This window comes from Bacillus sp. FSL K6-0923 (assembly GCF_038630825.1).
GTDB lineage: Bacteria > Bacillota > Bacilli > Bacillales > Bacillaceae > Bacillus > Bacillus pumilus.
In genome coordinates this window covers 1,089,099-1,146,769 of sequence record NZ_CP152044.1, presented here as the reverse complement: position 1 = coordinate 1,146,769, position 57,671 = coordinate 1,089,099, and the positions used below count along the sequence as shown (strand labels likewise).

Sequence of the window (57,671 nt, the reverse complement as noted above, 5' to 3'; positions counted from 1 at the left end):
GGCATTGTCAGATGAAGTACGCACGATTCAGCCGCGTCACATCACGCATGAATCGTCTCAGCATACTGTATCAGGAATTGAGCCCCTAATATATGAGGAATCAATGCGACCTCTTTTTGTAGGAGAACGGACCAACGTGATTGGTTCACGCAAATTCAAACGACTCATTGCGGAACAAAAATTTGAAGAAGCATCAGAAGTTGCTCGTGCACAGGTAAAAAACGGTGCTCACGTGATTGATGTGTGTCTTGCTGATCCAGACCGCGATGAGGCGGCAGACATGGAAGGTTTTTTACAAGAGGCAATGAAAAAAGTCAAAGCCCCTTTTGTCATTGATTCAACGGATAAACACGTGATCGAAAAGGCGCTGACATATTCCCAAGGGAAAGCCATCATCAATTCTATTAACCTTGAGGATGGCGAAGAACGCTTTGAAGAAATTCTTCCACTTGTGAAGTTGTACGGTGGTGTACTTGTTGTTGGCACGATCGATGAAACAGGGATGGCTGTAACAGCAGAACGAAAGCTCGAGATTGCGGTACGCTCTCATGATCTATTAACGAAGAAATATGGCATTCCCGCAAGTGACATCATTTTTGATCCACTTGTCTTTCCAGTGGGGACTGGAGACGAGCAGTATATTGGCGCTGCCGAAGAAACGATCAAAGGCATCAAAATGATCAAGGAAAACCTGCCTGAGTGTCTGACGATTTTAGGCATCAGCAACGTGTCTTTTGGACTCCCGCCTCTTGGGAGAGAAATCTTGAATGCTGTCTACTTGTATCACTGCGTCCAAGCAGGACTTGACTACGCCATTGTGAATACAGAAAAGCTTGAACGCTTCGCTTCTATTCCAAAGGAAGAAATCAAGCTCGCTGAAACGTTGCTCTATGAAACAAATGATCAAACCCTTGCTGAATTCACCCAATTTTACCGCGGCAAAAAGAAAACGGAGAAAAAACCAAAGATCTCCTTATCACTTGATGAAAGGCTGGCACTCTATGTCGTCGAAGGAACAAAAGAAGGTCTTATCGATGATTTATCCCTTGCTCTACAGCAATTTGAATCACCACTTCATATCATCAATGGTCCGTTAATGCAGGGAATGGCTGAGGTTGGTCGTCTTTTTAATCAAAACGAACTGATTGTGGCGGAAGTGCTTCAATCGGCAGAGGTCATGAAGGCTTCTGTCTCGTATCTCGAACAATATATGGAAAAGCAGCATGCAAGCGGGAAAGGTAAAATTCTACTTGCCACTGTAAAAGGAGATGTCCATGATATTGGGAAAAACCTTGTCGACATCATTTTGAGTAATAACGGCTTTCAAGTGGTCGACCTCGGAATCAAGGTGACACCGCAAACATTGATCGAAGCTGTGCAAAAAGAAAAGCCAGATATGATTGGATTATCAGGATTACTCGTGAAGTCAGCCCAGCAAATGGTCCTCACCGCTCAGGATTTACAAAAGGCGAATATTTCAGTGCCCATTTTGGTCGGCGGTGCTGCACTTTCTCGGAAATTTACGAAAATGAAGATTTCGCCTCATTATGACGGACCGGTCCTTTACGCAAAAGATGCGATGGACGGCTTATCTTTAGCCAATGAGTTAAAAGCAAATCCTCTTCAGTTTCAAATAAAGCCAGATGAAGAGCCTGTGGCTCCTGTCAAAGAGAAAGAAACAAAGCAGCCACAAGCTGTCATTGAATTACTAGAAAAACGTGCGGCACTCCCTGAGGCACCTATTTTCACACCAGAAAATACGGCACGTCATTATGTAAGAGACATCGACCTGCATCACATTATGCCTTATGTGAATGAACAAATGCTCATTGGCCACCACCTTGGATTAAAAGGAAAGGTGAAAAAGCTGTTGGCCGAACAGCATCCAAAAGCATTGGAATTAAAGCAGCTTGTCACAGATCTTCTAAACGAAGGCAGAGAGAAAAACTGGTTTGCGCCTGCATTTGTCTATCAATTTTATCCTGCCAGTTCCAACGGAAATGATCTGCATATTTATGATCCCAAAGCGCCTGACCGTATCATTGAAACGTTCCAATTCCCAAGACAGGAGAAGCTTCCATATCGCTCCATTTCTGATTATGTGCGGGGGAGCGGTGAAAAGGAGAAAGATTATATTGCCTTATTTGCTGTCACAGCCGGAGCGCGTATACGTGAAGTCGCGCAGCAATTTAAGCAAGAAGGAGATTATTTAAAAATGCATGCGGTTCAAGCTCTGGCGCTTGAGCTTGCAGAAGGGTTAGCCGAAAGAACCCACCAAGTGATTCGTGACAAATGGGGCTTCCCTGACCCAGTCGATTTCACAATGGAAAAACGATTCCAAGCGAAATATCAAGGGCAGCGCTATTCCTTTGGTTATCCCGCTTGCCCAAATCTTGAAGACCAAGAAAAGCTGTTCAAGCTGCTTCAGCCTGAAAAAATCGGCATCCATCTGACAGAAGGATTTATGATGGAACCTGAAGCATCTGTTTCAGCAATCGTCGTTTCTCATCCTGAAGCTCGATATTTTAATGTTCATTAATGCAGGACCTCCGAAATTGGAGGTCCTTTTTTGATGGGGAGATTAGATAAACTTCAATTTTTACAGTATACCTTCTTATGGTACGATACACATAGATGAATTCAGCTAAGAAGGAGTTGCATGTCATGACAAACGTTGTTCAACGAGCATTAACGCTCGATGACATACCAGATCTTATCGCATTGTCACAAGAGGTAGACTGGCCTGATTACAATGCGGAAGAGCTCACATCTCTTTTAACAAATGGGTATTTCACAGGTTTTTCAACGGCGGATGGACAAGTCATCTCATGTGCAGGACTTTTCCAATATGATCGAATGGCATCAATTGGTGCCGTCATTGTATCTAGGACACATCGCGGCTTAGGTCTTGCAAGGAAAATGATTGACACCCTGCTAGATCAATGTGATCAAAGCATTCCTGTCTTTTTAACCGCGACTGTTCAGGGGCGGCCTGTTTACGAAAAAATCGGGTTTCACACGGCTGGTTACATTACGACTTACAAAGCACAAAACCCGAACCAAGAAGCGCTTCGTGTGTCAGATGACATTTACCTGTCTCCTGCCGATGAATCGCACCTTCCGTGTATTGAAGCACTAGATGAAAAAGCCGCAGGCACAAATCGATCAAGCTTTTTAAAAAACCGAATGAACCGGGCAACGCAGCGTATCATTGCAAAGAATGAACATCACGAAACAACTGGCTTTGCGTTTGGCGTTGAAACACCTGCCAATTTAATGATTGGACCGCTTGCTGCAAATGATGAACTTACAGCTCTCTCGCTGATTCGTTCGCTCATTTCGTCTTATTCGGGTCCGATTCGTTTAGATATGCAGGAAGAAACAGCTGAGCGCCTCCATGAATCACTTGTTGAAGCAGGTTTTACGAAAACAAACAAAGCTCATTTTATGATGATTCGCGGAAAAGAAAAGCTGAACGATCCCGCCCTTCTTTATTTCCTTGCCTCTCAAGCATTTTCGTAATATATAAAAAGCTGTAGACACTTGATGTCTACAGCTTTTCTATTACTTCTCACAGGTGGACGAAAGAACATGTGCGAGTGCATTTGTGACCTTTCCATGCTCTGATGCATGCGGGCGGTCATCTCCGTCTCCATACCCATAATCAATCATTCGATTACGATTTAAGCACAGCTTTGTCAGCTTCGGCTGGAATAGATCAAAGAGTTCAAAACGGTCCTTCAGCTGTGGGAATTGCTTTTGATACTGCTGAATTTCTTCGGCAAGCAAGCTCCAAAGTGTCACTTCATCTAATAGCTGATGGTTCTCTAACACGTTTGATACGTAACGCAGGTTGCAAATAAACAATCCTGTAAAGATAAACTGCACTAAGCCTTCCGGCGGTTCACTCCGCAGCACTTCTTTTAAATCGTCTCCTAGAGAAGCCAATTCAGGCAGCGGCTGATCACTAATGTTCACATCGTCAACAAAATCTTTGATCGCCAAACGATGAGGCTGATGATCTTTTAACACAAGAATCGTATTTTGTCCGTGCGGTGAAAAGACGGTGCCGTATTGATACATAAAATGTAGCAGTGGCGGCATGACCACATGGAAAAATTTCGCCATCCACTCTTTAGCTGAGAGACCTGATTTTTCAATCAGCTGTTTCACATATGGCTCACCTTCATGATCCTCATAGGTGAGTGCCGCAAGTGTAACAGGGGTCTCTCCTTCATCTAAGTACGAGTAAATGCTTTCTCTAAAAATCACACCGAGCATCTCAAGATATTGATACGGCGCACCAGGCAGTTTGCTATAGTAAGGATGATCGACATTAATACTTGCATTCTCACCAGGTAATATCACGCGGCAGACATCAGATAAAAATGAATCTTGGTCCGCAATCCCTTTAATATGCGCTGTAATACGAGGGGCAATGACTGTCCGTTCTGACGGAAGTCCCCGGTACACAAGCGTATTTAAAATACTCATTGGCAGTTTAATATGATGCTTGCCTTTATTTGAGATGTTCGTAAAAGTTCTGATCGACTGCTGCGGGATATATTGGTCCAGTCCCTCTCCTACATACACAATCCGGCGCATCGCCAAATCTTCCGGGAAATGCTGAATAATCATGTGTGTCCACTGCCACTTATGAACAGGCATCAAATAATAATCAGCTACAATCAATCCTTCATCCTTTAGCACGCGGTGAAATTGACGGATCGTGACTTCATCTAACTCTTTGGCGATTACCTGCTCATAGTTTTCATGATCGACTGCATGGAATGTCGCAAGGTCCCGGTGAACAGCAATCCAAGACAGCTGCACACTTTCTTGCCTTTCAGGTGCATAGGCTAGGTAGTCATCGTAACTGAATCCAATGCGTCCTTTGTTATACACAATCCAAGGATGGCCCGTCATCTCTCCTTCAATCCATGCATAATCAGTATCTGTTAACTCATCCGCACGAAGTGCTTTTTTCGAAAGCAAATGGACATCCGCTAACAGGGTATGGTGAAGCTCTTTTATAAGATGTCCTGTTGTCTCAGAAGACATTGGAATGAGCGGCTGAATGTCTAGTAAAAACACGATTGCACTGACATCCTTTGACCATTTTCCATCTTGACAGCACTCGATTGATTCAGCGATTGTATCAAAACTATCAAACAAACGAGGTTTTGCAAGATAGCGATATTTCTTCTGTTCGTGAATAATTAATTCATACTGAGCAATGCCATCCTTATGATCTAGCTGCACGGGATGAAGCATATCCTCATACATGTATTCAGACAGCATTTTTGCTACCATTCGCTGGTTTGCCTTTTTCCAAGCAGCAGGATTCACCGCTTTTTTCAATTCATCTTGTACACTCATCGCTTCATCCTCCTTAACCTTTGATTTCTTCAAATGTGTTGACGTTCATACGTGTACCAAATGTCTGGAAGACGTGCTTTTGATAAAGTGGATACACAGTTTGACGAGCAAGTTCATTGATAATCACACTATTTCGGTAAGCACCAAGCCCTAAATCCGGGGCGCCAACGCCGTGTGTATGAAGCTCTGCATTTTGAACAAAAATATCATTTTCACCCATTGTATTTGTTTTCAAGCGATATTCACGTTCAACTTGGAACCGCCCTTGATCGTCCCATTGAATGTGATGAGAGATTGGGTTGATAAACGGGGGCAGTACCGATTGATAGCCCGTCGCCAGCACGACAATATCTGTCTCATGGGTAAAGGTATCCTCTTTGACCCATTGCGTACATGAAAGGGACAAGCCGCGAGATGTTTCCTCAATCAAGTTAACCTCCGTCATCGCTTGAAGCACTGTATTCAACTGCTTTCCGCAGGCAGAACGTTCATATAGCAAATGATAAATATCACGGATCATTGCAGAGCTGATGCCTTTATACAGCAAGTCCTGCTGCTTTAACAACGCATCCTTTTTTGTTTGCGGAAGCTCATAAAAGAAATCAATATAATCTGGAGAGAAATATTCAAGACCAAGGTTTGAATATTCCATTGGGAAAAATCCTTTAGAGCGTGTGAACCAGTGAATATCCTTCGCCTCATCATCTGATAAAATATCATAGAACACTTCTGCCGCACTTTGACCAGAGCCGATCACTGTTACAGATTTCCCTTTGAAACAGCCTTCTTTTTTTCGTTTTAAATAGTCGGCGGAATGAAAAACCTTCTCTCCTAAAGCTGGCTGGAGCGATGCTGGTATCGCCGGCTGTGTACCAATTCCTAAGACGAGATGCTTACTTTCAAACACCTCTACCGTTTGGTCTTTCACATGACGAACATGCACTTCATAACGCTTTTCTCCTGCTTTCTCGATCAATGAGACAGATTCGACGTTCATGCCAAATCGGCAAGAGTCTAACTGGTCTGCGACCCAGCGGCAATAATGACTATATTCCTTGCGCGGGATATGAAAATCCTCTAGAAAGTAAAATGAATACAAACGGTTTTGTTCCTGTAAGTAGTTAAGAAAGCTATATTTACTTTTCACATCTGCCATACTGACAAGGTCCGCTAAAAAGGGAACCTGCAGTGTCGTCCCCTCAATGAGCATCCCTGGGTGCCAATGAAAGGCTTCACTTCTTTCAAAAAACAAAGCGTCAATATCATTTACCTCTTCAGATAATGCGGCAAGACCTAAGTTAAACGGACCAATGCCGATTCCTATTACATCCACTACATTATTTTGCTTGTTGAACCGCGTCATGGTTATACTTCCTTTCGAATCGTTCTCGATCACAAAACATCAAAAGACCTGTTTTATCGGGTAAATTGACTGGTTTTACACGTTCAAAGCCGCATTTTTCAAATACATGGATCATTTTTTCATTGCGAATATCCGGCTCAGCGACGATTTTTTCTGTTCGTTTGTTCTGCTCAAATTGAAATGCTGTCATGGCCTGAAGCAGCGGGGCTGCAAAACCTTTTCCCACATAATCCGGCTCCCCTATTAATAGATGGATTCCTTGATCATGTGGAGAAGGCTGATAGTAAGATTCAATGACATCACCTTTGACGTTGTACGCCTCAAAATAACTCATGGGTGTCCCATCAATTGTGCCTAAATAAAGGGTTTGATGCGGATCATGAATTGCCTGATAAAAATGCTTTTCAAAAGCAGGAAACGGAATATTCAAATGCCAAAATGGGTGAACATACTCCTCTTGCATCCACTTGTGGACAAGCCGGACATCTCTTTCATATTCAGCCCGAATAAAATGAATACGATGCCTCATCCAATCAGCGCCTCCTTATGTAAAAAAAGTGGATTCAAAACAGCTGTGTAACGAGACTGTGTTTCCAGAGATCCTGTCAGCTCATCCATATCTTCAAACCGTGTCAGCAAATTCGCTTTTGAAGGGAGTTCCTTTGAGCGAAGTAGGCTGTTTGTCAGTTCAGATGCACCGTATGTTTCCTCATGAGCGAGCAATGTGTCTCTCACAAGTGCGAGCAAGTCTTCTTCTTTCGCCAGACCTTCTGTACCAAAGCCGTTAATAAGACCAAATAAATGATTAAAGAAGAAATAATAACGCAGTCTCTCAACGGCTACTTCATCTGCACAAATCGTTTCACTTCTCACGCTCAGGTTTTGGACAAGATTTGCGAGTTTATCCTTTTTCGATTCACTATAATAGTAGCCTTGGTTGTCACGATAATAGAAGGTGTGCGGGTAACCATCTTTCATTTGCACAACAGCGTTTTGCTGATGGGCTTCAAGCGCAAGACCATACGTTTCAAACAGCCAAAGCATCGGTTCTAACGAAATGGTTAAATATTGCTTAAACCAATCTTGGCTTACATCATTCGTTGATCGGCCTTCTGCGTCTGCAAGGTCATGAATGATCCCTGCTAATCGTGATTTTCCACCATACGCATGATCCTGACATAATCCAGCAATTAAGCTTGCCCCTTTTTCACGATGTAAAAATGGATTTTGACGAATGACTACTTCAAAGCCAGATTCCGCCTCTTCTCCTTGAATGGATAAATAGGCGGGATCTTCAATGACCCGGAATCCAGAAAATTTGTCGTATAAAGAAACGCCTAATTCTGTTTTTAAAATGCGCGACATCTCTACACCGCGATCGAGTTCCTTTTGTTTATTAACACGTAAGGAGTTTGTAATTTTCACAGGAACAGAGAATTTGAGCATGTAAGCAGAATCCTTTTGATAGACGGTTCTGAAAGATGAGGTCGCTGTGTATTCAGATCCCATCGGTCCTAAATAAGAGAGTTTCCCTTCCTCTATATAACGGTTCACGAACGCTTTCTCCATGACCACCTTCACTTGAAGCGGATGAATCGGAATGAGCACATATTCTCCGTTTTCTACTAACGTATTCAGTCTCTCTTTTTCTTCTGGCACTTGGCGCAAGAGCTCCTCTAGCATGAGACTTGCCGCAGACTGTGTAATAGACGAATCCTGAAGCACAATCGAATGATGCGCTTTAAAGTAATGAAGCTGGAAAGTCCCTTTCAGCTCAGGAGAATAGATAGCTTCCTCCTCCTCTGTCATTCCTTGTCTGCTTTTTGGGGTAGGATGCGTTAAATGACCAAGGAGAAGTGACTGCTCAGCCTCAATATACTCAAAATCGGCTTCAGAAAGAGCGGATCGATCACTTTCTCGCTCCTTTAAGAACCGTTCAATATTTCGGCAGCTTAAAATGATGCGAAGCATAAATTCATCCTCTGCATCTGTACGGCCATATTCAATGAGAAGCTCCTTTGAACATAAAGCAACAAGTGTCGTGTAATCGACGATTGCCCCCTCTTGTTCACTGCCTTGCGGGCGAAAGCGAATCGGAAAATCAAAGAGATGACGGCCAACAGATGAAACATATCGGATCGGAATCACAAGCTCTAGATCTTGTTTTGCTAGTTTTGCGATGAAGACAAGCGAGCCATCTGCTCTCACCTCTTTTTTTGCAGATCGATCGATTCCTGTTTCGCGTAAAAAACAGTTTAAAAAGCTTTGCATGGTTGCATTTTCAGCCATTTGTTTATATTGACTCAACGTAGTACCCTCCCGGATTGAATATGAGCAATCCCGATATCAACGATGTCAGAAAGGATTTCCTCAATATGTGTGATTGTCGTTCTCGGATTTAACAAAGTGAATTTTAAGCATGTTCGGTCATTAACCACTGTTTTTGCAATGACAGCAGTTCCTGTTTTGAATAATGTCCGATGAATGATTTTATTGACGTCATCTGCTTGATCGTCATCCTTAAATCGGAATACAACTGCATTGATTTCTGGCTCAGGATTGATCACTTCAAGGTCATCATTTCTCTCAATAAGCGCGGCCACATCCTTTGCAAAATGAATGGTATGGTCAATGATGTCTCCAAAGCCTTCTTCTCCAATTAAACGAAGAGAAAGAAGTAATTTCAAAGCATCAAACCGGCGCGTCGTTTGGACAGATTTATTGACGAGATGTAGAATACCATCGAGCTCGTCTTCCTTTGGATTAAGATAATCGGCATGATAATTGATCAAACCAAAATGTCTTTTATCCTTTAGCAAAAATGCCCCGCAGGATATCGGCTGATAAAATTGTTTATGAAAGTCAATCGTGATTGAATCAGCAAGCTCAATACCGTCTAACTTCTTACGGTAGGTTTCGCTTAATACAAGTGCTCCGCCGTAGGCAGCATCTGCATGAATCCAAAGACCGTATGGCTTGACGAGGTCATATACCTCTTGAACTGGGTCAATACTGCCAAAATCCGTTGTCCCGCAAGTGGCTACTACCGCAAAAGGCAGCAAGTTCTGCTCCTTCAACTCAGCCAGCTTCTTTTTCAAATCATTAAGGTCCATTCGATGATGCTCATCTGTCTCGACTAGTACGACTGCCTGTTCTCCTAAACCTAACTGGGAGGCAGATTTTTTCACAGTGAAGTGAGCATTCTTTGAGCAAAGGATTCTCAGGCGGTGAGATTCACTTGGTAACCCTTTCTGCTGAACATTCCACTGCCATGTGTTTTCACAAAAGGCATCTCTCGCCAGAAGCAGCCCCATGTAGTTAGATTGGGTTCCACCGCTTGTAAATGTCCCATCTGCTTGGCCGCCATAAGAAAACTTCGCACATAACCACTCGAGAATTTCTTCCTCAACCAAAGAAGCAATACCGCTTTGATCAAAGGAATCCATTGATTGGTTAAAAGAACTTACCATCACCTCTGCGGCAAGTGCAGGAATGAGCGGTGGACAATGCAGATGTGCCAAGCATTTAGGATGCGATACATCAATCAAATGCGGCAAAAGGTGTTCTTTTATATCTTGAAAGACAGATTCAATGGATTCTCCAGACGGTTGAAATCGGAATAGCGATTCGACACTAGCCGCTAATTTCCCAGGCAATATCCCACTGTATGGTCCTGTGTCTTTTTGCCATTGATCCAGTAAGCTGTCGATAGATGTATGAAGAGCCGCTTGGAAGGACTCTCTTCCAAGCTGGCTTTGATTGATAAATAATGAATCCACTGGAGCCTTAGTTGATTGCATCGTACACGGCCTCTTTAAAAATAGCGATGACTTTTTCAAGCTGTTCTTCTGTCATAATGAGTGGTGGCAGGAATCGAATGACACTTCCGAAACGGCCTCCTGTCTCCACAATTAACCCTTTGTCGAAGCAATTCTTTTGAATAAGACTGGCCAGCTCTGGATTCGCTGGATAGCTTCCGTCAACATCCTGTTTCTCATTTGGATTGACTACTTCAACGCCAATCATTAAACCTCTTCCTCGAACATCACCGAGAGCAGGGACTTGTTTTTGGATGTCTTTTAGATGCGCCTGCATACGATCTCCTAACCGTTCTACATGATCAAGCAGGTTATTTTCTTTGATAAATTTAAGCGTTGCGGTTCCAGCAGCCATTGCCATTTGATTTCCTCTAAATGTTCCGATATGTGCACCTGGATTCCATTGATCTAAATCTTGATCATAAATCACCACTGAAAGCGGCAGGCTTCCACCAATGGCTTTTGACAGCACAATAACGTCAGGTACAATTCCTGCATGTTCAAAGGCAAACATCTTCCCTGTTCGGCCGATGCCTGATTGAACCTCATCAATAATGAGTGGGATCCCTTTTTCTTTTGTGATTCTTCTCATTTCTTTCATCCATTCAATCGATGCTGGAATGGAGCCCCCCTCGCCTTGCACTGCTTCAAAGATCATGCCTGCTGGCGGAAGAATACCACTTTCAGGATCATTTAATACGCGCTCAATATACGAACTTGAAATGCGGTGCGAATCCCTCCCACCAATGCCAAATGGGCAGCGATATTCATATGGGTAAGGCATAAAATGAACATCAGGTATTAACCCTTGCACTCTTTCCTTCGGAGATAAATTCCCACTTAATGACATCGTGGCATGTGTCGCACCGTGATACGCACCATGGAATGATAGAATGCTTCGATTCCCTGTCGCTGTTTTGACTAATTTAATCGCTGCTTCTATGGCATCACCACCAGTTGGTCCACAAAATTGAATTTTGGCTCTTTTTGCAAACTCTTCTGGCAAGTGAGAAAAAATTTCATTCACAAATTCTTCTTTAATTTCTGAGGTTATGTCCAGCGTATGCAATGGTCTTTTTTCATGAAGCATACGTTCAATTGCATCTATAACAACTGGATGATTGTGACCAAGTGCAAGTGTTCCTGCGCCTGCCAGACAGTCGTAAAACTCTCTGCCATCCGCATCTGTCACGATCATACCTTCGGCTTTTTGCATGGCTAATGGGAACCGTCTCGGATAAGACCTTGCATTCGACTCTCTTTGACTTTGCTGCTCCAAAAATTGCTGATTTTTAGAAACGGTTTTGATGGACATAATAAAACACTCCTCCAATTGATAAAGATTATCATTTTCATTTACTAGCCTAGAGGATGTGAGATATGAAAGTCAATTGTATTCAAAAAGATGATTCTAAAAGCATATGAATGCTATATTCTCTATTTAACGAGTAATTTCGTGTCATTTTGACAAACCTCTACTGCTATAAGGAGAATAAACGCGTGAGACGGAATAATGTAGAAAAAAATTACAAATCATTCTTCCTGGTTCTTTTGTTCTATTCATGACAAAGCACTTATTTTATATGGGAAAGTGGATGAAAGTGATGTAGAAAAGGAAAAAAAGAAACGTCATTCTATATTGATATAAATGGTTATAATGGTATAATTTCTCTGAAACAAAAGGGGATGGAGAGGGATATGATGATTTTAACAAAGCATGATCTTCACCACTACTTAGCTCAGGACAAGAAAGCATTAGCCATTAAGCGCAAACGACCTAAGCGGTTTGGAGATGATATATGGAAATATCAAAGGATTTTACGAAAATATGAATACTATTCTAATAGTGGTGCTACAATTCGCAAATGGCTTTATCGCTATTTACATAAAAAGAAAGGCATGCAGCTTGGCTTTGATATCCCGATTGGTGTCTTCGGTCCCGGTCTTAGAATCAATCATACGGGTCTCTTAATTGTAAACAAGCATGCAAAAATTGGGGCATTTTGTGATATTCATCAAGGGGTGAATATTGGTCAGAATCATCATGAAAAAGATGTACCAACCATTGGGGATCATGTGTGGATCGGCCCAGGTGCTAAGCTGTTTGGGGATATCTATATTGCAGATCATATTTCAATCGGAGCAAATGCTGTGGTAAACCGTTCCTTCCACGAGGAGAAAATTGTGATTGCAGGTGTGCCGGCGCAAAAGGTAAAAGAAAAAAGTCCTTCATCATGAAGGACCCACCTGATAAAAAAGAATGATACCGATCAAAACAGAGATAAGCAGCATGAGGTAAAACAAAATCGTTAAAATAAGAATGGTCCAGCCAAGTCCCTTCCTCTCTGTCTTGATCAAATAAATACCGAGAACGATCGTACTAAATAATATACCTAAAATGGCCCACAGCCATTTGTCTTTATCATGCTTTGGCGCATCAAACCATAAATAAATGGCAACAGCAAGTGAAACGAATAACCCTGTAAGTCGCACGTTCAAACTCCTCCTTATGTACACTCGTGCTTTCTATTATGCGTTTGAGTATCCGATAATCAGCAATAAAAAGTAAAAAACATAGACTAGAATGAAAATAGAATAGATGATAATGGACACGATCAGAACCGCCCAGCCCAATCCTTTTCTTCCTGTTTTGATCAGGTATATTCCAAATGTAAAGAGCCCGAATAAAAGGCCTAAAATCGCCCACAGCCATTTATTCTTCCCATGTTTAGGCGCATCTACAAATAGGTAAGCGCCCACTATAATCGACACAAACCATCCGGTAATCCAACGCAACTCATTCGCCATCCTTCATTTTTAGATTATTCAATCATACGCTACTTTTGTACTAAAAAGAAAAGGAATTATTCAGTTGAATATTGCAGAAGGCTTTTCCATTCCTCACGCAGTATCCCATAGCGCATCGAATCATAATATTCTCCTTGATAGTAACGGACCTTTCGCAGTCTTCCTTCAAGGACAAATCCGCATTTCTCTGCACACCGCATCATTCGTTCATTTCCCGACCATGTAGTAAGACCAATTCGAGGAATATCAATGTGTGTAAATAACTCATCTGTCCATAGACTTAACGCCTTTGTCCCAACGCCACCGCTCCAAAAGCGCGAATCATAAATGAGAATGCCGCATTCAAGCCAACGTGTACGTTCATTCTCCCAATAATATGACACGGTGCCTTTGATTTCGCCGTCTATTTCAATACCATATAGCTTTGGCGGAATGGATGTATCCTGTAAGTATCGTTTTTTAAAGGCAGCAAGCGGGATTTCGTGTTCATGAAAATATGGGGCATTCCACTTTCGATAGGACTGGTCTGGTGCTTTGAATCTTAAATGCCATACCATCTCTAAATCAGCTTCATTTAATGGTCGTATGCTCACAAGCTTTTCCTTTTCCCTTTTCATCTGTTCACGTTCCTTTACTTTGTCGTTCTTTTTGCGAGATGACGGTACTCGATAGGGGTCATGCCTTCGTTTTGACGAAACAGCTTAGAAAAATAAGTAGGGTCATCAATGCCTACCTGTTCAGCAATCGCTGCGATTTGATTATTCGTTGAGGCAAGCAGGCTTTTGGCTTTTTCGACCTTGAGACGATTGATGTATTGGGTTGGCGTGAGTCCATATACCGTCTGCATGCATCTTGTTATGTAATCAGGATGATAGTGCAGTTTCTCTGCCAGCTCTTCCATTTGCAGTTTCTTCATAAAGTGACGCTCAAGATAATGAACCACTTCTGAGGCGACATTCTCCTTTGCACTTGGAATATGAAATGCTTCTTTTTGTAAATGAATGAGCAGTTCTTCAAACTGAAGCTGTTTTTTCAGCGGCAGTTCAGACGCGTCATCATTTAGTGCCCGCATCTGTGCAAGGTGCTTTTCAAATACATTTCTCCCCTTCACTTTTCCTATACGGGGCAGGCTAAATTCATATGTTGCCGGCTTTTCAAAGGTGGCTTGATTTTGTTTCATATCAAACCAGTGTTCTCTCGGCCGATTCGTCAAATCAAAAGGATCAATCGAAAAATGGAGCCACTCATAGTGCGTTTCTTCTTCGCATGGCAGGTGTCCGCCATGTGACAAGCCTGGTGAGAGAATGATATATTCTCCTTCTTTTACGTGATGAGCCTCCCTGTCTTCTGTGATCCATAGCTGCCCTCTCGTGACATAAAGAAGATCAAACACGGTAAAGGTTCTAGAGATATGTCTTTCTCCTTCATAAAATACGCCTTTGCCAGAAACGATATAAACCGGAAACGGCGGTACAGTAAATGTAATAAATCGATTCATATTCATCCCCTTATGAAGTCGGATTTCTCCAATAAGTTTCGGTTTCATCTCTTCTTATTATAGTCGATGCAAGGTACACTATAAATCGGATTTATACGAAAGGAGGTTGATTGATGAAACCTCAATCACTGCCAATTCAAAAAGTTCAAGCTAGAGGGAAGAAAAACCACCCTTCATTATTTGCATTAACTTGGCCTATTTTTATTGAAATCTCTTTATATATGCTCATGGGAAGCGCTGATACCCTCATGCTCAGCCAATATTCCGATAATAGTGTTGCCGCAGTTGGTGTAAGCAATCAGCTGCTGAATTTATTGATTGTCATGTTCAGTTTCATTACAACTGGAACGACGATTGTGATTGCGCAGCTTTTAGGAGCAAGCCGCAGGCAGGAAGCGGCTCAAGTCGCCTATGTCTCGCTAGGAACCAATTTCTTGATTAGCTTTGTTATTAGTCTTCTCATGTTTGTATTAGCTGTCCCCATCTTACATCTGATGGGCCTATCAAGTGAGCTCATGCCGGATGCGACTGTATTTTTACAAATTGTCGGGCTGCTTTCCTTTATTCAAGCGCTCATTATGACGTATAGTGCTATTTTAAAAAGCTATGGATATACAAGAGATACGATGTATGTCACCATCGGAATGAACTTGCTAAATGTTGCTGGTAACTATTTAGTGATTTTCGGTCCGTTTGGCTTCCCTATATTAGGTGTCATGGGGGTCGCTTTTTCAACCTCACTCGCTCGATTGATCGGATTAATAGCCATGATCCTCATTGTACGCCGCCGAATTGGATTACGCTTTTCACTAAAGAAGATGTTTCACATCCAGCGGACATATTTAAAAAAGCTGCTAAAGATCGGGATTCCTTCTGCTGGAGAGCAGCTTTCTTATAACGGCTCCCAAATGATTATTACACTATTTATTACATTTATGGGGACGCAGGCATTAGCAGCAAAGGTTTATACTCAAAATATCATGATGTTCATTATGCTATTTGGTGCAGCTATTAGCCAAGGGACACAAATTTTAATCGGGCGCCATATTGGGGCGAAGGAATTCGATGCTGCCTATCACAGATGCATGAAAAGTTTATACTGGGCCATTGGCATCTCCCTTCTTTCTTCCACTGCTTTATCTTTATCATCGACGCATTTGCTTGCTTTCTTTACTAGCAACAGCGAGATCATTCAAACAGCCGTCACCCTCCTCCTTTTGACCATTATTTTAGAACCGGGTCGCTCGTTTAATATGGTCATTATTAATTCCTTGCGGGCTGCTGGGGACGCGAAGTTTCCAGTGTATATGGCGATGATTTCAATGTGGGGCATCGGGCTTCCGATCGCTTACTTGTTAGGCATACAGCTTGAGATGGGCCTCATTGGGATTTGGATTTCTTTTATCGTGGATGAATGGGTGAGAGGCATCTTTATGTATAGGCGGTGGCGTTCAAGGGTTTGGACGGAATATGGCTTTTCATCCACATAAAAAGGACTGCGGGTGCAGTCCTTTTTACTTAATACCTTCTAAAATAAGTGCTTTTTCTTGGTTTGAAATAAATGATCGCTGTGTAAATACGCGGTATTCATTTTCTCTTGTTTTATCTAAAATGGCTTTATAAAAGTGAGCAGCTGCTTTCACTGGTATACGTGAATAAAGCGGGAATTCATGAAGATGGTCAAAAAATTCCTCGTAGTATGCCTCTGCCTCAAAGGCAATGTACTCCCATACGTGCTGAAATGCTTGATTGACAATGCCTTCTTGCAAATCTTGCTCTGTATATCCGAATTGATCCATGACTTGCTTTGGCAAATAAATGCGGTCTCTTTCAGCCTTATCCTCGCCAATGTCACGAAGAATATTGGTCAGCTGCATGGCAATCCCTAATGAAATCGCTGCTTCTTTTAGCTGTTCTTTTTTACGCGGTGCAATTATAGGAAGCAGCATAAGTCCAACGGTACTAGCAACATGGTAGGAATAAATGAGCAGTTCATCTAACGTTTCATATCGATGCTGCTCTAAATCCATCTCCTGACCTTGGAGCAAGTCACGGAACGGTGCTTCATCCATACGAAAATCTTGAAATGTATGTTCCAACGCTACCCACATCGGATCATTCCGATCTACCTCACCTTGTAAAAATCGATCAAACGTCTCTCGAAAGGAGGCAAGCTCCTCTTTTGGCGAGGGTGACTCATCTACAATATCATCTGCTCTTCGGCAAAAGGAATACACGGCCCATACAGCCTGTCGTTTCTTTTTAGGCAACATGGAAAAGGCACGGTAAAACGTTTTGGAATGCGTTTGAATGGTCTCCTCACACAATTTCAATGCTGTTTGTACATCAACCACTTAGTTTCACTTCCTTTCTGTCATTCAAATCTTTTAACAGCACAGATGTCATCAGCTTCGCACTTTGCATCACGATCGGCACTCCGCCACCAGGATGGATGGAAGCACCTACCGCATAAAGATTATCGGTCTCAGCTGCCTTCACTTGCGGGCGGAACACACCTGATTGAAATAAGTTAGGCGCAAGTCCAAAGCTGCCGCCTTCAAACAACCCTTCCCGCAAGGAATCATTTGGTGTTCTGACTTTTTTCCAGACAATCGACTCTCGCAATCTCGGAAAGCCTCTTTTCTCAAGACGATCCATCATTTTCTCTACAAAATCTGTCTCCTCTTCCCAGTTGATATGATCTCCTGAGGGAACGGGAATCAGCATATATAAAACACTACAGCCTTCCGGGGCAAGAGATGGATCAATGATCGATGGATTAAATGTATAAAACGACGGATCTTGAGGGATCGTCTTCGTTTGAAAAACCTCTTTCATATGCTGTTCAAAGTGTTCGCCCATAAAGAATTGGTGAACAGGCGCATCATGGTACATTTTGTTTAACCCAAGATACACCATCACACAACCAGAAGATGGCACGTATTTTCGCCGATCTTGTTCGTCTAAACTAAGCTGTTTTAACGCAGCCGGATAATCTCCGTTGATGACAAAAGCATCAGCTGCTATCTGGTCGTCAATGACTTTTGCTTTAACCACGCGTTTCCCCTCAAACTCGAGCTCCGTGACTTCAGCATTTTTTCTCACATGCACACCCATTTTCATGAGCTGTTCTTCTAATATATCTACTAAACTCGCATAGCCGCCTTTTAAATAGTAGATGCCATGTGCGTGCTCACTATATGAAACAAGCGAATAAATAGCAGATGCTTCATATGGATTTCCTCCGACATAGAGGGTTTGAAGTGCATATGCATCTCGCAGGCGTTCGTCTGAGAAATACTTTTTCAGAGCACTTTGAACCGTGCGATACGCCTTTAATTTCATTAAAATCTTCATGTTTGCTTTTGTAAAAAATGTCCGCTTTTCATGAAATGATTTCTCTAAAAAGGCTTGCTGTCCTTCTTGAAACCGGTCTGTCATTTCTTCCATAAACCTTAGGAATCCTTGATCTTCTTTTGGAAATACACGTCTGATTTCCTCTAGCTGACGAAGTGCATCAGAATACTTCGTGTAGGAGGTTCCATCTTGAAACTGAATCGTATACAGCGGATCAAGCTGCAAAAGATCAAGAGATGCTTCGTCAATTCCTACCTCATGTAAAATACCTTTTAACATAGCTGGAAGTAGGACAATGGTCGGACCTTCATCTACTTTATATCCTTTCTCACGTACAAAAGCAAGTCTTCCGCCAAGTCGTTCATTTTTTTCGACAAGCGTCACATCATGTCCAGCTTTTTTTAAATAAAGTGCCGAGATCATCCCGCCAATACCGCCACCTGCAATCAATATATGTTTTTTCATGAGGCGCTCCCCTTTTCTTCTTGCGGCAATGTTTTGTGCGTATGTTTCTCTTTTGAAAGAATCGCATTTGTCGTGATACGTGCTGATTCTAAAATGGTTGGCAGTCCGCTTCCTGGATGCGTTCCTCCTCCTACAAGCCAGCAATGATCCAATTCATCAAATTCATTGTGCGGCCTTAGAACCATCATCTGCGTCAGCTGGTGACCAAGGTTAAAAGTGGCTCCTTCGTATACGTAAAGGTCTTCCTCCCATTGCTTCGGTGTGATCATCCGCTCGACTTCTATATGCTGCCTTACATTCTTAAAACCGGTTTTTTGCTCCAGTGTATCCAGTACAAGTTCTCTGAATTCATCTTGATGCGCTTCCCAGTCAATGCTGCTTTGATTATTGGCAACGGGTGCTAATACATAAAGAGCTGACTTTCCTTTTGGCGCAAGTGAGTCATCTGTGACACTAGCATTTTGAATATAAATAGATGGATCATCTGGCAGCTCATATGTTTTCGTAATGCCTTTGACGAATTGCGCATAATCATCAGAAAAAACGATGGTATGATGCGGCTCCTCATACATGGTATCTAACCCTAAATAAAGCATAAAGGTCGAGCATGAGAATTTTTTCTTTTTTAATTTTTTCTCACTATATTTCTTTAAAAGTCCTGGCTCTACAAGCTTTGTCATTACATGTGCAAAATCTCCATTTACGACAACCTCATCTGCCTGTATTTCTTCCCCGGATTCTAAGCGAATGCCCTTTACTTTCCTGCCTTCTGTCAGCAACTTTTCGACGCCGGCTGACAAATGAATCGTTGCTCCAGCATCAACCGCTGCTTTTGCCATCGCTTCTGACAGCTGATTGACCCCGCCCTTCGGATGGAACACACCTGTGTCATGCTCCATAAATGATAGAATGGAAAAAGCACCCGGGCATTCCCACGGTGACATGCCTAAATACTTTGATTGAAATGTAAAGGCATATTTCACTGATTCATTTGAGAAATAATCTGACAGCACATCATATAAACTCTTATTCAATGAAAGCTGCGGAAGTGCTTTGAGCACCTTTGGACGCAAATAATGATGAAAACGATCCATTTTACTTTGTAATATAGGTGTAAGTCGATCCATTTTGCGTTTCGTATCGTTCATAAATCGTATATACCCTTCTCCCTCTCCAGGCGCAAAGGCTTCTAACCGTCTAACCATTTCATCACGATCTCGTATCATATCTAGCTGATCGTCTTGGAAAATCAATCTATACATTTCTTTTAATTCGATCACATCAATATAGTCATAAAGATTTTTACCAGCAAAGGTGAACAGCTCCTCTGCAATATGAATCATGCTGAGAAAGGTAGGACCTGTATCAAACGTGAAATCACCAAGTTGAAACTTAGAATTACGTCCGCCAACAAAGGGCTGTTTTTCATAAACATGAACATCGTGTCCTTTGCTTTGAAGCATCATAGCTGCCGCAAGTCCCCCTGGTCCTGCTCCGATCACAATGATTTTCATTATCCTTTTTCCTCCAAATTAATTCACTTTAAGTTAATTATACAAATTAGAAAGATTAGATCAACTTTCGATGTGCTCTATTTGTCTCATGTTATGTATCAAAAAAAGCCGGCTTCCCTTCAACAAATGTAAGAAAGCCGGCCCTTTATTACGCTTCTATATCAATTCGATACGTCTCAAACCAGTGATGAATCTGCGCCAGATGAGCGATTAATTGCGGGCCCTTCATGAGCTGGCCATACCAAGGCACTTGAAAGGAAGCTCCTTCCGTTTCAATCAACTGCTTTAATTGATGTGGATCTAGAAATTCGTGAAGAACAGAATCTTTTTGCGCAAGGCAACCTGTTAACATCTCTTTTACAGCCTGAGTATAGGCTGGATGATGTGTTTTCGGGTAAGGACTCTTCTTGCGATAAAGCACTTCATTCGGTAAAATTCCCTCTAATGCTTTCCGTAAAACCCCTTTTTCACGATTTCCATGCATTTTCATTTCCCAAGGAATATTCCATACATATTCGACAAGGCGATGATCCGCAAATGGCACACGTACCTCAAGACTCGCCCCCATACTCATCCGGTCTTTTCGATCTAGCAGCGTTGTCATAAACCAGACCATATTTAAGTAAAAAAGTTCTCTCCGTGCTTTATCTACTCCAGTTTCTCCATCTAAAAGAGGCGTTTCAGCCACGGTTTCTTCATATTTGCTTTGTGCATATTCTCTTAGTGACAGCTTTTTTTGCCACGAGTCTTGTAAGAGCTGCGTTCTAGCTTCCGTCGATCTCATCCAAGGGAAACCATTCGTTTCATTTGCCGAATGGAACCAAGGATAGCCTCCAAAAATTTCATCCGCACATTCACCTGACAAACCAACCACAAAGTCCTTTTTAATTTCTCGGCAGAACCAAAGCAAGGAAGAATCAATATCTGCCATACCCGGTAAGTCTCGGACCTCAACCGCTTCCTTTAAATAAGCAGCCAGATCCTTTTGTCCAATGATGCAGCTGTGATGATTCGTTTGAAATGCCTTGGTCATGCGGTCAATCCATGGACCATCCGCATTCGGCTGGAACTGACTTGCTTCAAAGAATTGATCATTCCCTTCGTAGTCAACGGAATACGTATGAAGCGGTGCTTTCCCTATTTTCTCAAAGTGCTTAGCGGCAATGGCGGTAATGGCACTCGAATCGACGCCACCCGATAAAAATGTACAAACAGGCACATCAGAGACAAGCTGCCTTGTGACGGCATCTGTAAAGAGATCCTTGACGTGCTGTGCGGTGTCATCAAGTGAGTCCGTATGCGCCTTGCTTTGGACATTCCAGTATCTCCACACACATAGTCCGTCTTTTGAATAGGTCAAGGCATGAGCAGGTCTCAGCTCTTTTACCCCTTTAAACACTCCTTGCCCTGGTGTTCTAGATGGTCCTAAACCAAAAATCTCCGATAATCCCTCATGATCGACTTTTGCCTTCATATCAGGGTGAGCAAGAAGCGCTTTGATTTCTGAACCAAATAAAAAGGAATGATGACGTTCTGTATAGAAAAATGGCTTGACGCCGAGCCGGTCTCTCCCTGCAAATAATAATTCACGCTCACTATCCCAAATCACAAATGCAAAAATACCATTAAAATGGGTCACACACTCTTCCTTCCATTCTGTGTAGGCGTGAAGAAGTACCTCTGTATCAGAATGCCCAAGAAAGCGGTGGCCTCTTTTTAACAATTCTTTTCTTATATCCTCTGTGTTATAGAGCTCTCCATTATATACAACGGTATAAGCATGGTTTTGATGTGTATATGTCATCGGCTGTTTTCCGCCTTCTACATCTACAACCGCTAACCTTTTATGCCCAAATAGAACGTGCTCACTTTTCCACGTATTTGTATCGTCTGGCCCTCTTTTAGATAATGTATCTGTCATTTGATTGATTACATGATCCTGTTGGATGAGCTGCTTTTTAAAGTCTGCCCAGCCTGTTATTCCACACATCATCATCAGCTCCCATCCGTTTTTCCTCAAGTGTTCTCATTCAGCCTTTCTTAGTTTATGCATCGTCTCCTCGATAGTTGATTTGTCCTTTTTTCTCGGGCGTATAGGACAAGCTTGATTTGGTAAGAAAAAGAAAGAGGAAAGGAGCGTCTGCAAATGGAAAAACGAATGAAGCAGCTTGAACGCTGCAGCCGAAGATGGTGTAGCGGGTATTTACTCATTGAAAATGGGCATTGTCTGATTGAAGATGAAGAAGGAGAACTCATGCTGCCAGAAAGTCTTCAAAGCACGATGATCTGTTTGAAGGAGAATGATAGGTGGATAAAAGGAGAGCTGCTCGGTTCCATGATACTTCATGAAAATGGACAGCTGTTAGAAGTACAAGGCGGTGAAGAAATTCAATATACGGCATCACTCGCCAAAGGCTTGCTTGACCTTCTCATGTTTGTTCCTGAAAACGTCTTTTATGAAATCATTGCACAGATCGAGCAGCTTGGCTTTTCCGTCTATGATTGTGTTTTCTCCTCCTTTCATTCTTTTCAACGAGTTACTTTCTTTCAGTTTTCGACAGATACACAATCGCTTGCCCTTCAATCTCACCACGACTCAACTGCAGGTCAAATTCGGTTTGAATGGACCACTTCTGACGGTCACCGGTCGGTTTCACAGTTTGATGGCATATAAAAAGGACACTGCTTCGTATAAGCAATGTCCTTTTTCTGTTAAAAGATATGAAAACCAATCGGCAGACGTAAACCGAGAAGAATGGTCACGATCGCGAGTACGATAAAACCAATCAATACACCAGTCACCGATTTTCCTTTTTTCTTGCGTACAAGAGTCATTTCCATGAAGCCAATCACAAGGATACCGAGAATCATTTTACCGATATACTCGCCACCGAAACCTGGAATCTTCATTCCTGTGCGAACATACAGCTCTACGCCTGTGGCGATAATGATCAAGTACAATAGTCTGACAATCATGTGCACAATTTTAGCACCTTTGTCGTTTTTACCTGCTAGAGCAAAGGCCACGAAGAATAAAATAATTCCTAGCACCCATGCTGTAATATGTAAATGCGTTCCCATTTGTTATTTCCCCCTTTATCAGAACAATTACCTTCTCATCGTACCACGAAATAAGTCGAACACAAAACGACAATCCTGTGTCATATTACTCTTTATTTGACGCGATTTGATAGCGTTCCAATCGGTTCAATCGTAATATCGATTTGATCCCCTGAAGCTAAGAATTTAGGCGGTTCAAAGCCTTTGCCAACCCCAGAAGGTGTTCCCGTTGCAATGATGTCACCAGCTTCTAGTGTCATCCCTTTTGAAAGAGTAGACACAATGTTCTCGATGGAGAAAATCATTAATTCTGTACTTGCAGACTGGCGAACCTCTCCGTTAACCTTTGTTTCCACATGAAGCGCGCTATGATCCTCAATCACAGACTTATGCACAATATAAGGTCCTATCGGGCAGGTTGTATCTAAGCTTTTCCCTATAAAAAATTGTTTGTGTTTTTTCTGTAAATCTCTTGCCGTTACGTCATTTAAAATGGTGTAACCAAATAGATAATCTTTGACTTCTTCAGGTGCAATATTCTTTCCTGATTTGCCCATCACGATCGCAAGCTCCCCTTCATAATCCAGTTCACTCGTCACATCTTCATGAAGGAGGATATCCGCTTCATGTCCAACGACTGAAGTAGGTGCCTTTGTAAAGATCATCACATCTTTAGGAATATCCGCTGCACTTCCCATCTCCATGACATGATCTTGATAATTCTTTCCAACACACATAATGTTTTTAGCTGGCTTTGGAATGGGCGCATGGAGTTTCACGTCCGACAGCGGATAAACATAAGAACCGCGGTCTTCTTCTTTTTTCTCAGCCCAGTCAAGGAGCTGTTTGACATGCTCAACAAACTTGTCCCCCATATGAATACATTCAGCTAAAGAGTTCGGCAGTGTCTCTAGCTCGAATAATTTGGCTTCTGCCTTTTTGACGTCCATGACCCATTCATCATCAATGACTACCCCAATAAACATCCTGCTATGTATCTCACCTGTAAAAAACTTCATGTCTTCCCCTCACAATCTTCATTTCGCTAAGTGGTGATGTCTCATTTTATTTCTCTATGAAATAAAAAAAACCCTTTTTTATCATACTCTCTTTTAAAAAGGGTTTCAAAAAAGATGATCTGATGTTTAGCGGTAGCGGCGATACTCCCACATGTTCCCTTGATCCCATTTACGATCAACATTTCCTCTGCTGCGGGAATGATGCTTTTTCTTTCCACATCTTTTGCAAGAGTGGCTGCGGCGCGACTTGTGGCTCTTCTTATGATGGGATCTGTGCTTGCTGCGATGTGACTTGCGGCAGCTCTTCTTATGATGCGATCTGTGCTTGCTGCGATGTGACTTGCGGCAGCTCTTCTTATGATGCGATCTGTGCTTGCTACGATGTGACTTGCGGCAGCTCTTCTTATGATGCGATCTGCATTTGCTGCGGTGTGACTTGCGGCAGCTTTTCTTATGATGGGATCTGTGTTTGCTGCGACATGATTTTTTCGGTTCGCTCTTTTTGCTTCTGCAAGATTTTTTGCTTTTATATGACTTTTTACTCTTCATGCTTTTCTTCGAGCGATAACTTTTCTTTGAACGATAGCTTCTGTAGCTTTTTTTACTGCGGCATGATTTACGGCGTCCACCACCGCCAAAGAACCAATGACCGCGACTTGAATGACGAGAACGAGCTGACTTATGCGAACGTCTCGATTCTGGTTCACGATCTAAGTGATGATCACGCCCCTCACTTTTAAGTGAATCCACTGCATGCTCAATATGTGAATGATCAAATGTGCTCACGAACGATTCCCCTCCCAGTCTATACTTTGACAAAACAAACAGATCAAGCTGTTTATCTTCTCTGCTTTATGTTACGAGACTTGATAGACAAGTGTTCTTGGCGGATGCCCCTTTCTTTTAAAACTCCATGAATACCTAACAAACGGGTACAGGACATTCCTTCATTTTCATATCGTAAAGAAGAGCAAAGGAGGAGGATGAACGCATGACCACAGAACCTTTAAAGCAAATGGATATTTGGATTCATCCAAAGGACCTGATTGAATTAAGAAAAGACATATGGAACGACGAACCTGTTGAGGGCATTTTGAAAACTGGCCAGATCAAATCACACATTTATGCTTCATATCGGGGGTCTCACATCAGAAAGCTGAAAAAAAAGTCCTATCAAATTGAATATCGAAAGCCAAAGCAAAGACAAGGCGAATCGATCTTTCATTTAAATGCAGAATACAATGACCCTTCGTTTATCCGAAACAGACTGTCCTTTTATTTCTTCGAGCAGATAGGGGTGCTAAGTCCTGCTGCGGCTCATGTGTTTCTCACGATAAACGGAAGAAAAGAAGGCATTTATTTAAAAATAGAATCCGTCGATGAGCACTTTTTTCAGAAAAGAGAGCTTTCAGAAGGCGGCATTTATTATGCAGTCGATGACGACGCCAACTTTTCCCTTTTGAGTTCATTTGATAAAAAGCCAAAAAAACACCTTCTCCTCGGGTACGAGAAAAAAACAGGGAGTTCTCAACATGATCAACAGCTGAGTGAATTTATTTACTTTCTCAACACAGCGAAAGATGACATATTTGCCGAAAAGATTGGGCATTACCTAGATGTGACCCAGTATTTCCGCTGGCTCATTGGTGTCGTGTGCACACAAAACTTTGACGGCTTTGTCCATAACTACGCTCTTTATGTGAATGAACAAGGCAGATTCCAAGTGCTTCCTTGGGATTATGATGCGACATGGGGCCGTGACATTCATGGAGAAGAAATGGCGTTTGATTATATTCCAGTAAGCGGCTTTAATACGTTAACTGCTAGATTACTAGATATCCCTGCGTTTAAGAGAGCCTATTACACGCTTTTCCAGCACGTACTCGATACACATTTTTTAGAAGACCGGCTTTGTCCAATCATTGAGAAATGGCATGCTTCTATTGAGAAGCGAATTGGAGATGATCCTTATACAAGAGACCGAAAAGACATTCTACGATCAGAACGAGAGATCATCCGGCAGTATATCAACAAAAGACGACGTTATTTACAGACTGAAATAAGAAAAGAGAGAGATGTCACGTAAGGACGCTTTCGAATTTTGTCACTTTATTACTCATATTGACGAAACAACTTTTTTTATAGAAAAATAGGGTATACTAACCATATCCTTCTATTTGATAAAAAATGTGAGAGTTGGCGTCCGTTATGATCAATTATGAAATTGAACAAAAAAGATTACATTTAATTGAGACCGCAAAAAAATTCGGGATGAATGCCGAAGAAACCATCAGGTGCAGTCAAGAGCTTGACACACTTTTAAATAAAGGCATCAAATACACCTCGAATGAATGCTCTAAAAAAGGGTAAACCATACACCTCATTCCTCTCACCAAAAGCTTTCAAAAAGACAATCACACATTAAAAGACCCATCATAAGCTATGGTGAAACGCCCAAAAACAAAGTGCCTTATTTTTATAAAGGATGTGCACCGCTATGCCGGCTATTGTTGGAGCCTTTAAAGTAAATGCCGTCGGAACGAGCGGAGTCGTTCATGTTGGAGACTGCATCACCATTTCTCCAAATAGTCAGGTTAAAACGTTTGCTGGCGCAGGCAGTTTTAACACTGGTGATCAATTGCGCATTAGCAACTATAAAAGTGTGACAAATACGTATGATAGTGATGTCATTGATCAACCGCTTGTTGGTAACTTGTAAGGAGTGAGAATCCATTGAACTTCTATATTAATCAAGCGATACAAATTAATTACTTACGAGTGGAGTCTGTGAGTAACTCATCCGTTCTGCAAATCGGAAGTGCTGGATCCATCAAGGCATTATCCAATTTGTATAACACTGGAAGCTACGTAGAATCAGCACCTGCCGCAGCAGGCACACAAGGCATTGCAGAATCTCAAGGCGCAACCACGACACCTTTTGTACCGCTTCAGTCACCAACAACATAAGTTCATCTGCAATCCCCGGAGGTGTATGCATATGTATGACTATCAAAACAACGCTTCACAAATGTATGGCATCATTCAAAAGCAAACACAGCAAATCATGATGCTTGAAAAAAGGCTTAATGAGCTTCAGCAGGAAATGCAAATGATCAAAGATAAACCGACAACAACAATTGAACGGATTGATTATCAATTTGATCAACTGAAAATCGAGCGGCTGGAAGGCACATTAAATATCGGCCTCAATCCATCTGATCCAAATAGTGTTCAAAATTTTGAAGTGGGTCAAACAACAACCCCGGGAATTGGAATGATGCAGCAAGAAATGGCTGATCAATTTTTCAATCAAACACGCCAGCTTGTCGATGCATTCTTAAATGAAGAAGCACCACAGCTTCTTGAAGAACTAGAGCAGCGATACGAAGGCTCGCTTGATGAAAGCAACAAGCACCATATCATTGAGGACATTCGAAAACAGATAGACAGCAGAATCAAATATTACGCGGGACAGCTGCCACAAAGGGAAGATATGACACCACTTCAACGTTCCGAGCAAATTGCTGAATATGTGAAACATGATGTCAAACGGGCTATCGAACACTTTTTAGCCCATATTCCAAATGAAACGAAAGGAGAGGAAAACGGATGAATTTCACAGTCGTCAACCGCAACATCGAAACCGGAAGCATCAAAGTAGTTGGGGTATCGTCCTCTTCCCTATTTATTATCGGGGACACAGACCATGTACAATTGTCATCGATTTTCGATACACCGCCAGAATCATTAATTATTGGCCCGTTTGTTCCTCTATCCCCTCGATAATGATAAAGCGCACATCTCAAGTGAAGTTCTCGAAGGTGAATTCTGTGGGGATTTCGAGTGTGGTTCAAATTGGTGATACACAAGAGTTATGCCCGAACGTGAAGGTGTTAGCTGTTCAGCGAACGATTAGTTTGTTTTATGGAAATGAAGCTGAAAACCTAGATGCAAAAGAATTTGAAGTGTATTATGAGCCAATCCCATTGATGCTGCCAGAACGAAAAGTTAGAACGGCCTTTTATCATGAAAAGCCTCTCATTAAAGTTTCGTCAATTCATGTAGAAGGGGTCTCTTCCTCCTCTATCTATCAAATCGGCTCTACGTGCGGGATAAATGCCGTTGCACGAGTAAAGCATATTCGAGAGTTATTTAGCAACAACGACGAAAATCCGCCAAACTCACAATTGGACCTCCCTGCGCATATGATGGTGATATGACTTCGAATAAAGGATGTCGATTATGCCAGCAATTGTCGGACCCATTTACATTAACTCGATTTCTGGGGGCGTCGTAAACGTCGGTGACTCATTTTATCTTTCGCCTAAAAGTTCTTCAAAATCTGCTTTAGGCTCTGGAGCGGGGAATACCGGAGATTTCTTGATTTTAAATAATGGCATTAGCGCCACTAACTATGTGGATCCTGACTTAAACGATCAGAATATGGTAGGCAATGCATAAAGCGGCTCCTCTACATCCATTTCACTTAGAGGAGCGCTTTTTTATGTTTATTTCTTTCTACGTTGTCTTGATTTCTTTGTTTTGACCAACTTACTTGCCGGCTGCTTTCGAATCCATTTGATGTACGGAACAAGCTTTTCATCTTGTCTAAGCGCATCAAGCGTGTTCAAACGTGCGGCAAGCTCCTGATTTGTATAAAGAGCATGTACTTGTTTATGGCAAGGGATGCACAGGAAGGCAGTCGGTAAAAAAGCCCCACCTTCTTCTCTTGGTGTTAAGTGGTGTTCTGTGAGCAGGACATTTTGTCTTCCGCACAGCTCACATAATCCAATGGTTTGCTTTGCCACCCTGTCATCACCTCAACATTTACATCAATTCCATTGAGACCGTTGTCCCTTTCCCGCTTGGATCTGCTGGATGGACAATCAGTTTCTTCGGTAGCCTCATTTTCAATTCTTCCACGTGGCTAATAACACCAACTGCTAAATTGTGAGACTGAAGCTTTTCTAATGCGGTAATGACCGTATCAAGCAAGTCTTGATCGAGCGTACCGAATCCTTCATCAAGGAAAAAGAATTGCAGCGGGAATTCACCTCTCAGCTGAATTTGTGCAGAAAGAGCAAGGGCAAGAGCCAGTGATGTCAAGAAGGTTTCCCCGCCGGACAAGCTGGACACGGGACGCCTAACACCGCCATTTGCATCATCACGCATAACAAAGCCGCCTTCTGAGTCGACCTCAATCGCATATCTTTGTCTCGTCAACATACCTAAGCGGGCGGATGCATCACGACTGACACTTTCCAGCTGTTCTTCTGCTAAAAATTCAACAAACGTATTCCCTTTAAAAACAGTTTGCAGTTTATCAAGGCGATCAATTTCTTGCTGCAGTGCTTCCAATCGTTCGTGAATACTTGCAAAGCGCTGATGATTCTCTTCCATCACACGCAGGTGTTCATGTGCGGACCCACTCATTGCAGTCGCTTCTTCCAATGCTTTTTCAGCTGCCTCTTTTCTGTGCTGAATGTCCATCCACTGCTTTTCATCCAGAGACTCTTCTTTCAATAATTCAGAAATTCGCTTTAAGTTTGCGGCACATTCCTTTCTTTTATCCTCAAATTCCTCAATTTCTTGTTTGACCGATTGACGTACTGCTTGTTCCATTGAAACAGACTCAATTTCCTGCGGCATATGAAAAGGAGAAGATTCTGCTGCTGTTTCCCAAGCTGCTGCTGTTTCTTGTTTTCGCTTGTTCGCCTCTTGAAGCTGACGCTCACTGCTTGAAAAATGACTTTGCGCCTCACTAAACAACTGCTGCGCGTGCTGCAATTGCTTGTACGATTGCTGCTCTTTTTCATTAAGAAGAGAAAGGGAGTGTTCAACCTCTATAAGTTCATCAGAAATAGAGGCAGCTTTTAATGGATATCGGCCTAAATCTATTTCATATTGTTGGATAAGCTGCTGTTGACTTTCTAACTGATGCGCTAGTTTATCAAGTTCTTTCTCGACATTGTATATCACTGTCTGCAGCTGTTCTTTTGCTAGCTGTTTTTCTTCCAAAAACGAAATACTTTTCTCAATTCGTTCTTTATAGCCTTCCGCTTGTTGGTCCTTTTCATCGATTTGCTTTTGCATTTCTTGTACTTGATTCAATGTAAGATGCGGGAAGGTCTGTTCAAATTGAGTCGTTTGCTCTGAAAGCTCAGCATGAAGCTCTTTGATCAGCACTTCTAATTCTTCAATGCGCTGCTGTTCAAAAGTCATTTGCTCTTTCATTTTGCTCATCTCTGCTGATTGATCATGCGTTTCATCCATTAAACGAGCTCGTTTCTGTTCAACTTCTTGAATATCTTGCTTTATGCCTTTCCATTCTTGCATCAGATCCTGCAAAGACTGCGAATTTTGTACCATTTCTACTGCTGCAGCGACTTCCGCTCCAGGGGCTTTCTGAGATAAGAAAGCGAATTGCTTCACTAATTGATTGGCATGCGTTTCGAGAAGCTGCTTTGCGGCATACATGTCTCTTCCATAATCCTCTGCCTGCTTGAGCTCTTTGTCCATCCGTTGAATGACTTCATCGACTTGTGCCACGGTTTCTTCATGGTCATTGGATTGCAAAGCCTTTGGATCATGATGAATCGACCCACAAACCGGGCATGGCTCACCATCTACTAGCTCTGCTGCTAATTCTTTTCTTAATTCTGCCGCTCTTACAGCATCTCGCTGCTTTAATTTTTCGAGTTTCTGTTGTTGTTCTTTTTGACTCCATTCTGTCAGAGCTCGTTCGAGTTCACATACATAAAAATAGAGGTGTTCAATTGCTTGAAACGATTGGTCTATTTTTTCATGATGGTCGTTTTGCTGCTTTTGAAGCCTTTCATATGCTTCTGAAGTCTGTGAGGCTCGCTTGTTGAACTCCTCCAGCTTTTGCTTTTCCTTTTGAATGCTAAGGTTTATTCTTTCAACATTTTCACTTAAACGTAAAGCATCCTGTACACTTTTGCGTTCTTTCACTGAAACTTGTAACTGCTCCAGCTCATTCTTCAGCTGTGTTTGTTTCGTTAGTGCACGCTCTAATAGAGATTGGAGATTCTCCGCTTCTTTCTTCTTTTGGAGGAGCTGCTGCGCTTTTTCATTTTTTTGACGCTCTATGCCCGTCTTTTCCTGAAGAGCTGCCTCTTTTTTACGTTCAATTTCTTTTAGCTGAATCAGCTGCTCTTTCTTTTGGAGAAGGTCTGGCTCTGTCTCTATTTTCTTTTGCCGGTCTTGCTCATACTCCCGCGCCATTTGATCATAGATCGTTCGTTGATGCAGCAGCTGCTTTTCTGCTTCCTGCTTCTCTTTCGATGCTTGAGAAAGCTGTTTTTCAGCCTTTGTCAATGCATCCGCATAGGGCTTTAGCGTCTCTGCCTGCTCTGCGATATGGAGCTTCGCCCTTTTCTCTTCTATTGATGGTGCCAGTAAATTCAGCTTGTTTTGTTCAGTCTCGTAAGCTTCTTGTTCCTTTTGATACTGCCAGATCGTTTGCGCCTTTGTAAAAGCAGTGAGCGCTTCGTCCCGCGCTTGTTTTTTCTCATGAAAAATAGCCTTTGCCTGCTCTGCTGCTTCATTTGCTTTTGCCAGCGCCTCTGGGCCAGCTTCTCCTAAACCATTCAGTTCAGCCAGCAGTTCATTTTTTTGTCCATAATGCTTTTGAGCCTTTGCACGCAATCGCTTGACGAGCTGATCCCCATATTTCTCCAAGTTAAACAACCGCTGAAGCATTTGACGTCTGTCTGCCCCTTTTAAGGAGAGAAATTCTGCAAACTTCCCTTGAGGTAAGACGACCGCACGGGTAAAATCATCAATGGTTAATCCGAGTAGTTCTTCTACTTTACGATTCACCTCACTCGCTTTATCTGCGAGAACTGTCTGCGTATCACCGATTTCAATCAGGCGGCATAAAGTCGTTCTGACTTTCATTTCATCCGCTCGTTTGAAAGCACGCTCGACTTTATAAGAAATGTGGTGTTCCTTTTGCAAAGCAAATGTAAAGGAAACCGACAGCTTTTCTTCCGCTTGGTTCAAAATACCATGTGTATTATTTAACGCACGCTCCACTTTGCCATAGAGGGCCAGGGTCATAGCGTCTAATATGGACGACTTTCCACTTCCTGTCGGTCCAAATATGCCAAACACACCCGCATCACATAATGAGCTAAAGTCAATTGTTTGTTCTTCTCTGAAGCTATGAAGTCCTTTAATGGTCAGCGTAATCGGCTTCAAGTCGCTTCCTCCTCTTGCATATCATTGGCTAGCTCTAAAAACAGTTTGACTGTTTTTTCATCAGGCAGACCGCCACCTGTCTGGCGCTCATAAAACTTCACGAATCTCTCTTCGATCGAGAGTTTTTCCACTTGCTTTTGCTCTTCTATTTGCTGTAGTTCTTTGAATTTTGGACGAATGTGAACAAACCCACTATGCTGCTTTCGGAGTTGATGAATCTCTTCAATAGAGAGCTGATCTGTTAAATGAATCTCTAGATCAATCCATGCCTGAAGATCCCGTTTTTCATCCAGCCACTCGTACACTTGACTCAGTCCCTCAGTCGCCTTCCATTTCATAAGTGGTTTTCCGCTTGATAAAAACACTTCTTTCCAGCTCGCTTTTTCATTCGGTTTTGCCTCCACAATTGTGACTGATTTGGCATAGCCTGATTCAGAAAAGCTATAAGCAAGAGGTGATCCAGAATAACGAGCAATCGTTTTGGCACGTTTGATCGTTTGCGGCCTGTGCAAATGACCAAGCGCAACATAGCAAGCGGATTCTGGCAGGCTTTCAGCCGCAACGGTATATGCGCCGCCTACTTCAATCGGTCTTTCTGAATCTGTTTGACTTCCTCCTGCCACATAAATGTGGCTTGTTGCGATATTGACCGTATCCGGTTGAAATTGAGTACTTAAATGTTGAAACGCTTGTTGAATCTTTAAATTGTAATGATCACGAAGCAATTTCTCTTCGAATGTTTCAGCCAGCACCTCATTTAGCCTCGCCTCAGACGGATAAGCGAGTGCTGCAATGGATAAACGTTCATCCGCAGAAGAAACATCGACACGGATGATGTCATTTGTCGGATATCCAATTAAATGAATCCCTTGATCATTTGTTAAAGGAGATGCGGCTGATAAGCGATCCGGATTATCGTGGTTGCCTGAAATGACCACTACCTGGCGTTTTCCTTTATCAGATAAAGCAGATAGACTTTCATAAAAAAGCTGCTCTGCTCTAGCAGGCGGATTCACTGTATCAAAGGCATCACCGGCCATCACAATGACATCAATGTGTTCGTCTTTCACGATTTGATACAGCTCATCTAAAAACTGTGCTTGCTCATCGAGCCGGCTTCGACCTTCAAGGGTTTTCCCTAAATGCCAATCCGCTGTATGCAGAATCCTCATGTGATTCACCTCTCATTTCGATACATTTATAAAGAGATTTCTAAATTCCCATCGAAGAAATAAAGAATTTTCTCCTCTAATGTTCTGTTTGTCAAACGCTCTACAGCTTTTGCATATAATGCTATTTGGGTTTCATAACGCTTTTTCAAGATCGATTCAGCAGCGTCAACTGTATATCTGCCTTGTACTCTATCAGTTTTATAATCTAGTAAATATAGCTTTCCATCTGTTTCAAATAAACAGTCAATCATTCCTTGAATCAGAACAGGCTCTCCCTCAGTATCTATATGACGGTATACCTCTTTAACAGGTAACACCATACTAAAAGACACCTCTCGTTTCACCCAGTCCGCTTTTAGCAGTTTTTGGCCAATTGAAGTAGAGAAGAAAGATGCAATTCCTTCTTGATTAATTGACCGGATCTGCTCATCTGTTAGCAAATCTCGCTGCTGTAAAGATTCGAGCAAGTGTCCTATCTGTGATTCATCATAAGGCTCCTCAGAAGGAAGCGGGATATGCTGCATCACTGTATGCATTGCGGTGCCTTGCTCTGCGGCAGTGAGTGTTTTTTTCTTCATGAAAGCCGGCCGGTCATACAATGTTGCACGAGCTTTTCGAATAGAAGAAGGAACACTGTACTCATCCTGTATTTCTTTCATTCTTTTTATCTCGGAAACAGACTGCTTTGTGCCGACTTGCGAGGCCGCTAGATACGGATATTTCCATGAGAGCCTCTCTGCCACCTTCTCATCAGCATCACCATATCCTTCAACAGGCAGACCATCCATCAATGCTTGTACAATCTCGTCTTGCTCCTTCTTTTCAAGTGACATATCTTCCTTTAAAAGATCAGAAGCTTGCGTAAATGAGATAGTGAATGTAGACGGATGTGAAAGAACAACATCTCCTGCTTCTTCTAAAACAGATGCCATCGCTTGATGACGGATGAGGGCAGGTCCAATGAAATCTAAGTATGTTTTTGATTGATACCGTTCAAAATCAGGGAGCAGCCACTCTTCTCCGGTTGCGGCATTTTGCCATTTACTTAATGCTTTCACCTGATTTTTGACAGAGCCGACCAGAAATAATTTTTCTTTAGCCCTTGTGAGTGCCACATATAGGACTCTCAGCTCTTCAGATAATAACTCTTTTCTCATCTTTTTTTTCATCGCCACAAGCGGTAATGTCGCATAACTAATTCTCAGTTCAGGATGGATGTACTTGCTTCCAAACCCTAGTTCTTTATCAAGTAAATAGGACTGGTTTAAGTCCATCATATTAAAGTTCCTGCCGAGTCCTGCGGTAAAGACGACTGGAAATTCTAACCCTTTACTGCTGTGGATCGTCATCATACGCACAACGTCCTCTGTTTCACTGAACGTTTTTGCCGCACCAAGATCATCCCCACGCTCCTGCATTCTTTCAATAAAACGAAGGAATCGGAATAGCCCTCTAAAGGCAGCTTTTTCATATTGCTTGGCCCTGTCATAAAGGGCACGAAGATTCGCCTGTCGCTGTTTACCTCCAGGCATCCCGCCAACATAATCAAGATACTGCGTGTCACGGTAGACTTCCCAAATTAATTCTGCCACCGAATGATTGATAGAAAAATCACGCCACTTGCGCAGGAATTGGAAAAATCGCTCTAGCTTTTTGCATGTAGGGTGATCAGAATGCGTCACACTCATAAATGCCTTTACAGCATCATAATACGTGCCTTTTTTATCACTTGTTCGAATCAGAGCCAATTCATTTTCATCTAAATGAACAAGAGGTGATCTTAAAACAGCAGCAAGCGGGATATCCTGATATGGATTATCGATGACTTTTAACAAAGAAAGAATGACAGACACCTCTGTTGCTTCAAAATAACCAGAGGAAAGATTCGCATATACGGGGATTCCCTGCTTCTTTAATTCCTCCATCATTTGCGGAGCCCACGGCATAGACCGAAGCAAAATGACAATGTCACGATACTGTAAGTTACGGGTCATTTGCTGCTTTGCATCGTACACTTGAAATGGCTGCTCCACTAATTCTTTTATTTTTTTAGAAATGATTCTCGCTTCAAATTGGACGGTCTCGAGCTCTTCTCGCTCTTCGCCGGTTTCTGCTTCCTGCTGATCTAAGTGGACAAGAAGCATTTCTGTCGTTGTATCTTTGCTTTCTGGATAACTCGCTCCAAGCTTTAATTCAGCTTGTTCATCATATTCAATTTCTCCAACTGTTTCCCCCATCAGCTGCTTGAACAAAAAGTTCGTACTATCTAAAACATCTGAACGGCTGCGGAAGTTTTTATTTAAATCGATTCTCTTCCCTGTTTCTTTGCCGTCTGGTTGAAAGTGTTTATATTTGTTTAAAAAGAGCATAGGCTCTGCCAGCCTAAAACGATAAATAGACTGCTTTACATCACCAACCATAAACAGATTGCCCTCTGCAGAATGTTCTCCTTTAGATACAAGCTTTAAAATGGTTTCTTGTACAAGGTTTGTATCCTGATATTCATCAACGAGCACTTCTTCAAACTGCTGTTGATAGTACTTGGCAGCTTCTGTTTCAATCAAATGTCCTTCTGCATCCTGCTCCGCTAAAATGCGTAAGCAATAGTGCTCTAAATCCGAAAAGTCGACAATTGACTTTTCCTGCTTCGCTCTTTCAAAACGCTCACCAAATTGGATCACAAGCTCTACAAGCGTCTCCACAACTGGCTTCATTTCAGCTAAGCTTTTTAAATGCTGGGCAGGACTGCGCATGAAGTATTCATCTTTTAGTTTTTCTAATTGTTTTTTCGCTTGATTACGTGCATCTGTGGCTTTTTCTAATAAAGCAGGGTCATATTCGTCCCCTTTGCACGTTTTGAGCCTTTTAAAATTGACGTTCGGCAAAAGCTCATAAAGTTTCTCAAAATCATCTTGATGACGGATTAATTCATTGACTTGCTCTAAATCATCTATAAAATTCTCTGCTCTCGGTGCTGGGCCACCCGGCTCTTTTGATAGCGAAAGAGCTCGTTCAAGCAGCTCCTGACAGCTCCGGAGAACGAGAGAAAGATCTTCTTTGATATATGGATAAAACGGTAATTCTTCTACTTTTGTTTGAGCATCTACATCATAAAGTGAAAGAAATGCCCGCATCCATTGCTCAGGGGATGGATGCGATCTTGAAAACTCATAAATTCTCTTCACGAGCCATTGCAAATCTAAGTCGTGACGGTCAGACGTGTAACGGTCAACCAGTTCAAAGAATGATGGCTTTCCAGCCTTATATTCATCCTCAAACAGTTCATCTAACACTTCATCTCCTAATAGTTCTCCTTCTGTTTGATCGGCCAAACGAAAGCCTGGATCAAGATCAATTTCATAGTAAAAGGTGCGCAAAACCTGCAAGCAAAAGGAGTGCAAGGTTGAAATATTGGCTCGATTCATGAGGGACAGCTGCCTTCTCATATGAAGAGACCCAGGGTTTTTGGCTAATTCTTTTTCAAGTGCTTCTGTGATCCGATGCTTCATCTCTGCCGCAGAAGCATTTGTGAAAGTTACAACAAGCAGACGGTCCACATCAACTGGAAGTTCAGGCCGGGTCATTTTTCGAATCAGGCGTTCAACCAAAACAGCTGTTTTACCCGACCCTGCCGCCGCCGCAACCAAGATATCTTGTCCTTCTGAAACGATGGCTTCCCACTGGTCATCCGTCCACGTACTGTTATTCGGTTTTGGTATTTGCATACTGATCCCCTTCTTTTTTGATCCGGTCTATCACAACATCGTCCTTTTCAGAGGTGAGCACTCTAAAATCATTATCTTCTATTGATTCATCGAATTGGCAAATAGACTTGAAAGAACAAAAGCGGCAAGGTGTTTGATCCTTTAATTTATATGGATTAATTGTGACCTCTCCATTTGTAATTCTTTCACCTGCTTCTTCAAATGTACGCCGAACGTGTTGTGTGAGTATATGGAAATGATCTTCACTTAAAACTGCCGAATCAGAACGGAAAGACCCATCCTTTTTCAAGCCAGCTTGAATGACTTGCGATCTACCTGAATCAAGCGTTTGATCCATTAGCTTTACTGCTTCCACATCTTCAAGCAATAAACCCTTCATTTTAAATTTCTTGTATATTTCCTGCTCAATTTCATCTTCTGCAAGCGGAATTGGTGCTTGAATGAGCGGATCATGAATATGGAAATATAAAATGCCAGCAGGCGTTGCTTCTACGCCGAGCCACTCTTTCGAATACGTAATGGTTAGGTCTAAGTATGTGAGCATTTGCAAGGCAAGACCATAGTATACTTCTGCTAGGTCAAGACCTTTCTCACTGGATTTGTAATCGACGATTCTTAAAAGCAGCCCTTTTGAACCTTCTGCTTTATCTACCCTGTCAATTCTTCCGACAAGTTCCATCGTGCAGCCATTCTTTAATTGAAAAGTAAACGGCGGCAAAGGTCCTTGCCCCCCGAAACCTAACTCAAGCCCTACTGGAGAAAATCCACTCACTTTGGCATGTTCACTTAATATAGAAGAGACTCGAATTAGGATTTTCTGGAGCTTTTCTTTAATATAAGCATGCCGATTAGAGCTTAATAGAATTTCCTTTTGAAGACGCGGAGCAAGCTGTTCGATTGCATGTCTTGAATAGGTGACACAATCTTCCTTCGTTAGGTTTTTCCAATCCTTTTTTTGTTCAACTAGCGTATCTGAAATATGCTTCAAAGCCGAGTGAAACAGCTGGCCGATATCGGGTGCTTCCAATTTGTAAAATTGTCGATCCTTAAGTTTTAAACCGTGGGAAGCAAAGTGAGAAAATGCACACGCATTGAATTTCTCCATTCTTGAAACACTGCCCTGAATATGATCACCGTAAAGCTCTTTTGTGACATTTGGCTTTAAAGGCTTCGCTCGATTTGTAAAGAACAAACTTGACATGATGTTTTTTGATACATCCCGATTAGGAGATGTCATTAAGTAGTTATAGACACTCCACCATACACCGCTAATGGGATATTGATTGAGCCATTGCTGCAGCTGTGAGACAGTATACGACAACGAAACATGCTCATTCGCTACAAATTTTAATTGCTCATTGTCTTCCAGCTGTTCTGGATCTAATACATAAAGAGCCTGCTGATGATTTGGCATAAGCTCTTGGCAATACTTGATGAGTGTTGAAGGCAATAAAGAACGTCCTTCTGCATCAGAAGCCGCATAGGATAGATACAAATGATGGGATGGACTTGATAACGCTTGGTAAATTAAAAATTGCTCATCTAGCAGCCGTTCTTTTCCTGTCTCTGCCAGCTCTGCTCCTGCTCGTTTTAACCATTCTCGGTCATCCTCAGACAATACACTCTCATCAGAGGGGCGTGCGGGAATAACGCCATCGTTTACACCAATGATAAACGTACACTTCACTTGATACATTCTGGATAAATCCATACTTCCGATAAATACTTGGTCGAGTGAAGGCGGAATCAAAGCGAATTTTAGAGAAGCTAATCCTGTATCTATCATCTGTTGGAATAAAGGAAATGAGAGCTCTTCGTCACCTAGCATGTCAACAAATTCATCCATTAATTGAATCACAGCATCCCATACTTGCCCGTGCTGCATTGCTTCAGCTAATCGACCTGCTTCTTCAGCCTCAAGCCTCGCTTTTTCAAGTTTATCTGGTACTTGTATCTCTTCTAAAAAGACATAAACAGCCTCTACCATGTCCCTTACCTTTTGTGCATTTTTAAGTCTTTTCTGCAACTGGTAAAGCGGGGGCGCGATCCATTCTTTGACATCATTTAGCATTTGTTCCATTTCGATTTCTTGATCTGTTTGCCTGAAATCCTCATCTAATGATTGGAAGCGCCTGTAATGAAACCGGGAACCATTTGTCCAGCGCTCTCCTTTTACACCATAAGCAATACAATAGTTTTCGAGCTGATCTGCCTGCTCTCTCGCTTTGTTCTTAGTGATTTCAAGCGGAAATAAGAACTCTGTTTTCACGCAGCGAAATACCGCCTCATACCGCCAATTTCCTTTTATGACATCCAAGCTCGAACGAATCAATTCAATGAGCGGATGATACTGCATCGATTCATTTCCATCAATAAAAAAAGGAATGTCGTAATCTCGAAAAACCTCTTTTAACGTATCTTTATAGTCGTCTACATGCCGTGCTACAATCGAGATATCTCGGAGTCTGAGTCCTTTTTCTCTCACTAAATCAAGGATGTCTCTCGCTACTCCCTCAATTTCAGCTCGTTTATTTGCACTTTTAGACACTGTGAGATGAGGGGTGTTTTCCTGATATGGCTGTACTGGCCGCTGCTCATATTGGTGTTCTAAATAAGCAAGATCTGGTGTATAAAGGTGCCGATGATTTCTTTCAAAAATGGTTTCAGAAATGTCAGCTCCGCACTCTTTAGCAAGCTGATAGAGCTGGAAATACGTTTTACCTGTCATACGAAATAAATCAAGTTCATTTGGCTGCCTATCATGATAGGATCGATCTACTGTGAAAGCCGCAGTTATTTTTGCAGCATGGAGCAAGAGCTGTTCAATGACAAGAAGCTGCTGCGGTGTAAATTGATAAAAACCATCGATATAAATGTGTGCTCCTTTTATTTCTTCAGCTGATGGAACTTGCTGGGCAAGAAGAGTCAAATAGTCTTCTGAGTGCACATATTCATCTTGTAAATGCTCCTCCATCTGCTGATAAAGAACATGGAGATCATGCAATTTTTCGGCTGCCCGTCTTTCTTCTGTATACTCTGAATGCATGCTCTCCACTGAAATTTTCTCAATATCCTCAGGCAGCATACAGTATCTTTTAAATTCAGCCATCGTTTTTTCGATTTGCTCCACAAACCCTGGCTTATCACTGGCTTTTTTGAATACTTTAAACTTGTCTTTCTGCTCTTCAATCACTTTTCTTAAAAGCATTTGAATTCCTGTGCTTGTCACAAATTGCCGGTTCGCTCCACCAGTCTGCTGTAAAATAGACCAAGCAAGACGAGTAAAACTAAAAACTTTAGCTCTGATCATTCCACCGGCTTCAGACGTTTTCGCAAGCTCATATTCCATTAAAAATGTCATTTGATCCGGGACTAAAAAAATGATTGGCGGACCCAACGGATCAAGCCGAAGCTGTTCTTTGATTTCCTCTAAGATTGCAGTCGTTTTTCCACTCCCCGATCTGCCTGCTAAAAACTGAATCTCCACGTTCCACAACACCTTTCTTATGTACTCATATTCTAGCGAAAATAAAGGTAAATAGCTATTTTCCGATCACGTTCCCATTCTCCTTTCTGAAAAAAACATAGGCACCTTTCCTCACTCTTTTCATATCATAAACCATCATGAACATAAAGGAGGCTGGCAATATCATGTATTACGGTTACTATGACTACTCGCCTTATGACATGCGCCAAAACACAAGAATCATTTCAGACCTTGAGAAGGCGATCAATGGTGAATATTCTGCGATCCAGTGCTACGAAAAACTTGCCCAAAAAGCAAAAAATCCTGAAGCAAAAAAGATCATTCAAGAAATACGTCAGGATGAAGTCAGACACTATCAACTATTTTCAAAGCTATATTATTCTTTAACAGGTAAAAATCACAAACCAAGCGTAACAGAACCTTGTCCAGACCAATTCAGAGAAGGGCTTCTGTTTGCTTTTAAAGATGAACAAAAAACGGTTGATTTTTACTTAAGCGTATCAGACTATGTCCGAGATCAAGGAACAAAAGAGCTAATGAAACGTATCGCTCAAGATGAGCAGCAGCACGCTGTATGGTTTTTATATCTTTTAACGCACCATGTATCATAGATAGTCCTATTTTAATAGGAGAGCGTATGTTCCGTCAAAAGATGAAATCGATATTTCGTTCATTCAAACTGTCAAAGAAAGCGTTAAATGTAGCAAAGCCTCCCATCCCTTCCTCATTTTCAAACGAGAAAATGAGAATTCGATCATAAAAAAAACTCCTCTGCCACAAAGAGCAGAAGGAGTTTTTATGATCTTTTAATGAAATTTTGCTTCATTGCTTTGCTGCTGATGCTTGAGAATCCCATCAATTGATAGCAGCTTACTGCCGCTGAGAGTTAAATAAAGCGCCATGACGAGAAGCGAAAGTTCAAATTCATAACCACCTACAAATCCTCTAGAAAAACCAACAGTGATAATTGCTACTGCCATAATTGGTACAAATAATGCTGCGATAACTCGAGTTCCTAGACCTAAAATCAAGGCGATACCACCGACCAGCTCAATTGTCTTCACAATATAAGCCATAAATTCAGGTACACCGATTTGCCCGAAGAATGCTGCTGTACCTCCCAGCCCTCCTTGATATGCCTGAAGCCCATGTAAAAAGAAAATAATCCCTAAAATAACGCGTACAAAAAGTGTTCCTATTTCTTGATTTGTTTTCATATAGTGATTTCCTCCTGTTTTTACACTACACAATGTAATGTTAATAAGTAAAAAAATTAGTAATTAAGGTTGAGCATTATCATCAAGATCACCATCAGAATGGCTGAAGTGACGATTGGAATCATTGGTACATTAAAAGGAATATTGTAAGTTGGATTTAAAATTTTTTGTATTCTTAAATTCAATGCCCGATCCCCAAAGGACACCGCAAACTTTGTTTGTTTTTGAAACTGGGTTCTTTTTTTAACCAGTTTCAAAAGGGCCTGCCCTACTCCAAGCTCAGTGCCTGTCTTCTGAATGGCATAGTCATCTGCAATCACTTCACGAAAAACAGAGTAGCTTTGTCTCATATGCTTTAACACTGGAATGTACCAAATGACTTTTGTGAGCATTGAGAACATAAAAGCCTTCAAAGGATCATAGCTGTATTTGTGATGCAATTCATGATGAACTACAGCGTCAATCTCTTCTTCATCCAGCATGTCCATGAGAGCTGTTGATAAATAAACCTTTGGGTGAAGCATCCCCATTGCAAAAGCAAGCGGTTCATGACAATGAAATACAATGATATCGTTTTGATATTTCTCTGACAGAGATTCGGTTGACGGTTGTTCGACTGCGAGCATCATATGTCGTTTGAATTGAATGTACTTTCTGATTTGCTGTGCCATATAGAAAATCGCAAAACCCAATGTGGAAAGGACTAAGGCATCCAGAAAGTATTTTAAAGGAGTGAATCCATAGAATTCGAGCACAGACTGGCATACATGAATCAGATTATATGCTTGATTCCAGCCAAAAAAGCTTGAAAGCACATAATACCCCATCTGATAAAAAATCGTTAGACCAATCAATATACCGCCTAAAAACAGCAGACTCGACTTCATTTTATTCATTTTGCTGCTCCTCTTTTTTAGACGCTAGCCTTGCTTCAAGCACTTTGAGCAATTCAGGGTCAGCACTTTCAATTGCATCCACCATATGATTCACTGCCAGCGGACCGAAATCGTCCATCAATCCTTGTGTAATCCATTTTGTTTGCTCATTTAGAAATTCTTCTTTTGTTAAAATAGGATTATAAATAGATGAGCGCCCTTTTGTTTTTTTCTCCACAATTCCCTTTTCGGTTAAGCGGTTCAGCACAGTCATCACTGTGTTGAAATTAATCGGCTTCTCATCTGACAGCTTTTGCTGCACCTCTTTAATCGGCATATCCTCACCATCATAAAGGATCTCCATAATTCTCCCCTCTAAAGGACCAAAAAAGCGATTCAATCCCTTTTCATTATATTTAAAAGAAGGAATTTTCATGTTATCACCTCACACTAAGTAGTGTAGTGTAATTGAAAATGATAGTCAACTGATAACAAAAATAGGGGAAAATCGTTGTATATTGACTTTGTTTTTGGTAAAAATTATATCTTTCTTTATAAAAATGTACTAATCATTTAGTGATAAGATAATCTTATGTAAATGGTGAAAAAATTCGTATTTTATTTATAGAGACTTTTGTATTATAGTGAAGTTAACAACATTTCACTTACTGAACAAACATATAGGAAGAAGGTTTACATGTAATGAAACAAGGCCTTCGAACCGATCTCATTCTCATTGCGACAAGCGGTTTAGGTGGATTTCTTTTGTCTTTAACAGGTATGTCTATTGGCTGGATGGTAGGTACATTAATCACCGCAGCTTTTATTGCGATGCGCCGCCCCACCCTGTTTCAGCGTAAAGGAACCAGCACCTTACGTATTCACAGCAGATGGCTGCTCCTTGGTCAATTCATTCTCGGAATTGAACTCGGACAGAAAATGAATATGAAGGTCCTTCACATTTTCGCTGAAAATTGGCTCCCTGTGAGTTTCATGCTCGTCTTTTCTATTCTACTGGCGATGCTCTCAGGCTTTGTCTTATGGAAGCTGAGCAAAACCGATATGCTGACAAGCTTTGTTGGAACTGCCCCCGGCGGTTTATCCGCTATGCCGGGGATTGCCCAAGAGGTGGGAGCCAATACAGCTGTTGTGAGTCTCGTGCAAACGATACGTGTATTAATGGTTGTACTCACTATCCCCTTTACAGTGTTTTATTTGAATACAAAAAACCAAGCGGATGCGGCTGTAGTTACGCAAGGGAGCGCTTTTTCTTCGGGCGTTTTCACCCTTTCAAACATCTCTTGGACCGCTGCGCTTATTTTAGGTGCCTGGCTCATGTCACGCCTAGCAGTTCGTCTTCATTTTCCTGCCCCTTGGCTGATCGGCAGTATGCTAGGCGTCGCAGCTCTTCAAGTTGGTGCGGGCGCGCTCATAGGTTATGATTTGATTCCTTATTGGCCGGCACAAGCGAACATTGCGTCTCAAGTATTTCTAGGTGCAACCATCGGTTCAAAAATGAATAAACAGATGTTTGTCGGGCTAAAAAACACTCTCATTGTGGCTGTCGTCAGCTCAGCTGGACTAATTGCTGCAACTGTCCTCAGCTCTATTGCCATCGCTGAGATCACAGGTATTTCTGTCATTACAGCCATTCTTGCTTTTTCGCCTGGCGGTATTGCAGAAATGGCAACAACAGCAGTCACACTGCACGAGGATTCTACCTTTGTTGTGGCTGTACAAGTCGTCAGAATTATTCTCGTCATTGCAATGCTGCCACCGTTTTTCCGGTTCTTACATCATGTATGGGCAAAAAGGCAGCCTGATTATAAAGCTGCAAAATAAAAAAGAGACGCTTTGCATATGCAGAGCGCCTTTTTTTATTCGCTGGTATTCCTTTTGACACCGACAACTTGATCCTTTGAAATGGTGCCAAAATGCCGGCTGTCGAAGCTATGTATTCGGTTATCTCCGACCACAAAGTAATGATTGCTTTTAATTTTATCGTCTCCTGTGATGGCTTTCAGCTGAAAATCCCCTGTTAGGACGTTCCCCATTTTATGTTGTTTCTGCTCTTTTAAATAAGGTTCCTTCTTTTTTTCACCATCGACAAATAACTGATCATCTTCAGACTTGATCGTTTCTCCTGGGAGTCCAATGACCCGCTTGATCAAGATTTGATTTTTAGGTCCGTGAAATAATACATAATCAAACCGGCTAATTTTCGTGAGTTTTGGCGAGAACTTATTGATTAATAATTCTGTTCCATCTGTAAAAGTTGGGTCCATACTAACCCCTTCTACTTTGTATGTGACAAACATGAAATTCTTTACTTGGAACAATAAGACGATGCCTGTAATAATCATCAACCATAGCAATGGCTTCTTTTTCATTAAGAGCCTCCTTTGTCCTCACGTTTACTCATTCGAATGTTTAACCTATTTTCTACTCTCTTTCCAACATACCATAATACTGCAATAACTAGAACCGCAAAAACACTTCTTAACGGATTCTTAACTAAAGCAGAGAGATCATACCCAATAAAACTAATGATAAAAAGCATGACACACTTACCAGATAAAGTAGCTAATGAGAATTGCCAAAAGCTAATTCTTGATAAACCTGCTACAACATTGACGGCAGCAGAGGGTGTGAAAGGAAAGCAAAGTAAAATAAATAATGGACCAAATCCCCGCTTCTCCACCCAAAGCATTAATTTTTTAATGGAAGGATGCCTGCTAATAAAGTTGAGCATTCTCATTCGTCCAAATTTTCTAATCAGCAAAAAGACAAGAATAGACCCTGCACTTGCGCCAATCCAGGTCAATAAAAAGCCTTCCCACAGGCCGAATGCATTTGCATTTGCTACAGCAAACGCAACGAGTGGTAAAAACGGAAGAAATGCTTCTATTAAAGGGAGCAATATGGCGACAATCGGTCCAAAGGCCTTGTAGCTCTCAAAAAATGATGTGATATTTTCGTGAGTAAATAGGGAAAGAAATGATGTCAACTTGTTTGACTCCTTCAAGGTTTGTCTACTTTTCATTTTACATGGAAAACATAAAAATATACAAATGAATCCCCCCCCTTGAGATTATTTGACTCATTCGATATAATAAACAAGAACATGCGTTCTATCAAGAAAGAAAGCAGGCTTGGACATGACGAGACTATCAAGAATACAGCTTCAGATGATGGAACAGGCCATCTTTCTTCCAATGGTCGTCTCCATCCTCAATCGTGATTTGACTCACTTAAAACAACATCAAACATTTAAACTAAATGAACCATACATTCAGCTAGTGACCTCCGCCTTAAAGGAAGCACAGAAAGCACTTTATGAACTAAAGCAGCATTTACGTAAAGAAAAAATGAAGGTACAGCAAATTGAACACGATGAAGGATTTACAACGTATCTATTTATCATGGATGGCTATGAAGAAAAACATAAATACTTTAATCCACGTATACGTCACCGGGTAGAGGAACTGCTGACTCGGTATTTTCTTCATCAAGCGAATTGAATTTGCTTCATTGTCGCGCGTCTCCATTCAAAGCAAAAAGCCTGCCACAGCGGCAGGCTCCTACATATTATGATAATTCAAGCTGTTCTCTCAGCTCTGTTCTCACTTCTTCTAATCCAGCGCCATCTAACTCAAAGTAATACACATTCCCAGGCTGATAATCATGGCCCTTTAGCTGAATAGTATCCACTGATTTCAATGAGCTCAATAACGGGAAAAGGCCGATAAACTGCTTCATTGACAGATTGGTTGAAACATTATCACCAAGTGTATCAATGATATTGTCATAGGATGGGATCGAAGAAATGGATTTAGACTTTTCAAAGATGGCTTGAAGTGCTTCCATTTGGCGCTTCCCGCGCATGAGGTCACTGTCTGCCTTTCTCGTTCTTACAAACGCTAATGCTTCTTCACCATTTAACGTATGTGTTCCTGTTTGCACATGAACTTTCCCTTTTGAGTCCTTTTCCATTTGTTTTGCGATACCTTCATCTTCAATCGTGACGTCAATTCCGTTTAGCTCATCTACAATGTCTTGAAACGCCTTAAAGTTCCCTGAAATCACATAGTCTACAGGGATGTTCAGCAAATTTTCGACCGTTTTGACTGACAAATCTGCACTTCCAAATGCATGGGCGTGGGCGATTTTATCATATCCTCTTCCTGGTATATCAACATAAGAATCACGAGGAATACTAAGGAGCTTGATGGTTTTCTCTGTTCGGTTCACCGCCGCCAGTAAGACCGCATCACTTCGTGCTTCGTCTACCGTTTCACCTGGACGGCTGTCAATTCCAAGCAAGAGCACCGAGAAGTTGTCCTTTCCTGGATCAAAAGCTTTTACACGCTTTTGCGAGGTGTCTCCTCTTTCTAATGACACTTGCGCCTTATCTGACGCTTTTGAAATTTTATAGTAGGCATATCCTGTTACGGATACTGCCATCACCATGACAAAAGCCATGATAAACAGCACTGCTTTCACCCAAGGTCTCAGCCTTCTTTTGGATCTTGTTTTTGCTCTAGTTTTTTCCTTCATCCTTTCCGAACCCTCACTCTATCTTAGTCTATCAATGTAGGTTCCACTATAACATATTTTGATGAAAGTTTCCTACACGCAACTTATTTTTATGAACCCACAATTAAAAACTTGTAAAACTCAGATAACCCATGCTTTTCTGCTAGTAGTGTTCTTTTTAAATGATTCCGTGTAGTTAGCATTGTCTACATCCATATCATCGCAGGTGAGAATCAGAAAAAAAGCAACCTCTAATGTCGGCTGCTTTTTCACCATTATTGAATGCTCACTTGAAATTGTCCCTTCAATTCCTCTTCTGCTTCTTGAAATAACTGCTTTACGTTTTCTGCATACTCGCCAAGAGCGTCCTTGCTCGTGTCAAAATTCACCCATGTCAGCTTTACTGGCAGATTTACTTCTCCTGTCAAACAGTCCCATAGGGCATCAAGATTTTTCCCATAGTAGTCAGGAAAGTGTAAAACTGTTTTTAGTTGGTCATGAAGCTCTTCTTGCGACCTGCACGATGCACCGTCCAGCTGCACTTTTTTCATGTCATCTTCCCCTCTCATACCTTTATTTTAAACGAATGGAAGGAAAAAGAAAAAGCCAGGCTCCTCACTTTTGTTTCTTGACACTTGAGATCAAAAGGATGAGACAAGCTGCCAAAACGACCAAGAAAAAGACGATCAACACCATCTGGGTTCCGTACAAATCAGCAAAAAGTCCGACAAAAACACTTGGAAGACCCAGACCTAAATATGCAAATAAATAAAACCCTGCAACGGCTCTAGCTGCTTCCTTTTTTCCCCTCTCGACAATCAGCTGAAGACCACCTAAATAAGTAAATCCATAGCAGGCCGTACCCGCAAGCATCGTTCCGGCAAGCACAAGAATGATGGATCCGCTATTTGCTCCAATTAGCAAGAGGCCGTATCCGCATGGAAGACAAATAAATCCGGCGAGGAGCGCTGCTGTGCTATTCATTTTGCGAACAAAAGGCTGCATCAGGACACCTGCCATATTAATCAAAAATAGTGCCGGCCCTACCCATAATTCATATCCATTTAATTTAAGCTGTGCTGGCAAAACCGAAATCACAAGTCCGCACACTGACCACGCGACAGCAATCGCTGCATTCGCTGGCATTGTTCCTTTTGGAAATGTTGGCATGTTCATCATCGGTTTACCTGAATCTCCTTGTACAGGCGGAACGAAAAAGAAGACACCCACAATCGTTAGGATTAAAAAGCCCAGCACAATCCAATAGCTAAGCGGCGCAAGCGTCATATGCTGAAAAGAAAGAAGTGCCGTAAAAAGAGCACCGCCCCCAAAACCAACCGAACTGCATAACGCAATAAACGTTGGAATCCAGTTTGACTTTTCTGGATATAAAGCAATCAAATAAGCGGTGCATGTGCCAACACTCAGGCCAAGCCCCACCCCTTGTAGCAGCCGGGCCAAAAAGAGCATCTGAATGGTAGGATGTACGATCATCAATAAGGTAGCACATAATGAAAAACTAAGTGCGACCAATAAAACCGGTTTACGTCCAGCCCGGTCAGATATCCCCCCAAGAAAAAGCAAGACTGGAATCAGTCCGAAGACATATGCAGCAAATACAAGGGCTGTCGCCGCTTTTCCGTACCCTGCTTGTTCGGCATACAACGTATAAAGGGGCACCTGCAGATTTACTGCGGTTGTAATCATAAAAAGACCTAATAAAACGAATGTAAATGGAATGATAGATAGGTGTGTAGTGTCTTCTTTAGATGCAGGGATCATTTCACTCTCTCCTTTAGTCATAAGCATATGAGAACAGTGTACACACCTTTTGGCTTACTTCCTATATCCAAAAATGACGCTATTGACCACTCCATATTTCCGTGTCATCATCATGTTATATGTGACAATGAGAGAAGGTGTCCGATGTATATTTATTTAGACCGCTCAAGTACGACCCCGCTCTGGCAGCAAATCGTGACTGGGATCATTCAACAAATTCATTCCAAAAAACTGAATCCTCATGATCAGTTAACACCGACACGCGTATTAGCACAGGAGCTCAATGTATCAAGATCAACAATACAGCTTGCTTATGATGAACTGCTGGCAAGAGGTTATGTCAGCACATCTAGACGAGGCGGTACGAAGGTCATTTCGAGTGATCACTATGCGGCCTCCGCCCCCCATCAAGGTGAGCCTCCTTTTCCTCTTCCGGTAAGACCACACTTTCAAGAGGCGGAGAAACAAATGAACCACTGGCTGTCGGCCAATCAATTTCATGAAAAGCTTGATATTGATTTTCGTCATCAGGAACCAGCCATCGACGAACATTTCCAAAACATATGGAAACGCTCGCTCATGAAAGCATTACAGCGATTAGAGATGAAAGATTGGGGCTATTCCTCCCCGCATGGTTTATGGGAAGTACGTTCAGAAATACGCCAATACTTATCTGTAGAACGAGGCATTGATGTAGAAGAGGATCAAATCGTATTAACAGGAGGCACGCAGCAAGCCATTGATTTGATTTCACAGGTATTACTCAAAAAAGGCGATACAGTAGCTGTTGAAGATCCAGGCTTTCCTGGAGCAAGGCTTTCATTTATGCATCGTGAAATGAACATTTATCCCGCGCCCGTCGATGAAGAAGGAATGATGGTGAATACATTACCACGAAGAACAAAGCTGATTGCGGTGACACCCTCCCATCAGCGTCCAACCGGTGTATGTATGAGTGTGAGCAGAAGGCAGCAGCTGCTAAAATTTGCTGTCAGCCATCAGTCTTATATACTAGAGGATGATTTTGATGGAGATTATCGTTATCATGGCGGACCGCTTCCTTCCTTATTTTCAGAAGCATCAGGCCATGTGATTTATATCTTAAGCTTCTCCAAAGTGCTAGCACCCGGCATCCGCCTTGCTGCCATTATCGGCTCCAAAGCCGTCATAAAAGAAATCGCTTCCTTGCAATCACTCATTCAAAGGCAGCTACCCATTATGGAACAGATCACACTCGCCTCTTTTTTCAGAGAAGGAGACTTCACGAGATATGTCAGGCGAATGAGACAGCTATATAAAAAAAGACAGGCTGCCATGATGGATGCCCTTTTAACACAACAATTTGACAAGCACTTTCATATTTATGGAACAGATACGGGTCTTCATGTCTTTTTAGAAGGAGCACCAGACTTTGACGAAAAAGGCAGTATTGAGGCAGCAAAAGCAGCAGGTATTGGCATTTATCCATTAAGTCCTTATTGTTTTGAGAGCAATCGAAAGGGATTACTACTAGGCTTCGCCTGTACGGACGAAAACATGATCCAAGAAGGTGTGCGCCGCTTAAAGCAAATACTTTATATGTAAAAAAGCTTGGAAGTCCGTCTTCCAAGCTTTTTTACGTTGATTGCTGAATACGGCCGACTTCTTCAATAAATGCAGTTGCCCTCTGCAATCCATCTTGCAGATGATGAGTAGCGGAAATAAACAGCTTTTCTTGATCTGGGCGCTTTAATAGCTGCTCCACCTGACCAATTCCTTTTTCAAATGAATGAAGACCTGTCTTTAACTGTTCATCTGCCTCTTGATACGCGGCTGGAACTTCTTGATGAGCAAGCCCCTTTTGAATCACATGATCAAAGGCTTTCGTCGCCTTTTTCAATTTTTTATTTACTTGGATCTTTCCCTGTCCATCTGAAATAAATTGGTCGGTCATGTTCTCATAAGCTTCATTTAACTCATCCATATAACGCTGAACCCATTGTTCATACGCAGCTTCTTTTGTGTCTTGTTTTGAAGGCGATTGACCTGCTTGCTGGCAGGCTGCTAGTAAGGTCACTGTCAAAGTGAACAGCAGAATCAATTGCGATTGTTTTTTCATACAGAGCCTCCATTTCCTATTCCCATTCGTTCATATCGGTCAAAATAGGAGGATCCTTTACCACATACGAACACTTTACAAGAAATGATTTCTTTTATTGTAACAGACGGCTCGTGTCACTTCTGTGATTTATGAGGAATTGCTTGAAAATACGTCTAAGGATCCACATTTCCCTGTCATTTATTTGGTGAACAGTCTACCGATACACTCTTTAGACGACTGGATATATGGATTTGGTTTCAACAAATTCATGGTCATGGTGGATGTTTTCGTGTCATCATGATGATGCCTCATCAAAGTCGCTTTGTCCTGTTGATTTATTGAAGTTTACCTTTACAAGCAATTTCAAGCTCTTCGACTACTTCACCATCTTGGATGAGATAGGCTTTTTCATGGAGATTGACAGCAGGACAAATATGATTTGGAATGATTTGCACCTTCTCACCGATCTGGACAGTCTGACGGAAGCCTTCGTGATAAATGATGGCATGCTCATCAAATACACTGGAAACAAATACATCATCATAGCCTTTTACTTTGCCTAGTCCTTTTGTTTGTGTCAGACCTTTTGTACGGGTTTGTGCCGTGAGCCCTTTGGCTCCAACATCTGTAATGACACGAGTCTTTGTTGGCTTACTAATGACTGTCGTCAGGACGGCTGCTGCGCAATATGAAAAAGTGCCGATCACATTGGACTGAGAGGCATCCATGAAAATGTAAGTACCAGGTCTGATTTCGGTGACTCCCTTTGGAATATCAAATTGAAATAAGAACGGCGGCGTTGATCCTATGCTCACCACCTCTAGCAGCATGCCTGCTTCTTTTGCAATCTGTGCAAACCGAAGCGTTCGATTCACAGCGTCTTCATATAATGTCTGACAATGCGCTTTACTTTCCGCCTTGTATGTGTGACCATCATGAGAAAAAATCCCTTTTAAATGAACAAAGTCACATGTTTTTATCGCCTGCAAGATTTGACAGAAATCACTCTCTTCAATGACACCAGACCTCTCTTCTCCAACTTCTATCTCAATTAAAACCTCCGCTTTTTTCTCTGCTCCTCGAAAAACCTCTTCAATTTGATGCACATGCTCTACACAATCTATTCCAAATGAAATGTGTATCGACTCTGCCAGCTTTCGAATTCGCTTCAGCTTTGTCTCACCTACAATTTGATTGGCGATAAAAATATCTGTCAGCCCATGCGCTGCCATCACTTCCGCTTCCCCTACTTTCGCTACAGTTAAGCCAGAGGCGCCCATCTCCTCCTGCACCTTCGCAAGACCAGGTGTTTTATGTGTTTTCGTATGAGGACGCAGTTTGACTTGCTGACGGTCCGCATATTGCTGCATAGCCGCTAGATTCTCCATCATCACCTGTTTATCAATTAATAGCGCTGGTGTATCTAGTTCATCATAAGTCATCATCATATCCCCTTCTCTGCTGCTCATTATATAAAATTTTATACATTATATTTAAATTATATAATTTATTATACAATTATCAATGTTTTTTTCTTCGAGAAAGGAAGACGATATAACATAAGGAGCCCAGCGGCTGTACTGCCGCTGGTTTTAGTTAATATCTGTTCCGTAGCTCCCTTAATATAAAATCGTATACAAGGTTGAGCTGTTGTTCCTTTGGATACAGCATAAATTCTTGTTTTTTAGGAAGACCACCATCAAGGCGATCTTGAAATTTCGTTCGGAGATACGCTGTTCTGTGTACCTGACTCTCAAAAGATTTATATGAGACATCGAGTTTGACGGTTTGCTCATTTGTAAAGATGACCACCGTGTCTCCGAGGGATGATTCCTGGAAGGTATGAATGTATTTGTGGGAGATCCAGCCGCACTGAGGACGGTTGGATGAATAGGTTGGGAAGAAATACAGATGATTGGATGAGTCAATTACAATGGGAGGCTTATGAGATATTCCTGTTACTTCATATGTTCCCGCTTTTCTGCCTGCATAGCTTGAGCCGAAGAATCTGCAGCTGCGTTCAATAATTTGCAGGGGCTTTAATTCAACGTAAAAGCTTGTCTCTCTTTCTATGACTTTTGAATATACTCTTTTTCCTTCTTCAACTGGAAGGACCGCCATTGTTGTTTGATTAATGACGTATGAATCTAAAGGTGTTTCACTAATTCCTGACACTTCATTTCCTCCTGTGTTAATTTTTGGTTATTTTAGATACTATTAATCTATCACCAACATATAAGAAACGACAGGATTTTTTCAAAATTTATTAAAAATCATTTTTTTATCGTGTTATTTAGTTCATTTGATCTATCGAAAAGCCTTTTTTAAAGTTATATCACATCGTGTCGATCGGACAAGAGGTGTCGATTCCGCTCAAAAATAAATTGTCTAAAAATTATAAATTCTTGTTGATTTTTTCTCCACCAATCCATATACTATAAAAAAGGCATCGGGGGGATTCTTTATGAAAGAGAAAAAAACGTATGCTGAGCTCATGAAGTCCCGCAACACCCAAAAAACCGAAGAAAACGGCGTGACGATTTTAGACATCTATATTCAAATGGTTTTAGATGAGGCGCTTTATAAACAGCGCTTAACCTTCCTTAGAGAAGAGATTGATAAGGCACTGGATCAGCGTGATGAAAAGCGATTCAACGACCTGTCAGCTCAATATGCAGAACACTGCTTACACTAATCATGATGATTTTACTAGCGGCAAAGAGACAGCAACTCGTCTCTTTACCGCAAGTTTTTTGTTTATCCATTTAAAATGGTTCCGCCATTTACATGCAGAATTTGTCCATTTATATAAGAGGAGTCTTCGCTCGCTAAAAATAAATAGCTCGGCGCAAGCTCTACTGGCTCACCTGGCCGCTCCATTGGAACATCCCCGCCAAATTCGGAGACTTCCTTTTCCGTAAAGGTTGATGGAATGAGTGGTGTCCAAATGGGCCCTGGGGCTACCCCATTTACTCTGATTCCCTGTTTAATAAGCGATAAAGATAATGATCTCGTAAATGTCACGACTGCCCCTTTTGTAGCTGAATAGTCGATCAAGGTTTCATGCCCTTTATAGGCTGTGACAGATGCGGTATTTATGATACTGCTTCCTTTCTTTAAGTGAGGAAGTACCGCTTTTGTTAAATAAAACATGGCAAAAATATTCGTTTGAAATGTTCGAAGAAGCTGATGCGAGGTAATCTGTTCAATGCTTTTTTGCGGATGCTGTTCCCCGGCATTGTTCACCAAAATATCAATGGAACCGAAAGCATCCTTCGTTTTTTTGACGACCTCATTTGAAAACGCCTCATCTCCTAAATCACCTGCAATTAAAATAGCGCGGCCTCCCGCCTTTTCAATATAGTCCTTCGTTTCCTCTGCATCGCGGTGCTCACTTAAGTAAACAATCGCGACATTGGCGCCTTCCTTCGCAAATAAGACCGAGACTGCTCTTCCAATCCCGCTGTCCCCACCTGTCACTATGGCTGTTTTCCCTGCTAATTTTTTATTCGGCACCTCTCGATCAAAAACAGGTCTTGGATTCATTTTATATTCAAGACCTGGACGCTCACTTTGATGCTGAGGCGGCAATGTTTTCTTCGGCTGCTTTGTTGACACGTCTGTCCACTCCTTCCTTTTATCTTGTTTATTTTTATGTGTTGGCTATTTTTTTATGTATGTCGAACTAGTTTCCTTTCGAATGTATGTTTTTCTTCATCGAGGAAAAATTATACACAACAAGTGACTAACTGGAGGCGACAATATGGAACAAGAACATAAGGGGTTGGAACAGGCAAAATCGTTATGGATTGCGGATAGTCAAAAGCATTCTTTTCCTGCAGTACATGAGGATCTCACAGCAGATGTCATCATTGTCGGCGGCGGTATTACCGGTATCGCTACCGCGTTTGAAATGACAGAACGCGGGCTGGATGTCATCATCATTGATGCTGATCAACTGCTGCAAGGTACGACCGGACATACGACAGCTAAGATTACCTCACAGCACGATGTATACTACCATGAGCTGATCCAGCAAATTGGAATGCCCAAAGCCCGTTTGTATGTAGAAGCAAATGAGAAAGCAAAAGAGCTAATTCAAGCACGCGTTCAAAAGTACGACATTGATTGTCAGCTAGAAGTCAAGGATGCATACCTCTATACAAAGGAAGAAAACGGTGTCAAAAAATTAAAAAAGGAATTAGATGCCTACAAACAGCTTGGGATTGATCGGGAATGGAAAACAGCGCTTCCTTTTGATACTGACATCAAGGCTGCCCTAGCAATGACGCAGCAGGCACAGTTCCATCCCCTTCATTATCTCAATGCGCTCATTGACCAGCTCCTAGAGCGAGGTGTACGTATTTATGAACAGACAACTGCTGTTGACGTGAACGAAGGAAACCGCCCTGCTGTCGTCACCAAAAACGGCCATCATCTGACAGGCCGCTATATCATTTCCTGTTCGCACTTTCCTTTTTATGATGGGAAAGGACTTTATTTCACGCGCATTCACCCAGAGCAATCTTATGTGGTAGCAGCCAAAACAACGAAGCCGCTCCCAGATGGAATGTACTTAGGAATCGACCAGCCTGCTCATTCTTTAAGAACGGCAGAATGGGAGGGTGAGGAAGTAGTGCTCATCGGAGGAGAAGGTCATAAAACTGGACAAGGCGGAGATGAATCTGCTCACTATGAAGGATTAGAAAGTTTTGGAGACGCCACCCTTGGAATTGAAGAGGTGCTGTATCGCTGGTCGACACACGATATGGTGACAATGGATCAAATCCCTTACATCGGCCGCCTGACCAAACACCATCAAAATATCTTTGTTGCGACCGGTTTTAGAAAATGGGGCATGACAACAAGCCATGTCGCAGCTACTCTTATCGGTGATTTGATTGAAGAAAAATCGAATCCATACGAATCCATTTTTACGCCATCAAGACCTGTTTCTGATTCTTTCGTCAAAGATTTCGTTAAAGAAAACAGCAATGTCGCAGCCAAGCTGATCAGTGGTAAATTAAAACGAACCGATCAAACCATTGATGATTTAAAGCCAGGTGAAGGCGGTATTGTCTCTTATGAACATAAAAAATGCGGTGCCTTTAAATCAGAGGACGGGAACATTTTTCTTGTCGATACAACGTGTACTCACCTAGGCTGTGAAGTCGCTTGGAATAATAGCGACCGCACGTGGGATTGCCCGTGTCACGGCTCTCGTTTTTCTATTACTGGAGAAGTAGTAGAAGGCCCAGCAAAGAAACCACTAAAAAGGTCATATAAAGAACAGTAAAATTTTACTGATTCCCTTTAAAAAATCCAATATTATCCGATAGATAATATAAAGTCTGATAATTTGTGATGATTATAGGGGGACAAAAACATTGTTATTTAAAAAAGAGAAGAAAAGAAAAAACACTGCTTTTTTCACACAGCAGGACGATGGAATAAAACGTATCAACTTTTCTGACAATACGGATATCGCAAAACAAATCAAGATGATAGATCTGACGCAGCATGACCTATTGATTCTAAAACAGCTCAATCCAATTGTTCAGGACGATATCGCACATATCGTTGATAAATTTTATAAAAATTTAGAAGTTGAGTCTTCCTTGATGCATATCATTCAGGATAATAGTTCTGTCGAGCGTCTGAAAAAAACACTCCGCATTCATATTAGTGAAATGTTTGCAGGTGTGGTTGATGAAGCCTATGTGGCAAAACGAATTAAAATTGCGCAAGTTCATTTACGGATTGGCCTTCAGCCTAAGTGGTATATGGCAGCATTCCAGGATCTTCTGCTATCGATTATGGATTTATTTGCTCAGCATATCCAAGATTTCAAAGAATATCAGACAGCAGTGAAAGCGACGACGAAAATTTTAAATTTAGAACAGCAGCTTGTCCTTGATACGTTCCAAAATGAATATTCTAAAATTCGTGATGAAGCAGAACAGCAGCAGCAGGAGCTCCATACAAAGATCACAGAAACATCAAATTCACTTGCTTCTCTCTTCTCTAACACAACAAATGCAGTGGACAAGCTTGTATCAAAATCTGATGAGATGGCAGACATGTCACAAGCTGGAACGCAAATTTCAGCACAGGTTGAGGAAAAATCGATCGGCGGTAAAAAAGAATTAGAAATTCAACAAACACAAATGAACCAAATTGATGGCAGCATGACAAAGATTGAAACAGAAATTAAGCGTTTAGAAGAAATCGCAAAACAGATTGAACAAATCTTTGGGATTGTCACAGGCATTGCAGAGCAGACGAACTTGTTA

At 41.8% G+C, this 57,671-nt stretch carries 53 protein-coding genes (2 of these 53 cut by a window edge); 20 read left to right on the top strand and 33 right to left on the bottom strand.

Annotated elements, in window-relative coordinates:
- Positions 1 to 2,539, top strand: the 3' portion of a protein-coding gene (gene metH / locus MHI16_RS05680; protein ID WP_061407330.1) for a methionine synthase. The gene continues 890 nt to the left of window position 1, outside the view; 2,539 of the gene's 3,429 nt are visible here — the last part of the coding sequence; its start codon lies off the left edge, out of view; it ends in the stop codon at positions 2,537 to 2,539.
- A gap of 125 nt (positions 2,540 to 2,664) precedes the next feature.
- Complete coding sequence (locus MHI16_RS05675) at positions 2,665 to 3,522, top strand: GNAT family N-acetyltransferase (protein WP_058014333.1); 858 nt, start codon at positions 2,665 to 2,667, stop codon at positions 3,520 to 3,522.
- Positions 3,523 to 3,564: 42 nt separating this feature from the next.
- On the opposite strand, the gene MHI16_RS05670 is transcribed toward MHI16_RS05675, so the two are convergent.
- The 6 genes from MHI16_RS05670 to MHI16_RS05645 are packed head-to-tail and all read right to left on the bottom strand — an operon-like array spanning position 3,565 to position 11,875.
- Positions 3,565 to 5,379, bottom strand: a complete 1,815-nt coding sequence (locus tag MHI16_RS05670) for an IucA/IucC family siderophore biosynthesis protein (protein ID WP_058014334.1) — start codon at positions 5,377 to 5,379, stop codon at positions 3,565 to 3,567.
- Positions 5,380 to 5,392: 13 nt separating this feature from the next.
- Complete coding sequence (locus MHI16_RS05665; RefSeq protein WP_061407327.1) at positions 5,393 to 6,742, bottom strand: lysine N(6)-hydroxylase/L-ornithine N(5)-oxygenase family protein; 1,350 nt, start codon at positions 6,740 to 6,742, stop codon at positions 5,393 to 5,395.
- Entirely contained in the window at positions 6,717 to 7,271 is a 555-nt protein-coding gene (locus tag MHI16_RS05660; protein ID WP_061407324.1) for a GNAT family N-acetyltransferase, read from the bottom strand. Before MHI16_RS05660 ends, MHI16_RS05665 begins: the two co-directional genes overlap by 26 nt.
- Positions 7,268 to 9,049, bottom strand: coding sequence for an IucA/IucC family protein (locus MHI16_RS05655; protein WP_061407321.1), 1,782 nt, complete (start codon positions 9,047 to 9,049; stop codon positions 7,268 to 7,270). The genes MHI16_RS05660 and MHI16_RS05655 overlap by 4 nt, the downstream gene beginning before the upstream one ends.
- Positions 9,046 to 10,542: an aspartate aminotransferase family protein gene (locus tag MHI16_RS05650; RefSeq protein ID WP_058014338.1), complete on the bottom strand. Its 1,497-nt coding sequence runs from the start codon at positions 10,540 to 10,542 to the stop codon at positions 9,046 to 9,048. Before MHI16_RS05650 ends, MHI16_RS05655 begins: the two co-directional genes overlap by 4 nt.
- The gene (locus MHI16_RS05645; protein WP_058014339.1) at positions 10,529 to 11,875 is read right to left on the bottom strand and encodes an aspartate aminotransferase family protein; all 1,347 of its coding nucleotides are present in this window, start codon (positions 11,873 to 11,875) and stop codon (positions 10,529 to 10,531) included. The genes MHI16_RS05650 and MHI16_RS05645 overlap by 14 nt, the downstream gene beginning before the upstream one ends.
- Positions 11,876 to 12,258: 383 nt before the next feature.
- On the opposite strand from MHI16_RS05645, the gene MHI16_RS05640 reads away from it, so the two are divergent.
- Positions 12,259 to 12,798, top strand: coding sequence for a serine acetyltransferase (locus tag MHI16_RS05640; protein WP_235567023.1), 540 nt, complete (start codon positions 12,259 to 12,261; stop codon positions 12,796 to 12,798).
- On the opposite strand, the gene MHI16_RS05635 is transcribed toward MHI16_RS05640, so the two are convergent.
- Genes MHI16_RS05635 through MHI16_RS05620 form a run of 4 tightly spaced genes read right to left on the bottom strand, consistent with a single transcriptional unit; the run spans position 12,793 to position 14,866 of the window.
- Positions 12,793 to 13,053: a hypothetical protein gene (locus tag MHI16_RS05635; RefSeq protein WP_081042294.1), complete on the bottom strand. Its 261-nt coding sequence runs from the start codon at positions 13,051 to 13,053 to the stop codon at positions 12,793 to 12,795. The two genes, MHI16_RS05640 and MHI16_RS05635, sit on opposite strands and share 6 nt — an antisense overlap.
- Positions 13,054 to 13,089: 36 nt before the next feature.
- Entirely contained in the window at positions 13,090 to 13,368 is a 279-nt protein-coding gene (locus tag MHI16_RS05630) for a hypothetical protein (protein ID WP_058014342.1), read from the bottom strand.
- 56 nt (positions 13,369 to 13,424) lie between these two features.
- Entirely contained in the window at positions 13,425 to 13,985 is a 561-nt protein-coding gene (locus tag MHI16_RS05625) for a GNAT family protein (protein WP_058014343.1), read from the bottom strand.
- Between the two features lie 14 nt (positions 13,986 to 13,999).
- Entirely contained in the window at positions 14,000 to 14,866 is an 867-nt protein-coding gene (locus MHI16_RS05620) for an AraC family transcriptional regulator (protein WP_058014344.1), read from the bottom strand.
- A 113-nt stretch (positions 14,867 to 14,979) separates the two neighbouring features.
- Between MHI16_RS05620 and MHI16_RS05615 the strand changes: the two genes are divergently transcribed.
- Entirely contained in the window at positions 14,980 to 16,356 is a 1,377-nt protein-coding gene (locus tag MHI16_RS05615) for an MATE family efflux transporter (protein WP_058014345.1), read from the top strand.
- Positions 16,357 to 16,380: 24 nt separating this feature from the next.
- Here the strand turns inward: MHI16_RS05615 and MHI16_RS05610 are convergent, their stop codons facing one another.
- The 4 genes from MHI16_RS05610 to asnB form a co-directional block, all read right to left on the bottom strand.
- On the bottom strand, positions 16,381 to 17,220 hold the full coding sequence (locus MHI16_RS05610) for a phytoene/squalene synthase family protein (RefSeq protein ID WP_058014346.1): 840 nt from the start codon (positions 17,218 to 17,220) through the stop codon (positions 16,381 to 16,383).
- Positions 17,213 to 18,688, bottom strand: coding sequence for a phytoene desaturase family protein (gene crtI / locus MHI16_RS05605; RefSeq protein ID WP_058014347.1), 1,476 nt, complete (start codon positions 18,686 to 18,688; stop codon positions 17,213 to 17,215). The genes MHI16_RS05610 and crtI (MHI16_RS05605) overlap by 8 nt, the downstream gene beginning before the upstream one ends.
- Positions 18,685 to 20,202 carry a phytoene desaturase family protein gene (gene crtI / locus MHI16_RS05600; RefSeq protein ID WP_268466944.1) on the bottom strand — a complete coding sequence of 506 codons (1,518 nt, stop codon included), beginning with the start codon at positions 20,200 to 20,202 and terminating at the stop codon, positions 18,685 to 18,687. Before crtI (MHI16_RS05600) ends, crtI (MHI16_RS05605) begins: the two co-directional genes overlap by 4 nt.
- 148 nt (positions 20,203 to 20,350) lie before the next feature.
- Entirely contained in the window at positions 20,351 to 22,192 is a 1,842-nt protein-coding gene (gene asnB / locus MHI16_RS05595) for an asparagine synthase (glutamine-hydrolyzing) (RefSeq protein WP_169056254.1), read from the bottom strand.
- 156 nt (positions 22,193 to 22,348) lie between these two features.
- Here asnB and MHI16_RS05590 point away from each other — a divergent pair, with 156 nt between their 5' ends.
- Positions 22,349 to 22,876, top strand: a complete 528-nt coding sequence (locus MHI16_RS05590) for a DUF2777 family protein (protein ID WP_268466943.1) — start codon at positions 22,349 to 22,351, stop codon at positions 22,874 to 22,876.
- Positions 22,877 to 22,914: 38 nt separating this feature from the next.
- Here the strand turns inward: MHI16_RS05590 and MHI16_RS05585 are convergent, their stop codons facing one another.
- Together MHI16_RS05585 and MHI16_RS05580 are read right to left on the bottom strand one after the other, a co-directional pair.
- Positions 22,915 to 23,283 (bottom strand): YisL family protein, encoded by a 369-nt coding sequence (locus MHI16_RS05585; protein ID WP_058014350.1) that lies wholly within the window; start codon positions 23,281 to 23,283, stop codon positions 22,915 to 22,917.
- 92 nt (positions 23,284 to 23,375) lie between these two features.
- Positions 23,376 to 24,281, bottom strand: a complete 906-nt coding sequence (locus tag MHI16_RS05580) for a fumarylacetoacetate hydrolase family protein (RefSeq protein WP_058014351.1) — start codon at positions 24,279 to 24,281, stop codon at positions 23,376 to 23,378.
- A 991-nt stretch (positions 24,282 to 25,272) separates the two neighbouring features.
- On the opposite strand from MHI16_RS05580, the gene MHI16_RS05575 reads away from it, so the two are divergent.
- The 8 genes from MHI16_RS05575 to MHI16_RS05540 all read left to right on the top strand — a co-directional run bounded on the left by MHI16_RS05575 (position 25,273) and on the right by MHI16_RS05540 (position 28,742).
- Complete coding sequence (locus MHI16_RS05575; protein ID WP_061407304.1) at positions 25,273 to 26,367, top strand: CotH kinase family protein; 1,095 nt, start codon at positions 25,273 to 25,275, stop codon at positions 26,365 to 26,367.
- A 122-nt stretch (positions 26,368 to 26,489) separates the two neighbouring features.
- Positions 26,490 to 26,651 (top strand): aspartyl-phosphate phosphatase Spo0E family protein, encoded by a 162-nt coding sequence (locus MHI16_RS05570; RefSeq protein WP_012009503.1) that lies wholly within the window; start codon positions 26,490 to 26,492, stop codon positions 26,649 to 26,651.
- Positions 26,652 to 26,778: 127 nt separating this feature from the next.
- On the top strand, positions 26,779 to 27,000 hold the full coding sequence (locus MHI16_RS05565; RefSeq protein ID WP_003211745.1) for a spore germination protein: 222 nt from the start codon (positions 26,779 to 26,781) through the stop codon (positions 26,998 to 27,000).
- Between the two features lie 14 nt (positions 27,001 to 27,014).
- Positions 27,015 to 27,248 (top strand): spore germination protein GerPB, encoded by a 234-nt coding sequence (locus MHI16_RS05560; RefSeq protein WP_058014353.1) that lies wholly within the window; start codon positions 27,015 to 27,017, stop codon positions 27,246 to 27,248.
- 31 nt (positions 27,249 to 27,279) lie between these two features.
- Positions 27,280 to 27,894 carry a spore germination protein GerPC gene (locus MHI16_RS05555; RefSeq protein WP_058014354.1) on the top strand — a complete coding sequence of 205 codons (615 nt, stop codon included), beginning with the start codon at positions 27,280 to 27,282 and terminating at the stop codon, positions 27,892 to 27,894.
- On the top strand, positions 27,891 to 28,067 hold the full coding sequence (locus tag MHI16_RS05550; RefSeq protein WP_058014355.1) for a hypothetical protein: 177 nt from the start codon (positions 27,891 to 27,893) through the stop codon (positions 28,065 to 28,067). Before MHI16_RS05555 ends, MHI16_RS05550 begins: the two co-directional genes overlap by 4 nt.
- Positions 28,067 to 28,501 carry a spore germination protein GerPE gene (locus tag MHI16_RS05545; protein ID WP_058014356.1) on the top strand — a complete coding sequence of 145 codons (435 nt, stop codon included), beginning with the start codon at positions 28,067 to 28,069 and terminating at the stop codon, positions 28,499 to 28,501. The genes MHI16_RS05550 and MHI16_RS05545 overlap by 1 nt, the downstream gene beginning before the upstream one ends.
- 22 nt (positions 28,502 to 28,523) lie before the next feature.
- Positions 28,524 to 28,742, top strand: a complete 219-nt coding sequence (locus tag MHI16_RS05540; protein ID WP_003211468.1) for a spore germination protein — start codon at positions 28,524 to 28,526, stop codon at positions 28,740 to 28,742.
- A 47-nt stretch (positions 28,743 to 28,789) separates the two neighbouring features.
- Here the strand turns inward: MHI16_RS05540 and MHI16_RS05535 are convergent, their stop codons facing one another.
- Genes MHI16_RS05535 through addB form a run of 5 tightly spaced genes read right to left on the bottom strand, consistent with a single transcriptional unit; the run spans position 28,790 to position 40,888 of the window.
- Positions 28,790 to 29,089 (bottom strand): hypothetical protein, encoded by a 300-nt coding sequence (locus MHI16_RS05535; protein WP_058014357.1) that lies wholly within the window; start codon positions 29,087 to 29,089, stop codon positions 28,790 to 28,792.
- A gap of 19 nt (positions 29,090 to 29,108) precedes the next feature.
- Positions 29,109 to 32,504, bottom strand: a complete 3,396-nt coding sequence (locus MHI16_RS05530; protein WP_058014358.1) for an SMC family ATPase — start codon at positions 32,502 to 32,504, stop codon at positions 29,109 to 29,111.
- On the bottom strand, positions 32,501 to 33,676 hold the full coding sequence (gene sbcD, locus MHI16_RS05525; RefSeq protein WP_058014359.1) for an exonuclease subunit SbcD: 1,176 nt from the start codon (positions 33,674 to 33,676) through the stop codon (positions 32,501 to 32,503). The genes MHI16_RS05530 and sbcD overlap by 4 nt, the downstream gene beginning before the upstream one ends.
- Before the next feature lie 26 nt (positions 33,677 to 33,702).
- Positions 33,703 to 37,401 (bottom strand): helicase-exonuclease AddAB subunit AddA, encoded by a 3,699-nt coding sequence (gene addA / locus MHI16_RS05520; RefSeq protein WP_342498135.1) that lies wholly within the window; start codon positions 37,399 to 37,401, stop codon positions 33,703 to 33,705.
- Positions 37,379 to 40,888 (bottom strand): helicase-exonuclease AddAB subunit AddB, encoded by a 3,510-nt coding sequence (gene addB / locus MHI16_RS05515; RefSeq protein WP_342498134.1) that lies wholly within the window; start codon positions 40,886 to 40,888, stop codon positions 37,379 to 37,381. The genes addA and addB overlap by 23 nt, the downstream gene beginning before the upstream one ends.
- A 164-nt stretch (positions 40,889 to 41,052) precedes the next feature.
- On the opposite strand from addB, the gene MHI16_RS05510 reads away from it, so the two are divergent.
- Positions 41,053 to 41,499, top strand: coding sequence for a ferritin-like domain-containing protein (locus MHI16_RS05510; RefSeq protein WP_061407295.1), 447 nt, complete (start codon positions 41,053 to 41,055; stop codon positions 41,497 to 41,499).
- A gap of 195 nt (positions 41,500 to 41,694) precedes the next feature.
- Here MHI16_RS05510 and MHI16_RS05505 read toward each other — a convergent pair whose 3' ends face one another.
- Genes MHI16_RS05505 through MHI16_RS05495 form a run of 3 tightly spaced genes read right to left on the bottom strand, consistent with a single transcriptional unit; the run spans position 41,695 to position 43,416 of the window.
- On the bottom strand, positions 41,695 to 42,105 hold the full coding sequence (locus tag MHI16_RS05505) for a DoxX family protein (RefSeq protein WP_058014363.1): 411 nt from the start codon (positions 42,103 to 42,105) through the stop codon (positions 41,695 to 41,697).
- Positions 42,106 to 42,161: 56 nt separating this feature from the next.
- Positions 42,162 to 43,001 (bottom strand): M56 family metallopeptidase, encoded by an 840-nt coding sequence (locus MHI16_RS05500; protein WP_058014364.1) that lies wholly within the window; start codon positions 42,999 to 43,001, stop codon positions 42,162 to 42,164.
- Positions 42,994 to 43,416: a BlaI/MecI/CopY family transcriptional regulator gene (locus MHI16_RS05495; RefSeq protein WP_058014365.1), complete on the bottom strand. Its 423-nt coding sequence runs from the start codon at positions 43,414 to 43,416 to the stop codon at positions 42,994 to 42,996. Before MHI16_RS05495 ends, MHI16_RS05500 begins: the two co-directional genes overlap by 8 nt.
- Positions 43,417 to 43,682: 266 nt before the next feature.
- Here MHI16_RS05495 and MHI16_RS05490 point away from each other — a divergent pair, with 266 nt between their 5' ends.
- On the top strand, positions 43,683 to 44,822 hold the full coding sequence (locus tag MHI16_RS05490; RefSeq protein WP_058014366.1) for an AbrB family transcriptional regulator: 1,140 nt from the start codon (positions 43,683 to 43,685) through the stop codon (positions 44,820 to 44,822).
- Between the two features lie 35 nt (positions 44,823 to 44,857).
- On the opposite strand, the gene lepB is transcribed toward MHI16_RS05490, so the two are convergent.
- Both lepB and MHI16_RS05480 read right to left on the bottom strand, forming a co-directional pair.
- Positions 44,858 to 45,370 carry a signal peptidase I gene (lepB, locus tag MHI16_RS05485; RefSeq protein ID WP_342498133.1) on the bottom strand — a complete coding sequence of 171 codons (513 nt, stop codon included), beginning with the start codon at positions 45,368 to 45,370 and terminating at the stop codon, positions 44,858 to 44,860.
- On the bottom strand, positions 45,370 to 46,023 hold the full coding sequence (locus tag MHI16_RS05480) for a TVP38/TMEM64 family protein (protein ID WP_058014367.1): 654 nt from the start codon (positions 46,021 to 46,023) through the stop codon (positions 45,370 to 45,372). The genes lepB and MHI16_RS05480 overlap by 1 nt, the downstream gene beginning before the upstream one ends.
- Positions 46,024 to 46,138: 115 nt before the next feature.
- On the opposite strand from MHI16_RS05480, the gene MHI16_RS05475 reads away from it, so the two are divergent.
- Positions 46,139 to 46,501 carry a hypothetical protein gene (locus MHI16_RS05475; RefSeq protein WP_003210969.1) on the top strand — a complete coding sequence of 121 codons (363 nt, stop codon included), beginning with the start codon at positions 46,139 to 46,141 and terminating at the stop codon, positions 46,499 to 46,501.
- Between the two features lie 67 nt (positions 46,502 to 46,568).
- Here MHI16_RS05475 and MHI16_RS05470 read toward each other — a convergent pair whose 3' ends face one another.
- The 3 genes from MHI16_RS05470 to MHI16_RS05460 form a co-directional block, all read right to left on the bottom strand.
- Positions 46,569 to 47,537 (bottom strand): LCP family protein, encoded by a 969-nt coding sequence (locus tag MHI16_RS05470; protein ID WP_268466940.1) that lies wholly within the window; start codon positions 47,535 to 47,537, stop codon positions 46,569 to 46,571.
- Between the two features lie 254 nt (positions 47,538 to 47,791).
- A complete protein-coding gene (locus MHI16_RS05465) occupies positions 47,792 to 48,067 on the bottom strand; it encodes a barstar family protein (RefSeq protein ID WP_144462409.1) in 276 nt (91 codons plus the stop codon).
- Positions 48,068 to 48,131: 64 nt separating this feature from the next.
- Positions 48,132 to 49,298, bottom strand: coding sequence for an MFS transporter (locus tag MHI16_RS05460; protein WP_268466939.1), 1,167 nt, complete (start codon positions 49,296 to 49,298; stop codon positions 48,132 to 48,134).
- Between the two features lie 144 nt (positions 49,299 to 49,442).
- Between MHI16_RS05460 and MHI16_RS05455 the strand changes: the two genes are divergently transcribed.
- Positions 49,443 to 50,882: a PLP-dependent aminotransferase family protein gene (locus tag MHI16_RS05455; protein ID WP_268498134.1), complete on the top strand. Its 1,440-nt coding sequence runs from the start codon at positions 49,443 to 49,445 to the stop codon at positions 50,880 to 50,882.
- A 31-nt stretch (positions 50,883 to 50,913) separates the two neighbouring features.
- Here MHI16_RS05455 and MHI16_RS05450 read toward each other — a convergent pair whose 3' ends face one another.
- From MHI16_RS05450 to MHI16_RS05440, 3 genes are all read right to left on the bottom strand, one after another.
- A complete protein-coding gene (locus tag MHI16_RS05450; RefSeq protein WP_268466937.1) occupies positions 50,914 to 51,396 on the bottom strand; it encodes a hypothetical protein in 483 nt (160 codons plus the stop codon).
- A gap of 317 nt (positions 51,397 to 51,713) precedes the next feature.
- Positions 51,714 to 52,820, bottom strand: coding sequence for a D-TA family PLP-dependent enzyme (locus MHI16_RS05445; RefSeq protein ID WP_339165434.1), 1,107 nt, complete (start codon positions 52,818 to 52,820; stop codon positions 51,714 to 51,716).
- A gap of 154 nt (positions 52,821 to 52,974) precedes the next feature.
- Positions 52,975 to 53,553, bottom strand: coding sequence for a competence protein ComK (locus MHI16_RS05440; protein WP_044140707.1), 579 nt, complete (start codon positions 53,551 to 53,553; stop codon positions 52,975 to 52,977).
- Positions 53,554 to 53,842: 289 nt separating this feature from the next.
- Here MHI16_RS05440 and MHI16_RS05435 point away from each other — a divergent pair, with 289 nt between their 5' ends.
- Positions 53,843 to 54,073 (top strand): IDEAL domain-containing protein, encoded by a 231-nt coding sequence (locus MHI16_RS05435; RefSeq protein ID WP_003210924.1) that lies wholly within the window; start codon positions 53,843 to 53,845, stop codon positions 54,071 to 54,073.
- Between the two features lie 62 nt (positions 54,074 to 54,135).
- On the opposite strand, the gene MHI16_RS05430 is transcribed toward MHI16_RS05435, so the two are convergent.
- Positions 54,136 to 54,996 carry an SDR family oxidoreductase gene (locus MHI16_RS05430; protein ID WP_058014373.1) on the bottom strand — a complete coding sequence of 287 codons (861 nt, stop codon included), beginning with the start codon at positions 54,994 to 54,996 and terminating at the stop codon, positions 54,136 to 54,138.
- 145 nt (positions 54,997 to 55,141) lie between these two features.
- Here MHI16_RS05430 and MHI16_RS05425 point away from each other — a divergent pair, with 145 nt between their 5' ends.
- Both MHI16_RS05425 and MHI16_RS05420 read left to right on the top strand, forming a co-directional pair.
- Entirely contained in the window at positions 55,142 to 56,674 is a 1,533-nt protein-coding gene (locus tag MHI16_RS05425) for an FAD-dependent oxidoreductase (protein ID WP_058014374.1), read from the top strand.
- 91 nt (positions 56,675 to 56,765) lie between these two features.
- A protein-coding gene (locus tag MHI16_RS05420; RefSeq protein WP_058014375.1) for a globin-coupled sensor protein crosses the window boundary here: on the top strand, positions 56,766 to 57,671 show its 5' portion. The gene runs 390 nt beyond the window's last position; the window shows 906 of its 1,296 coding nt (coding positions 1-906); the start codon lies at positions 56,766 to 56,768; its stop codon lies off the right edge, out of view.

Coding starts and splice junctions, on each gene's coding strand:
- MHI16_RS05675 (WP_058014333.1), top strand. CDS start 2,665: ATGACAAACGTTGTTCAACGAGCATTAACGCTCGATGACATACCAGAT.
- MHI16_RS05670 (WP_058014334.1), bottom strand. CDS start 5,379: ATGAGTGTACAAGATGAATTGAAAAAAGCGGTGAATCCTGCTGCTTGG.
- MHI16_RS05665 (WP_061407327.1), bottom strand. CDS start 6,742: ATGACGCGGTTCAACAAGCAAAATAATGTAGTGGATGTAATAGGAATC.
- MHI16_RS05660 (WP_061407324.1), bottom strand. CDS start 7,271: ATGAGGCATCGTATTCATTTTATTCGGGCTGAATATGAAAGAGATGTC.
- MHI16_RS05650 (WP_058014338.1), bottom strand. CDS start 10,542: ATGCAATCAACTAAGGCTCCAGTGGATTCATTATTTATCAATCAAAGC.
- MHI16_RS05645 (WP_058014339.1), bottom strand. CDS start 11,875: ATGTCCATCAAAACCGTTTCTAAAAATCAGCAATTTTTGGAGCAGCAA.
- MHI16_RS05640 (WP_235567023.1), top strand. CDS start 12,259: ATGATGATTTTAACAAAGCATGATCTTCACCACTACTTAGCTCAGGAC.
- MHI16_RS05630 (WP_058014342.1), bottom strand. CDS start 13,368: ATGGCGAATGAGTTGCGTTGGATTACCGGATGGTTTGTGTCGATTATA.
- MHI16_RS05625 (WP_058014343.1), bottom strand. CDS start 13,985: ATGAAAAGGGAAAAGGAAAAGCTTGTGAGCATACGACCATTAAATGAA.
- MHI16_RS05620 (WP_058014344.1), bottom strand. CDS start 14,866: ATGAATCGATTTATTACATTTACTGTACCGCCGTTTCCGGTTTATATC.
- MHI16_RS05615 (WP_058014345.1), top strand. CDS start 14,980: ATGAAACCTCAATCACTGCCAATTCAAAAAGTTCAAGCTAGAGGGAAG.
- crtI (WP_058014347.1), bottom strand. CDS start 18,688: ATGAAAAAACATATATTGATTGCAGGTGGCGGTATTGGCGGGATGATC.
- crtI (WP_268466944.1), bottom strand. CDS start 20,202: ATGAAAATCATTGTGATCGGAGCAGGACCAGGGGGACTTGCGGCAGCT.
- asnB (WP_169056254.1), bottom strand. CDS start 22,192: ATGTGTGGAATAACAGGCTGGGCAGACTTTAAAAAGCAGCTCATCCAA.
- MHI16_RS05590 (WP_268466943.1), top strand. CDS start 22,349: ATGGAAAAACGAATGAAGCAGCTTGAACGCTGCAGCCGAAGATGGTGT.
- MHI16_RS05585 (WP_058014350.1), bottom strand. CDS start 23,283: ATGGGAACGCATTTACATATTACAGCATGGGTGCTAGGAATTATTTTA.
- MHI16_RS05580 (WP_058014351.1), bottom strand. CDS start 24,281: ATGAAGTTTTTTACAGGTGAGATACATAGCAGGATGTTTATTGGGGTA.
- MHI16_RS05575 (WP_061407304.1), top strand. CDS start 25,273: ATGACCACAGAACCTTTAAAGCAAATGGATATTTGGATTCATCCAAAG.
- MHI16_RS05570 (WP_012009503.1), top strand. CDS start 26,490: ATGATCAATTATGAAATTGAACAAAAAAGATTACATTTAATTGAGACC.
- MHI16_RS05565 (WP_003211745.1), top strand. CDS start 26,779: ATGCCGGCTATTGTTGGAGCCTTTAAAGTAAATGCCGTCGGAACGAGC.
- MHI16_RS05555 (WP_058014354.1), top strand. CDS start 27,280: ATGTATGACTATCAAAACAACGCTTCACAAATGTATGGCATCATTCAA.
- MHI16_RS05550 (WP_058014355.1), top strand. CDS start 27,891: ATGAATTTCACAGTCGTCAACCGCAACATCGAAACCGGAAGCATCAAA.
- MHI16_RS05545 (WP_058014356.1), top strand. CDS start 28,067: ATGATAAAGCGCACATCTCAAGTGAAGTTCTCGAAGGTGAATTCTGTG.
- MHI16_RS05540 (WP_003211468.1), top strand. CDS start 28,524: ATGCCAGCAATTGTCGGACCCATTTACATTAACTCGATTTCTGGGGGC.
- sbcD (WP_058014359.1), bottom strand. CDS start 33,676: ATGAGGATTCTGCATACAGCGGATTGGCATTTAGGGAAAACCCTTGAA.
- addA (WP_342498135.1), bottom strand. CDS start 37,401: ATGCAAATACCAAAACCGAATAACAGTACGTGGACGGATGACCAGTGG.
- MHI16_RS05510 (WP_061407295.1), top strand. CDS start 41,053: ATGTATTACGGTTACTATGACTACTCGCCTTATGACATGCGCCAAAAC.
- MHI16_RS05505 (WP_058014363.1), bottom strand. CDS start 42,105: ATGAAAACAAATCAAGAAATAGGAACACTTTTTGTACGCGTTATTTTA.
- MHI16_RS05500 (WP_058014364.1), bottom strand. CDS start 43,001: ATGAATAAAATGAAGTCGAGTCTGCTGTTTTTAGGCGGTATATTGATT.
- MHI16_RS05495 (WP_058014365.1), bottom strand. CDS start 43,416: ATGAAAATTCCTTCTTTTAAATATAATGAAAAGGGATTGAATCGCTTT.
- MHI16_RS05490 (WP_058014366.1), top strand. CDS start 43,683: ATGAAACAAGGCCTTCGAACCGATCTCATTCTCATTGCGACAAGCGGT.
- lepB (WP_342498133.1), bottom strand. CDS start 45,370: ATGAAAAAGAAGCCATTGCTATGGTTGATGATTATTACAGGCATCGTC.
- MHI16_RS05480 (WP_058014367.1), bottom strand. CDS start 46,023: ATGAAAAGTAGACAAACCTTGAAGGAGTCAAACAAGTTGACATCATTT.
- MHI16_RS05475 (WP_003210969.1), top strand. CDS start 46,139: ATGACGAGACTATCAAGAATACAGCTTCAGATGATGGAACAGGCCATC.
- MHI16_RS05470 (WP_268466940.1), bottom strand. CDS start 47,537: ATGAAGGAAAAAACTAGAGCAAAAACAAGATCCAAAAGAAGGCTGAGA.
- MHI16_RS05465 (WP_144462409.1), bottom strand. CDS start 48,067: ATGAAAAAAGTGCAGCTGGACGGTGCATCGTGCAGGTCGCAAGAAGAG.
- MHI16_RS05460 (WP_268466939.1), bottom strand. CDS start 49,298: ATGATCCCTGCATCTAAAGAAGACACTACACACCTATCTATCATTCCA.
- MHI16_RS05455 (WP_268498134.1), top strand. CDS start 49,443: ATGTATATTTATTTAGACCGCTCAAGTACGACCCCGCTCTGGCAGCAA.
- MHI16_RS05450 (WP_268466937.1), bottom strand. CDS start 51,396: ATGAAAAAACAATCGCAATTGATTCTGCTGTTCACTTTGACAGTGACC.
- MHI16_RS05445 (WP_339165434.1), bottom strand. CDS start 52,820: ATGACTTATGATGAACTAGATACACCAGCGCTATTAATTGATAAACAG.
- MHI16_RS05435 (WP_003210924.1), top strand. CDS start 53,843: ATGAAAGAGAAAAAAACGTATGCTGAGCTCATGAAGTCCCGCAACACC.
- MHI16_RS05425 (WP_058014374.1), top strand. CDS start 55,142: ATGGAACAAGAACATAAGGGGTTGGAACAGGCAAAATCGTTATGGATT.